Source organism: Bordetella genomosp. 11 (assembly GCF_002261215.1).
GTDB lineage: Bacteria > Pseudomonadota > Gammaproteobacteria > Burkholderiales > Burkholderiaceae_B > Bordetella_C.
The window spans coordinates 2968256-3025296 of record NZ_NEVS01000004.1 but is presented as its reverse complement, the minus strand read 5'-3'; the positions used below and the strand labels follow the sequence as shown (position 1 = coordinate 3025296).

The following is a 57041-nucleotide window of genomic DNA, read 5'->3' as shown; positions in this document are numbered from 1 at the left end:
GTGGCCGCCGGTACGCCGGAACCCATCGTCGCCAAATTGAGTGCCGCGCTGACCGCCGCGATGAAATCCCCCGAGCTGCAGGCCAAGTTCCGCGCGGGGGGCATCGATCCGCTGCCGATGGACCGGCAGGCGTTCGCCCGCTACGTGCAGGAAGAGAACGTTACCTGGGCGGGTGTCATCAAGGACGCCCATATTGAAATGCAATAACGCCGGTCACCATAACGCCGTGGAGCAGGTTGTCGATGGCCTTTACGCGCAATCTGCCTTCCTTGTCTTCCGTCCGATCGTTCGAGGCCGCGGCCCGTCATGGTTCCTTCACGCTCGCAGCCGATGAGCTGGCGGTGACGCAAAGCGCGGTCAGCCTGCAAGTGCGCAAGCTGGAAGCCTACCTGGGCAAGAAGCTGTTCGTGCGACAGTCGCGCAAGGTGGAGCTCACGGCCGACGGCATCCAGTACTTCGAGGCGTGCCGCCGCGTGCTGTCCGACCTGGAGAACGCAACCCGGCAGATGCTGGATCGCGATCGCAACGAGGTGCTGATCGTAAGCACGATTCCGACCATCGGACAGCTCTGGCTCATGCCGCGGCTGGCGTCCTTCACCTCCACCCATCGCCATATCGAAGTCCGCGTGGTTTCCGATATCCGTCCGCTGGACATGCAGGCCGACGGCGTCGATATCGCCATCCGCGTCGGTCCCCTGGCCGGCCGCCATTATCCGCGCGGGCTGCCCGGAATAGACCTGACCCTGGTGCAGCGCTGGGATGGCATTTGCGCCGACTACCTGTTCGACGACGTGCTGGTGCCCGTGATGTCGCGGCGGCTGTACGAACAGGGAGGCCCCGTCGAGTCGCTTTCCGACCTGACCACCTTCCAACTCATCCATACCGCCAGCCGGCCGAACGCCTGGCGCGACTGGTTGCGCGCGCAGGGCGGGTCGCTGCCGGCGCGCCGGCCGGGCCTGGACGTCGGCCACTTCTATATTGCCTTGCGCGCCGCGCAGGAGCATAAGGGTGTCGCGCTGGTTCCCGACGTGCTGATCGATGGCTACCCCGGGCGCGGCGAACTCGTCGTGCCATACCGTCCCGAGCGGCCCGTCAAAAGCGCGGGCGAATACTACCTGCTGGCGGAGGCCGTGTCGCTGGAGCGGCCCGCCATCCAGACTTTTCGCGCCTGGGTGCTGGCCGAAGCGCGCGCCTCCCTGCAAGAAGGGGCCAGCGAGCGCGCCCTCGCCGAGGCGCCGGAGCGCGGCCCATGATGCGCGCGCCTTTTCATATCGCTGCGCGGGATCGAATCGGCCGGTCTGGTTCCGCGGGCCTCATTTTCCAACTTTGAACCAGGAATGCATATGAACGGAATTCGTGTCGGCATCGCCGGTTTCGGCGCCATCGGCCAATCGGTGGCCAGGTCGCTGGACGCCGGTGCGGTGCCCGGACTTTCGCTGGCCGCGATCGCGGTACGCGATCCGCGTCGCCACGCCGCCTTCGAATGGAAGGGTCAGCCGCCGTTGTTCACCACGCTGGACGGCCTGGAATCCCTGTGCGACGTGGTGGTCGAATGCGCCCCGGCGGCCGTGTTCGAGCAAGCCGTGCGTCCCCTGCTGCAGGCGGGCAAGAAGGTCGTCGTCCTTAGTTCGGGCGCACTGCTGTCGCACCCGGACCTGATCGAGCTGGCGCGTGCCAGCCAGGGTCAGATACTCGTTCCGTCCGGCGCCATCCTGGGGCTGGACGCCCTGACGGCCGCGGCCGAAGGCCGGATCCACGCCGTCACCATGATTACCCGCAAGCCCGTGCGCGGTCTGCTGGGAGCACCTTACCTGGAAACGCACGGCATCGACATTTCCGGCATCACCGAGCCGACACTGGTATTCCGCGGATCCCCGCGCGAGGCGGCGATCGGCTTTCCCGCCAACCTGAACGTGGCCGTCAGCGTCTCGCTGGCCGGCATCGGGCCGGACCGCACGACCCTGGAAATCTGGGCCGATCCCAAGCTGGAACGCAATATCCATCGCGTCGAGGTGGATTCGGATTCCGCATCTTTCTCGATGGAGATCCAGAACATTCCTTCGGAAAATCCCAAAACCGGCCGGATCACCGCGCAGAGCGTGTTGGCGGTGCTGCGCAAGCTGAACGGTCCGTTGCGCGTCGGGACATAGAAGGGGCGGCACGGGCCATCCGCATCCTGCCGCGCCGACCGTCGACCGGCGCGGCTTCTTCCGATCGGAAGAAGCGGTGGTGCCCGAGACCGGAATCGAACCGGTACGGCCGATTAAAGCCGGAGGATTTTAAGTCCTCTGTGTCTACCAATTTCACCACTCGGGCATGCGCCATATCGGTGCAGGAACGGGATTGTACCTGCCCGGATGGTGTGTAGCGCCCCTAGACCGTGGGGCCCGCGCGGGGCGGCCTGCGGGGAGGCGTCGGCGTGGCGGAGGCCCGGCTGTGGCGGCGGCGGTACCAGTGCGGTTCTTCCGCCGCGACGTGTTGGGCGAGGTCTGGGGCGCGCTCCGTTTCCAGCCGTTGAAACAGACCCGTCAGGAACTCGATGAACAGGCGCACCCGAGGCAGCCGGCGCTGATTGGAGCGATACAGCAGATTGATCGGGGGCGCTTGCCGCGATTGCCAGTCGGTCAGGACCGGGACCAGCAGGCCGGCCCGCAATGGCTCGCGTATGGAAAGGTCGGTGAAGCGCGCGACGCCCTGGCCGGCGATCACCGCGTCGAGAATGACGTCCCGGTGGCTGCTGATCAGCCAGCCATTGACGGCGACCGCTTCGGTCTTGCCGTCGTGCTCGTGTTCCCAGTAATCGATGACGGTGCCTTCGTGGTCGCGAAACAGCAGGCATTGATGCTGCGTCAAATCGGCGAGCGTGGCGGGCATTCCATGCGTTTCCCAGTATCGCGGGGACGCGCAGATCATCAGGCGTGTATCGGCCAGGTGGCGATGCACCATGCCGGGCTGCTTTGGCCAGCCGTATAGGACCAGGACCTCCGCGGCGCTGGCATCCGGAGCGGTGATGCGGTCGATATTGCGGATATCGATCTGGATGTCCGGATAGCGGGCGTGAAATGCAGGCAGCGCGGGCAGGATGGAATGCTGCGAAAGAATCGGGGATGTGCCCAGTACCAGAGAACCGCGCGGGCGCATCGCGCCGCTGCGCAAAGCCTCGTCCGCCGCGTCCATCTGTTCCAGCAGCGGCCGGCACGCCGCCAGGTAATTGACGCCGTCGGATGTCAGCGTCAGGCCCTGGACGGTGCGGTCGAACAGGGCGACGCCCAGCCTTTGCTCCAGGGCGCCCACCAGCCTGGCCACGGCGGGCACGCTGACATTCAGTGCGCGCGCGGCGCCGGTAAAGCTGCGCTCGTTCGCCGCGGCAATGAAGTATTCCAACGCACGCAGCTTGTCCACCGGGCCCGCCCCTATTTATGGTGAGGAGACTGCATTAACAAAAAGTTAAAGTGGATTTTAGCAACGTGAGAATTCCTGACAGCAAGGGACCTCCCTAAGATTTCGCCATGGAAATCGACGGAGGAAGGCTGTGATCACTATAGGGAGCGATATCGGGGGCACTTTCACGGATTTCGTGGAAGTGAACGAAACGAGCGGCGCGGTGCGTGTCTACAAGACTTTGACCACCCCCGACGACCCGTCGCGCGCCATCGAGCAAGGGGTGGCCGCGCTGGCGGAACAGCGCGAGCCGGATGCGGGCGCCGTGGACGTCATGGTGCACGGCACCACGCTTGTGATCAATGCGGTAATCGAGCGCAAAGGGGCCCGGACCGGTCTGATCACGACCCGCGGTTTCCGGGACGTGCTGGAGATCGGCCGCGAGAAGCGCTTCGATGCTTACGACCTGCAGATCGAGTATCCCTTGCCGCTGGTGCCCCGGTATATGCGCATGGAGGTCGACGAACGTCTGCATGCGACTGGGGCCGTCCTGTCCCCGCTGGACGAGTCCAGTGTGCGCGAGGCGGTGCAAAGACTGAAGGACGAGGGTTGCGAGTCGATCGCCGTTTGCCTTCTGCATGCCTATCGCGATCCCTCGCACGAACGCCGTGTGAGCGAGATCGTGCGGGAAATGATGCCGGGCTGCCCCGTCAGCCTGTCCAGCGACGTGCTGCCCGAAATGAAGGAGTACGAGCGCACGACCACGACCGTGGTCAACGCCTACGCCAAACCGGTGGCGTCGCGCTACCTGTCACGCTTGCAGCAGCGTTTGCGCGAAGAGGGCTTCCAGGGCGAAATGTTGATGATGATGTCCAGCGGGGGCATCAATTCGGTGGATTTTGCGCGCGAGTTCCCGGTGCAGGTTATCGAATCCGGCCCCGCGGCCGGCACGCTGGGGGCGGCGCATTTTGCCCGGCTCGCGGACCTGGACAAGGTGCTGGCCTTCGATATGGGTGGCACCACAGCCAAGCTGGCGCTGGTGGAGAACGGCCAGGCGACGCTGACCAATGATTTCGAGGTGGCGCATGTGCACCGGTTCAAGCCGGGCAGCGGTATACCGGTACGCATCTCGGTGGTGGATCTTATCGAGATCGGCGCGGGGGGCGGCAGTATCGCCCGGCGCACGCCGGTGGGCACCCTTCAGGTGGGGCCGCAGAGCGCTTCGGCGGTGCCCGGGCCGGCGTGCTACGGCCAGGGCGGTACGGATCCGACGGTTTCCGATGCCGACCTCGTGCTGGGCTATCTGGATCCCGAGCACTTCCTGGGTGGACGCATGGCGCTGGACAAGCCCGCCGCGGAGCGGGCCATCGACGCGACGCTGGCGGCGCCGCTGGGCATTTCCGTGGAGGACGCGGCATTCGGGGTGCACGCCATCGTCAACGAGAACATGGCTTCCGCGGCCAAGGCCTACGTCAGCGAGAAGGGCGAGAACCCGAAATCCTGCGCCCTGGTGGCCTTCGGCGGCGCGGGGCCGGTGCACGCCTGCGACCTGGCCGCCCGCCTGGGGATCCGTACCGTGTTGATTCCTCCGCGCGCCGGCGTGGCGGCGGCCTTCGGAATGATCGTGGCGCCGGTGATGTACGCGGCCGTGCGTTCGCGCCGGATGCTGCTCAAGGACCTGTCAGCCCGAATACTGGATGCGGTGTGCGCGGAGATGTTCCAGGAATGCCGCGAACGGCTTCCCGGTACCGTCGACCCTGCGCGGATCGTCTACGAATACAGCATCGACATGCGGTATCTGGGCCAGGGCTACGACGTAACGGCGACCTTCGCCCGGGAAGGCAGCCACGAGGCGGTACTGGCGGCCATCCGGGCCTCGTTCGAGAGCACCTATCGGCGGCTCTATGGGCGCGTTTTCGACGGCCTGCCGCTGGAGATCATGAATTTCCGCGTGACGGCCAGCGCCGAGCGCCGTGTCGCGTCGGCGACCGGTGCGGTCCGGGCCGTGGAGGGCGATGGGAAGATAGGCACCCGGCGAGCCTTCTGCACCCGCACCCGCAAGTGGATGGAATTTTCGGTGCACCGGCGGGCGGATATCGCGCCAGGGCGGCCGTTTCCAGGCCCGGCGATCGTGGAAGAGAACGAATCGACCACCGTGGTGCCTAGCGGCGCCCGTATCCGGGTGGACCCGCACGGCAGCCTGATCGTGGAACTTGCACACCAAGGGGAAGGAAAATGACCACGCAAAACCGCATCGACCCAGTCACCCTGGAGATGCTCTGGCGCCGCCTGATTTCCATCGTCGGCGAACTCGGCTCTACCTTGCGCCGCACCTCGTTCTCGACCGTGGTGCGCGATATCGGCGATTTCGGCTGCGCCATCTTCGACGCCGAGGCCCGCCTGCTGGCGCAGACGCCGGCCAGTACGCCAGGCCTGTGCGGGCCGCTGGGAACGATGCTGCGCAACATCCTGGATCACTATCCCAAAGGCAGTTTCCAGGAAGGCGATGTCTTCATCGGCAACGATCCGTGGGCCGGCAGCGGCCATCACAACGACATCACGATCATGGTGCCGGTGTTCTTCGATGGCCGGCATATCGCCTACGTGGTGACGTGCTGCCATCACGTGGATATCGGCGGGCGCCGCGCCACCACGGAAAGCCGCGACAACTACGAAGAAGGCTTGCGCATCCCCATGCTCAAGTATTACCGCGAAGGCGTCCTGAATGCCGACGTGCAGGCCTTCATCGCCGCCAACGTGCGCTCGCACGAAACCGTGCTGGGAGACCTGCAGGCGCAGGTCTCGGCCTGCCACGTGGGCGGTGAGCGTTTGCGCGACGTTTGCGCCGAGATGAACTGGCCGGACTTGCAGGGGCTGTCCGACGAAATCGTCGAACGCAGCGAGACCGTCACCCGCGAGGAGATCCGGCGGCTCAAGCCGGGCGTCTATCGCCATGAGGCCAGGATCGATATCGTGGGCGGCGAAATCGTGACCATCCACACGGCAGTCACCATTGCGGACGGCCGCATCGTCGTGGATTTTTCGGGTTCCTCCGCGCAGGTCAAGCCGGCCATCAATTGCACGCTCGCCTATACCTCGGCATACACATACTTCGGTGTGTTGTGCATGCTGAACCTGCCGGTCTCCATCAACGAGGGTACCCTGCGACCGATCACCATCGTGGCGGAAGAGGGCAGTGTGCTCAACTGCACCTTCCCGGCGCCGGTTTTCGGGCGGACTGCCATCGGGACCTTTCTGCCCGACCTGGTGTACCAGGCTGTCGCGCCTGGCGCATCCGATCGTATTTGCGCGGGCGCGGGGGCGACCCCGATGTGGGGCCAGTACATGTTCGGCAAGCGCCGCGACGGCGAGAATTTCGCGCCGTTCAACGTGTCCAGCGGTGGCCTGGGCGCGCGGGCTGCCAAGGATGGCATTTCCTGCCTTGCCTTTCCCTACAACGTTGGCAATACGCCGGCCGAGGTCATCGAAAGCGAGGTGCCGATGATCGTCGAGGAACGTTCGCTGTGGGAGGATTCCGCCGGTCCCGGGATGTTCCGTGGCGGCTTCGGCCAGAGGTACGTCCTGCGCCTGCTGGACGGGGATGTCGGACCGGTGGGCGATGTGCTGGCGAGTTTTCGTGGCGGCCGTTTCGTGTATCCGCCGGAAGGTGTGCTGGGCGGGGGCAGCGCACCCTGCGGCTATCTGTCGATACGCGGCACCCGCGAGGACGCCGGAAGGCAGGTAACGTTGCGTGCCGGCGATCGCATCGTCAGCCACATTCCAGGCGGGGGCGGCTACGGCGACCCGAAGGCGCGCAGCCGGGATAGGGTCGAAGAGGATTTGAAGAACGGGCTGATCACGCCCGAGCATGCGAGGCAGTTCTACGGTTACGCGGCATAAGGCGCAATGGCACGAAAGCGGGCTCCGGTGGAGCCCGCTTTCGTGCCTGGACAAGCAGGCCTGCCGGCCATCAATCGATGTCAAGGGGAGTAGAAGCATGAAAGGATTTACCTGGAAGCGCACTATCTCGATCATGGGCGCCGCGCTCGCCCTGCATTGCGCGGCGCCCGCATCGGCCGCCTATCCCGAACGCCCCATCAAACTGGTGGTGCCGTGGACCGCCGCGGGCACGGTGGACATGGTGGGCCGCGCGCTGGCCGAAAAACTGTCCGACAAACTGGGCCAGCCGGTGATCGTCGAGAACAAGCCGGGCGCCACGGGACAGATCGGCTCCAGTGCGGTGGCGCGCGCCGAGCCGGACGGCTACACGCTGCTGCTGATGTCCGCCACGGTGCATACGGTTTCGCCCAATCTGAAGCCGAATTTTCCGTTCGATCCGGTCGATGGCTTCACGCCCATTTCGGAAGTGGTCTCGTTTCCGTACGTAATGGTCGTGTCCTCGGAAAGCCCGTACAAGTCCGTCGCGGACTTGGTGAAGGCGGCGAAGGAGAAGCCGAACGCGATTTCATACGGGTCGTTCGGACCGGGCAGCGGGCCGCACCTGATCAGCGAACTGTTCGCACTGTCCACGGGCACCCGGTTATTGCATGTTCCCTACAAGGGCGCGGCGCCGGCGATTGCCGACGTGATGGGAGGGCAAGTCACCTTCTTCATCGATTCCCTGCCTTCGCCCTTGGGGCAGATCAAGGGCGGCCGCTTGCGCGCGCTGGCGGTAACGACGCTGGAGCGTTCTCCCACCGTTCCGGACGTACCCACCATGTCCGAGACCTTGCCTGGCTTCGAGGCGATCGCATGGCTGGGCGTGGCCGCGCCGCCCGATACCCCGCGCGACATCGTGATGACGCTGCATCGCGTCCTGACCGAGATATCGAAGGACGGCGCCTATGGCGACAAGCTGCGCGCCGTGGGCCTGCAGCCGGTCGCCAGCAAGAGCCCGGAGGCCTTCCGCACATGGCTGTTGGCCCAGAAGCAATATTGGGGGGATGTGGTCCGCAAGGCGAATATCCCCATGGTCGAATAACCCGGAGACGATCCAGATGAATGACGCACCTTCCATGCAGGAATCGGCTGGCCTGCGCGCGCGCCCCTATCGAGCCTATCGGATGTTGATCGCCGGCGAGCAGGTGGATGCCGCGGACGGGCGCGCCTTCGAAAGCATCGATCCCTACACGGGGCAGGGCTGGGCGAGCGCGCCCGCCGCCACGGCCGGCGACGTGGATCGGGCCGTGACCGCGGCGCGCCGGGCATTCGAACAAGGCGAGTGGGCACGCGGCACACCCGCCTACCGCGCACGGCTGCTGCGCAAACTGGGTCAACTGATCGAGGGGGACGTCCAGGAACTGGCCAATGTGCAGGTGCTGGAAAACGGCAAGCTTATCCGGGAGGTGCTGGGACAGACGCGCGCGCTGGCTTCGTACTGCTATTACTTCGCCGGCGCCGCGGAAATGATCCATGGCGAAACCATCCCCCTCAGCGTGCCCGACATGCTGAACTTCACGGTGCGCGAGCCCATCGGCGTCATCGCGGCCATCACGCCGTGGAACAGCCCGCTGTCCCTGCTCTTCTGGAAACTGTGCCCAGCCCTGGCCGCCGGCAATACGGTGGTCATCAAGCCTTCGGAAATCACGCCGATCTCCACGCTGCTGCTGGCGGAGATGTTCGAGGCGGCAGGCTTCCCCGCGGGGGTCGTCAACGTCGTGACCGGCGATGGCGCGGTCGGCGCGGCACTGGCCCGCCACCCGGACGTGGCCAAGATCGCGTTCACCGGCTCTACCTCGGTCGGGAAGAAGATCGCGGCGACGGCCGCCGAGCGGCTGGCACGCGTGTCGCTGGAGCTGGGCGGCAAGTCGCCGAATATCATCTTCGAGGATGCCGATCTGGACAGCGCCCTGAACGGCGTTCTCGCCGGGATTTTCGCGGCGACGGGCCAGACCTGCCTGGCCGGCTCGCGCGCCCTGGTGCATGCCGATATCCATGACGCTTTCGCCGAACGGCTGATCGCGCGAACCGGGCGCATCAAGGTCGGCGACCCGCTCGATCCCGAAACGGAAATGGGCACGCTGGCCTGCCGCGCGCAATATGACAAGACCCGGCACTGGATCGACGTCGCGCGGGAAGACGGGGCAACGCTGCTATGCGGCGGCAAACCGCCGTCCGACCCGTCGCTTGCCAACGGCTTCTTTATCGAGCCGACGATCTTCGGCGGCGTGCGCAACGATATGCGCATTGCCCAGGAAGAGGTGTTCGGCCCGGTGCTTTGCCTGATCCCGTTCAAGGATGAGGAAGATGCGGTACGGATCGCCAACGATACGCGGTATGGCCTGGCCGCGGGCGTTTGGACCCGCGATGTCAAGCGCGCGCATCGCATGGCGGCCCGCGTGCGCGCCGGCACGGTCTGGATCAACACCTACCGGCGCACTAACTGGGCCACCCCTTTCGGCGGCATGAAGGAAAGCGGCATCGGGCGGGAGAACGGCCTGCACGCCATTTACGAGTTCACCGAAACCAAGAGTGTCTGGATCGATACGGGCGCGGGCATCAAGGACCCCTTCAACCCGCGCGCCTAGCGTCCGGGGGAAATCCGATACAATCCCGCCCGTGGAAGGTTGGCAGAGTGGTTGAATGCACCGGTCTTGTTCAATCGAGCGCCCTTGGGGAAACCCGGGGGATGTAAGGAGTCAAATTCGGCGAAGCCCCTGGAGCCATCCGAGGTAACGCCGAGCGAAGATCGATGCGGGCACGACTGTTCCGATGGCCGTCCCCGGATCCGCTGAATGGGTGCGAACCCACCGCGGATTCAACGCATCGATAACGTGTAGAGACTTGACGGCTCCCACCTAACGTTCTGTTTTTTGCAGGACCATGGTGAAGGCAAAGTCCAGACCCGCAAACAGGCAAGGCCTGGTGGCGAAAGCCATAGGGGTAAGGAAAACCGGCGGGGCTTCACGGCCCTCGTGAGTTCGAATCTCACACCTTCCGCCATCGTCATGGGCCATCGCTTTTGGTGCCGGGCCTGCCCCGGCGCGAATGCCGATGCAACGGACATCACATCCGCTCCTTGATGCCGCGACGGATCAGCCACCAGTTCACGGGATACGTGGTGCCGAAGCCGACGATCATTGCGATCTGCATCATGAACCAGTAGCTGGCCTGGGTGGGTTTCAGGTCCGGATAAACCGCCGTGCGCAACGCCATCCAGGCGAACATGCCGATCTCGTACGCGACCAGGGACACGGTGTCGATCTTGACGGCGGCCCACAGGCCTTGCGCCACGCCGAGGTGCCGCATCGGCGCGACCGAGAAATACTGGAAGGCGATACCCAATACATAGGCGAACGCGAAGCCGGCGGCGATCTTGCCCGCCAGCTCCGATCCGAACAGGGTCAGGGCGCAGAGGAAAGCGATCCAATCGCCGATGAAGTCGCCCAGGGCGCAACCGGCGCCGCAATGCGAGGCACCCTTGAACACCGCCTGCCACATCGGCGGCTTCCCGCGGGCCTCGCGGCCCGGGTGCGGTCGCCCGAACCAATAGTAGGCGGCGAGTCCCACGGGCCCCCAATAAAGCATGGTCAGCGGCCACACCGCTTCCATCACCTTCATGGGCTGCCGGTGACCCCACGCATACATGTCGGCGATCGTCCAGGCGGCACTGAACAGGCAAAGGCCGATATAAACGACCGCGATGCGATGCAGGATGTCGTGCATGAGTAGGCGTAGTCCTCGACGCGCCCGGCCATGGCGCTCAGCGCCTGGACAGCGCGGCCCAGAGCAGGCCGCCCAGCGCCAGGCCTGCGCCCAGCAAGGCCGCCCGATGGGTGGAGGCCCACAGGGCTGGGCTGCGGCCTTGCGACCGTTCGTCGAACGAACCGTGCGTCGAATGCAGGCGGGGCACCGGTTGCCAAAGGTTGGAGGCGCGCGGCGGCGGGGCCAGCGGTTGCCGGCGCTGGGCGGCGTAGTTGGTACGGGCCAGGTATCTGTCCAGCAGTCCGGGAAAGAACTTGTTGGCGACAATGGCTTTGATGGCGGGCATGCCCACATACAGTTCGCGGCGCCGGTGGCGCGCGGCCCAGACGATGGCGCGTGCCGCGACCTCCGGCTGGAAGATGGGCGGCACCGGCTGGGGCGCGTAGGGCATGTGGCATTCCGCCCAATCGAACTGCGGCGTGTTCAGCGCTGGCATTTGCACCATGGTGACGTGGACGCGGCTGCGATCGTGCATCAGTTCGCTACGCAGGGAATCGGTGAAACCGCGCACGCCATGCTTGGCGCCGCAGTAGGCCGATTGCAGGGGGATGGCGCGGTAGGCGAGGGCGGATCCGACCTGTACGATGGTGCCGCGGTCGCGCGGCCGCATATGGCGCAAGGCCGCCATCGTGCCGTAGACCTGGCCCAGGTAGGTGACTTCCGTGACCCGCGCGTATTCCTCCGGGGTCAGCTTGGAGAGCGGCGAGAACACGGTCAGCATGGCGTTGTTGACCCATACGTCCATGGGCCCGAGTTCGTCCTCTACCTGTTCCGCGGCGCGGTGCACCGCCTTGGCGTCGGCGACGTCGACGGCGATGGGCAGGGCGCGGACGCCCAGCTCGCGGACCTCCCGCGCGGTCGCGCCCAGCGCCTTGGCGTCGCGGGCCAACAGCGCGACGTCGGCGCCCTGGCGCGCGAACTCCAAAGCCGTCGCACGGCCGACACCGGCGCTTGCCCCGGTGATGACGACGGTGTGGATGGTGTGCTTGCGATGCGGCATGGGAAGTCCTCCGGCCGGATGGTTAGCGTCGATTCGGCGGCGCCATGGCTCGCCGGTGGTTGCCATCCCAGGCCGTTATTTGTCCTTGTTCCCCGGCAACACGCTGCCCAGCACCTGCTTGGCCGTATTCAGCAACACATGACCCTGGTCGGGGTCGCCCTTGATCAGCGTGCTGGCAAACGCCTTGGCCTGCGCCAGCGTAATGTGCGGCGGCAGCGGCGGCACGTTGGGATCGCTTTTGACTTCGATCACTACGGGCCGGTCCGAAGCCAGCGCCTGGTCCCAGGCCGCGCCCATCGCCGCGGCGCTGTCGACATAGATGCCGCGCAGGCCTATGGACTCGGCGAACTGGTGGTAGGGCACGGAAGGAATCGTCTGCGACGCCTCGAACTTGGGATCGCCTTCCATCACGCGCTGTTCCCAGGTCACCTGGTTCAGGTCGCAGTTGTTCAGGACCATGCAGATCCAGCGCGGGTCGCTCCACCGCTTCCAGTACTTGGCCACCGTGATCAGTTCGGCCATGTTGTTCATCTGCATGGCGCCGTCGCCGACCAGCGCGATGACGGGGCGGTCGGGGTAGGCGAACTTGGCGGCGATGGCGTAAGGGACGGCGGCGCCCATCGAGGCCAGCCCGCCCGACAGCGAGCACATCATGCCGCGCTGCACTTTCAGATCCCGCGCATACCAGTTGGCGACCGAGCCGGAGTCGCTGGTGACGATGGCGTTGGAAGGAATGCGCGGCGATAGCTCCCAGATCGTCCGCTGCGGATTGACGCCGCCTTCGGCATCGGCCAGGGCCCGTTCCTCCAGCTTCTTCCACCAGTCGGCGGTCCAACCCTCGATGGACTTGCGCCACGCCGTATCGGTATGCGGCTGCAGCAGCGGCAGCAACTCGCGCAGGGTTTCCGCGCTGTCGCCGACCAGATTCACTTCCATGGGGTAGCGCAGGCTTAGCATGTCCGGCTTGATATCGATCTGCACCCCGCGCGCCTGGCCCTCCTTCGGCAGGAACTCGGAGTACGGAAAGCCGGAGCCGATCATCAGCAGCGTGTCGCACTCCGTCATCAGCTTGTAGCTGGGCTCCGTGCCCAGCAGGCCGATGGATCCGGTCACCCACGGCAGATCGTCGGGCAGGGCGGCCTTGCCGAGCAAGGCCTTGGCCACGCCGGCTCCCAGTTTGTCCGCGATCGCGATGACTTCGTCGGTGGCGTGCAGGGCGCCCGCGCCCACCAGGATGGCCACTTTCTTGCCGGCGTTCAACACCTCGGCCGCACGGCGCAGGTCTTCCTGCTGCGGCACGACACGCGGCGCGCTATAGCCCACTCCCGAATGCACCGTGCCATGTTTGCGCCCCGGCGCTTCGTAGGGCAGGTCCTGCAGGTCGTTGGGCAGAACGATGGCGGTTACCAGCTTCTGGCCCAGCGCGGTACGCACCGCGCGGTCGACCAGGTGGCGTACCTGGGCTGGCACGCTGGCCTGTTGCACGAAGCCGCCGGCCACATCCTTGAACATCGACACCAGGTCCAGCTCCTGCTGGTAATGGCCCCCCAGCGCCGCGCGCGCCTGCTGCCCGGAGATGGCGAGCATCGGCATATGGTCCATGCGGGCGTCGTACATGCCGGTGATCAGGTGCGAGGCGCCGGGGCCGGATGTGGCGATGCATACGCCCAGCTCGCCGGTGAACTTGGCGTGCGCGGATGCCATGAAGGCCGCCATCTCTTCGTGGCGCGCCTGGATGAACTCGATCTTTTCCTTGGCCCGGTTCATTGCGCCGAAGACGCCGTTGATGCCGTCCCCGGGGTAGCCATAGATGCGCCGCACGCCCCATGCGTACAGGCGTTCGACGATGAAGTCTCCGACAGTGGCTGACATGGCCTTGCCTCCAGGATTGCGAACGCCTCCTGCCGTGGCATGCCGTACGTCCGCGTGAGTGGTGTGGGCAGCGGGGCCTCGAAAAGCGGATGCGCTTTGCCCGATGCTTGGATTGCGCCGGTCCAGCAAGACTTGTACCCATGGAGACAGCCCCGCATGGCAAGTCGCGCGCTCAGGGCCGTGTAAGCAGGACGCGAATGGACAGCGGCTGACATGCCGCCCCAATCGTCGCGGTTGGCGTGAGATGTCGGTGTTGTTCCAATGAGGAATGTTCTTCGCCGGCGTGAAGAAGCATCCCAGGGGGGCGACGGCGAGTCCTCAGCCGTCCTTCGCGGCCCCGCATTGCCAGCACAGCGTGAACTGCGGCTCCGACCACTCGCCGCAGGACACGCAGCACCATTGCGCCCAGGACTGTCCGGGCTCGCGCCATGTTCCTTCGATGACGCGCCTGGCCAGGTCGAGATCGGCTTCCCGTTCGAGCCAGATCTCCGGCCCGCATTGATCGGCGGGGATTTCGCCCATCGCGCCCAGCAAGTACCGGTTATGCAGTTCGCAGGCAATACGCGCCTGCTCCAGCAGGTTGACCCAATGCTGGGCGATCAGCAGGTTCGGCGCGCGCGTCAGGCGGATCATGGGCCGATATCGAGACGGATTACTGCAGCTCGGCGTCCGGCTGCATCAGGAAGATCAAAACGGCCATCAGGGTTATATAGAAATGAAAGGCGCTGTCCTGGCCGTTCCATTGCTGCGATTGCCACATGGAAAACCATTCGCCGCCGATGACCATGAAGCCGAAGAACCAGATCCCGAAACCCAGGGCCGCGCCGGCGATGCCGGGCGCCTTGGCACGCTGGAAGCTGGCAGCCGGGCCGCGTGCGTTGGCCAGCAGGCGCGCGGCGCACAAGAGAAAGCACAGGCCCATTGCGATTTCGGCCACGATAATGCCGAGATAGCCGGCGGTCTGCAGGGTGGGGCTGGTGATGGCGCGCCACTTCAGCGCGTTGTCGGGAAAGACAGTGTCCATGCTGAGCACATGCCGGACGAATGCGTCGTTGGAGGGGTAATCGATGATATTGTCGATGCCGACCAGCAGGCCGAAAGCGGCCAGTCCCAGAACCATGAACGCCTTGGTGTAGCGGGCTGCGATCATTGCGTTGTCCCTTTCCCTGTATGCCTGTTCGTGCGCCCGCCCGGCGAAGCCGCTTCCCGTGGCGGATGGCTGGCAGGCATGATAGATCAAAGCGGTATCGCGTTGATGAGCTGGCGGCGCGATAATGCGGGTTTTCGTCCAGGATCAAGAGGAGCCATTCATGCTCGCCGTTGAAATCTCCCGCCCCGGCGGACCCGAAGTCCTCGTTCCCGTCCAGCGCCCGACACCCGAGCCCGGCCCCGGCGAGGTGCTGGTGAAAGTGTCGGCGGCCGGCGTCAATCGCCCTGACACCTTCCAGCGCAAGGGCAGCTATCCGCCGCCGCGCGGCGCATCCGATCTTCCCGGACTGGAAATCGCCGGCGAGATCGTCGGCGGCGACGCGGCCCAGGGCGGCTACGCCATCGGCGACAAGATCTGCGCGCTGGTCGCCGGCGGCGGCTATGCCGAATACTGCGTGGTCCCCGTGCAGCAGTGCCTGCCCATACCCGCCGGCCTGTCCGAGATCGAAGCGGCCGGCCTGCCAGAAACCTATTTCACCGTCTGGACCAACGTGTTCGACCGCGGCCGCCTGGCTGCCGGCGAAAGCCTGCTGGTCCACGGCGGGGCCAGCGGTATCGGCACCACCGCCATCCAGCTGGCCAGCGCCATGGGCCATAAGGTCTATGCGACCGCGGGCAGCGACGATCGCGCGCGCGCCGTAGAGAAACTGGGGGCCGCGCGCGGCATCAACTACCGCGACCAGGATTTCGTCAAGGAAGTGCTGGACGCCACGGGCGGCGCCGGCGTCAACGTGATCCTGGACATGGTCGCGGGTGACTACATCGCCCGCGACATCCAGTGCCTGGCCGACGAAGGCCGCATCGTCCTGATCGCCACCCTGGGCGGCAACCACGGCAATGTGGACTTCGGCCAGGTCATGCGCCGCCGCTTGACCATCACGGGCTCCACCCTGCGCCCGCGTCCCGTGGCATTCAAGGCCGACATCGCCAACAGCCTGCGCCAGAAAGTGTGGCCCTTGCTGGCAAACGGCAGCATCAAGCCCATCATTCACGCCACTTTCCCCCTGGAAGAGGCCGCCAAGGCCCACGCCATGATGGAAGCCGGCGAGCAGATCGGGAAGATCATCCTGACGGTAAAGGGTTAAGTCGGGCCGCGGCGCCGTCCCCCCGGACGGCCCTGGCCCGAAATTCCCTAAACGCGATACAATCGCGGGTTTGACCCGGATCCGGATCCCACCAGCCATGAGCACAGACGATCGCCGTAACGCGCCCGCCGCCTCTTCGATGCCCGCCGGCGCCGCGCGCGCGCGCCTGGTGCTGGGCAATTGGAAGATGCACGGCAGCCTGGCCGAAAACGCCGCATTGCTGGATGCCCTGCGCGCCCGCGCCGGGGCGGGAACCTGCCAGATGGGCGTCTGCGTGCCGTTTCCCTATCTGGCGCAAGCCCAATCCCTGCTCGACGGGAGCGCCGTTTCCTGGGGGGCGCAGGACGTCAGCGTGCATGACAAGGGCGCCTATACTGGCGAAGTCTCCGCCGCCATGCTGAAGGATTTCGGCTGCCGCTGGGCACTCGCCGGTCATTCCGAACGCCGCGCCATGCACGGTGAAACGGACGAACTGGTCGCTGAAAAGGCCAGGACGGCCCTGGCCGCCGGCCTGACCCCTGTCGTGTGTGTCGGCGAAACGCTGGCCGAACGCGAAGGCGGCAATACCCTGGGCGTCATCGAGCGCCAACTGGAACCCGTGCTGGCGCTGGGCGCCCAATCGCTGATGCACCTGGTCCTCGCCTACGAGCCCGTATGGGCCATCGGCACGGGCCGGACCGCCACGCCGGAACAGGCGCAGGAAGTGCATGGCGCCATCCGCGTCGCGCTGCGCGGCCTGGGCGTGCCGCAGGTTCGTATTCTCTATGGCGGCAGCGTCAAGGCCGCCAATGCCGCCGAGCTTTTTGCCATGCCGGACATCGACGGCGCCCTGGTGGGCGGCGCGTCGCTGGTGGCCGATGAATTCCTGCGCATCGCCGCAATTTGAGTTTCCGTCTGGAGTAAGTAATGTCTTTGATGCTTTCCGCGCTGATGATCGTGCAGGTGCTCTCCGCACTGGCCATCATCGTTCTCGTCCTGCTGCAGCAAGGCAAGGGCGCCGATATGGGCTCTGCCTTCGGTAGCGGTTCCGCCGGCAGCCTGTTCGGCGCTTCGGGCGCGGCAAACTTCCTGTCGCGCACGACGAAGTGGGCGGCCGTGGTGTTCTTCGTGACGACGGCCGGGTTGGCCTATGTGTCGCACAAGGGTGCGCAGCCGGGCGTGGTCGATACCGGCGTGATGCAGGGATACCAGGCGCCGGCCGACAAGTCCGTGCCGCAGCCGCCGGGCGGTGCCGCCGTACCGGCCGCGCCGCGTGGCGACGCCTCCGTGCCGGGTGCCGTGCCTTCGGCCCCCGCCCCCGCGACGACAGCACCGGCCAAGCCGGATGCGTCGGTGCCCCAGGCGCCGGCCGCGCCGGCCACCCCCGCCAAGTAAATAAAAGCCGGCCGGCAGTTGTCGGCGGCAATCCAAAGGCCGTCCGGCAGCCGCCGGCGGCAATCGCTCATATCGCGCCCGCGCCGACCAGCGCTTCCCGTAGTCCCGGTACCGCAGGGTTGTTGTCGTCCTTGCGGTAGGCGACATACAGGATGGATCGCGGCAGCACCTTGGCCTTCAATGGCAGGTAGCGCACCCCCCGCGGCCTCAGGTCGCTGATGGACGCGGGCACCACCGCCACGCCCACGCCGGCCTCCACCGGTGTCAGCAGGGTGGGCAGCAGGCTTTCCATGATGATGTTCGGCGCAACGCCGTTCGCGCTGAACAGATCGTTCAGCAAGGCATGGAAGTATTCCGACTTGGCGCGCACGAAACCCACCAGCGGCAGGTCGGCGAGTTCCGCAATATCGATGTCATCGCGCCCGGCCAAGGGGTGATGCGCGGGCAAGGCCACCACCAGCGGTTCGCTATCGATGGGCTCCATCCGCAGGTCGTCGTCGACCAGGTTCTCGTGGCGTCGCGTAATGGCGATGTCCAGGCGGTCCTGGCGCAGTAGCGCGTGCAGTTGCGCGGTATCGGCCTCGACCATGGATAGATGCACGCCCGGATGGCGCTGGTGATAGATGCCCACCGCGGCAGGAACCAGCCGATACGCGGCGGTGGGCGTGAACCCGATGCGCAGCAGTCCTGCTGCGCCGATCGCCACGCGGCGCGCCGCCGTGACAGCCGCATCGCCATCGTCCATCAGCCGTTGCAGCGCGTCGCGCAATGCCAGGCCCGCCACCGTCAGCCGGACGGTCCGCGTCGAGCGCTCGATCAACGGCACGCCGATTCTTTCCTCGAACAGGCGCACTTGCTGGCTTAGCGGCGGCTGGCTGACGTGCAGGCGCTGCGCGGCGCGGCCGAAATGCAGTTCTTCCGCGACCGCCATGAAGGCGATCAGCTGACGGGAAAAAAGCGCCATGGGGAACCCGCGAGTGATTGAGACGATTTTCGTATCAAGAATCGCATAATTTTATATTGGATATATGAATCTCCTTTTCCTACGATGGCGGGACATCGCGCGGCGTTACCGCGCATACCAACCAGCCACAGGGGATTCCTATGTTCATCCGTAAACGCGGCTTGGCGGCCTTGGCCGCCGGCCTGGCGCTGGCCTTGGCCGGCACGTCCGCCGTTCGCGCGCAGGCGCCCGCTTATCCCAGCAAGCCTATACGGCTGATCGTGCCCTTCGGCCCCGGCAGCGTCACCGACCAACTGGCACGGATCGTCGCCTCCGGCCTGGCGGAACGCCTGGGGCAATCGGTGGTGGTAGAAAACAAGGCAGGCGCGGGCGGCAATATCGGCGCCGGCTTCGTGGCCGAAAGCGCGCCCGACGGCTATACCTTGTTGATGGGGGCGGCCAGCACCAATGCCATCAATCCCAGCCTGTACACGAACCTGAAATTCGATCCGATGAAGGACTTCGTCCCCGTCGCCAACGTCGCGTCGGTGACCAACGTCCTGGTCGTCAATCCGCAGGTGAAGGCGCGCAGCGTCAAGGCCCTGATCGAAGAGCTCAAGACCAACAACTACAGCTATGCGTCCGGCGGCGCCGGCGGCAGCCAGCACTTGTCGGCCGAACTCTTCAAGAACATGTCCAAGACCGACATGGTGCACATTCCCTACAAAGGCGGCAGCGAGCCCTTGCCCGATCTGATGAGCAATCGCGTGCAGCTGATGTTCTGCAACCTGCCCGTGTGCCTGCCGCATATTCAGGCCGGCAAGCTCGTGGCCCTGGGCGTGACATCCACGCAGCGCTCGCCGCTATTGCCCGATGTGCCCACGATCGCCGAGTCTGGTCTGCCGGGTTATTCCGTGGACGGCTGGTTCGCCCTGTTCGCGCCCGCCAAAGTGCCGGCCGACATCGTCGCGCGCCTGCATGACGAGACCGCCAACGTCCTGGCCACGCCCGCGACCATGGAGCAGATCCGCCGGCAGGGCGCGGAACCGAATGCCAGCAGCCAGGCGGAGTTCGCGCGGTTCGTACAGGCCGAGCACGACAAGTGGGCCAAGGTTATCAAGGACGCCGGTATCCGGCTTGAGTAGCAGACGATGAATTGCCCTACGACATTGCCCAGCATCGCGGAGGCGCTGTGCCGCCTGGAGACGGGCGAACTGCGCGCGCGCGATCTGGCGCAAGCCTGCCTGCAGCGTATCCAGGCGCGTGACGCCGAAGTGCAAGCCTATGTCGCCTACGACGCGAACCGCGTGCTCGCGCAGGCGGGCGAAGTCGACTCGGGCCGGCGCCGTGGCTTGCTGCGCGGCGTGCCCTTCGCCGTCAAGGACGTCATCCAGAGCGCCGATTACCCGACCACCTATGGCTCGCCCATCTATGCCGGCCACCGGACCGGCCGCGACGCGGCCTGCGTGGCCTTGTCGCGCGAGCAGGGCGGGGTGCTGATGGGCAAGGTCGTTACCAGCGAATTCGCCACGCAGACGCCCGGCCCGACGCGCAACCCCTTGAACCCGGCGCATACCCCCGGCGGGTCTTCCAGTGGATCGGCGGCCGCCGTGGCGGACGGAATGGCGATGGTGGCCTGGGGGACGCAAACCACGGGTTCCATTACACGGCCCGCCATCTATTGCGGGGTCGTCGGCTACAAGCCCAGCTTCGGGCTGGTCTCGACGGCGGGCGTCGGGCTGCTCAGCCCCTTGCAGGATACCGTCGGCATCCTGGCGCGCGACGTCGGCGACGCGGCCGCCACGGTGCTTGGCATTCATGGCCGGCGTTTCCAACCGGCGCCGGCGGATAGCCGATACAGGCTGGGTGTGTGCCTGTCATCCCAATGGGATCATGCCAGCGCGCAGGCCGTGAACGCGCTGCACGCGTGGATACGACGCCTTGCCGCGGCGGGCTTCGAGGTTAGCGAGCGCGCCTTGCCCGCCGATTTCGAAGCCTTGATCGTCGACCAGGGGCGCCTGGTGGCCTACGATGCCCGCCACGCGCTGGCGCACGAGCGCCGTACCGACGCCGGACGGCTCAGCCCGCGCCTGACTGAACGCATGGCCGGCGGCGAGGCCATCGATCTGCCCGCCTATCTGGCCATGCAGCAGCGGGCAGCGCTGGGGCGTCATCGCGCCGACGCATTGTTCGAAGGGGTGGACGCGCTGGTGTATCCCGCGACCGACGGCGAGGCGGAAGCGGGGCTGGAGAATTCCGGGTCGCCGCGCTTTGGCGCGCTGTGGACGCTGCTGCATTTGCCGACCGTGGCCTTGCCTGTGGCGCGAGGTTCGGGTGGCTTGCCGCTGGGGGTGCAGCTGGTGGGCCGGTATGGGCAGGATGAAGCGCTGCTGCAAATCGCCGAGCGCGCCGCGTCGAGCGGGGGCGGGGTGGATGGGTAAGCGGGAGGGTGGCGGAACCGTGCTAAAATCTCGGGCTTTCCAGCTGCACGATCGCTGGAAGCAGAGTTACCCTGCCGACGTGGTGAAATTGGTAGACACGCTATCTTGAGGGGGTAGTGGCGAAAGCTGTGCGAGTTCGAGTCTCGCCGTCGGCACCAAGAATTTTTCCGGGGTTGTCCCTGGTAATACCAAGAGCCCGTATTTCTCCTATGAGGAGGATACGGGTTTTTTGTTGCCTGGCGTCTCGGTTGGTCCACCAGCATCCGTGGCGTTTGAGTACGTTTACCGGCCAAATACTCAAAACGGGCCCCATGCCTAGCTTGGCGAAAGGATTGACCGATCTAGCAGTCAGAAACTTGAACGACAGGACAAGCTATACACCCCAACAGACGGGTTGGGGTTGCACCTCGGGGGCTTGGGAAATTACGGTTTACGTGATACCGATTGCCGGGCGGCTGGCACCGCACTGCAGTGTAGGATCTATATCCAGATATTTGCCCGCCGATGCCCGGTTGAAAGCGGCAGACATCTGGTTAGCGGTAGGGCTGCTGTGCCGATGATCGGTGCACGGGGGAATCAAGATGCGTGGTCCTGCGCATACCGCCGATCAACAGATTGCGCTGCGGGCTTCGGAGGAGGCGAAGCTCTACTCGTTCACCCGCTTATCCGAAGCATGGCTAGCATCTCGCAAGTAAAGTTGGGCGGAAGAAAGTTATCGGAAGGCGGATTCCGTAATTCGGAGCTCCGGACCCTAGCCGCCGCCCATATAAATGAGGGCCCGAGTTTATTGGAAGTGAATGATTTTACATGCGCGATTTCATGTGCTTTGGGGTTTCTATTTTTGAGCTTTCGGAAAACCGCGGTCATAATTTCTAGCTTTGTCGCATCGGATATCCACGGACACCCCACGGCGTCTATGAATAACACGCACAGATCCGCGGCCGGAATCGGGGCTCCGCGCTGAGCTGCGCCGTCTATGAATACCGCGGCGACCACCATGCCGCGGTGAGAAGTTTGAGGCTGTTATGAGGGCGGATTTCACCGCCGCCACGCAGTCTCTGTTGCCCATCGCTTTGAATTCATGCCTTGGGAAGAGGGGGCAGTACGTGAATCTCACGCAACTGTCGAAGCAATCGCTTAATCGGCTCCTATATGAAAGCGCCCATATTCTGGGCTCTTCTTTATCGCCGAGTTAAGGGCTCCTGCGGGGCGTCATCGCGGTATGGTGCTCTAGAGGTTGCGGAGAGGATTGACGATAGGGGCTACGTCCATGCATCGCAGGGAGCGTCCGTGTGCGGTCCCCTTATAAGATCCCCGTGGGTGAGAAGTGATGGAGGCTGGGAAGTTACCATTTAAGCTGACAACCCTCGAGCCTCGCCCAATAACAAATCCGATGATGACGGGTTCGCCAAGAGCTTGCGTATGTAGTCTAGCTTTCGCCGTACCGGTATCCACACTGTTCCGTCTCCCCTGTTCATCAGAGTGACGAGCTCATGCTGTTGCAGAATCTTTATGATCGGTGCTACATACTGCTTCTCTGCTGTATCGAGGCCGCGATATAGTGCAGGCTCTGTACGCCCCCCTAGGCTCTGCACGAATAGCTTGCGTAGGACAGTGAGCAATACCTTCTCCCCAGGTGTCAGGGCAGCCGCCGCCCGGATCGAGGCGTTGGTGGTGGCGACTACTTCGAAGCGGTTGATTTCTGTTTGTATGAATCGCTCCGGCGGCAGCCCGTCTGCGGACTGTCTCCCGAGGAGTCGCTGGACCACGCATCCGCGGAAGGTTGGCATAACCTTAGATTCCGACTCTCCGAGTTGGATTTCTTCGAAGTAGCAGTCTATGAAGGTAACCCCATGGATGTCCGGAAGGTCCTCGTCGATTTCGAGCGTATCCGGTTGAAAGAACACCCCTTCTATTGCGGTGGGGAAGGGGATTTCCAGCTTAAGGTGAATCGCCAATAAGAGGAGGTCCGCCCGCAATGCATTTAGTCCCGAGCTATTCGCAACGGACGATAGCAGGGAGTGCAACTTCGGTGTCGTTAGATCGTACTGCAGCTTTCTGGCCGCTATGGCGACAGCCTGATGTCCGATACTGGTTCCGCATTGGGAAAATGCATCAGTGAAGTCGGCATTGGCCAGCGCACCCATCGGATCGTGAACGAAATCCACGAGGTCGCTTGATCGGTAGACCGCTACCATTTCTCCATCGATGAACTTGCGCGAATCCTCTTCCACTTCGTAGATTACCAAGCCGGGCAAACGTTGGAGTATTAGCCATGCCTGATCGTCTGGTTCGAATCCACAGACCTCGTAGTATGCGCGCTTTAGATGCTCAGGTCGCAGGGGGCCGAGTCCGTCATCGGAGGCCCGTGCATACGTCGCAAGTCGTCCCAGAATTTTCCGGATCGTGGGTCCGTCGAGATAGCGAGAGTCAATTCTAGCTTCACGATCACAGATTTGGTCGACGAGATAGTCCCATCCCGCTGCGGCGTCCGGAAATTTTTCGCCGTCCGCAATCGCGCTAATTAGTCCGGTTGACGCTAGATAACTGACGAATAGTGGCTTAGTGGGCAGCCATGGCGGGAACCGATGCAGGTTGTTGTCGGGCTGGCGTCGAAGGAACTGGACGACCTGCTCTTCAGTAAATTCGCATGTCGTGAGATGAGTTATACGCCCGGTCAAGCCAAGAGTGTCTTCTGCTTCCGCTTCGTCGGCGAAGAAATGGTCACGGCCAGCGACGATAACACCTACCCCGGGCGGCGTTTCTCTCACGATCTGCCGCACTGCCTCTAGCGCACGCTTACGGATGGTTCGGAGTCGTCCGAAGGTCGCTCGCTGGACGCCTAATGCCGTCAGTTCATCAAAGCCATCAAGAAGTAGAATGCAGAACTTCGCTCGCCAAGCTCTTACAAGACTTGCGGGAGAGTCAAAGCCAATTTTGCGGGCATGTCTCTCTAAGACTTCGACCGCATCGATCTGACCTGTGTGCTCACGAAGATTGACATAAACAGGGAAGAGGGCGGTGCGACCACTGAGGTAATCTTCCCGCAAGTCGCGGAAGACTTGACGCAGTGTCATACTCTTGCCTGCACCAAATTGTCCAGTCAGGACTAGTCGTTCGCCCCGCTGCAATGCTGTGCAAATTTGGCGCACGGTCCACTTGTCTGCCCCGAGCCTGCTTTCTAAGGTAATCGGAACATAATCGGTTGCAGGATTAGGCTGTTTCGTTTCCGGATCTAGTACGCTTCCGAAGACATGGTTCATGCGTGCCGATAGATATGCGCCGACGTCAATCACAGACTGTTGGAATTGTGCAAAAGATACGGCTACGACTTGCCCTTTGCCCGTTCTTTCGACTTCCTTCCTCTGGTCTGCAGTGGGCTCTTCTGCAGTGACGAACCATCCGCGGGCCCCTTTTAGTGGTGTCTCTTTGATCTGCTGAACGACCGCTTGATGAAGTTTTTTTGAATCTTTTCGGGCCTTGTCTTGTGTGCGTGACGTGGTCGCCTCAATAAAGTGCACCGCTTCTTCTGTCTGAAAAACGCCGTCGCGCTCCCTACCGTCTAACATAGTGGCGCCTTGCAGCGCGCTAGAAGGCCATTTTGCGCGCGCTATTCTCAGGACCTCAGCTTCGAACGCTCTATCATCAACCCAAGCCACTTGAAAATCCTCCGTTTTCGTAGGGCAGATGATTGCGGAGTTCGGTTTCGGAGTCAATACAAAAAGTTACTAATCGGTAATGCTTATCTTTTGCGCTTTGCGTCGCCATGGTACTGAATTGAGGAGTCCTCCACTGCTGATTGGTTTTAGCCTAGGCGCGCTATCCCGTTGCGCAACTTGCAACTGGCAACTGCCAGCCGGCACCCTCTTCGTTGGTTTTGGGTCGCCGCAGCAGTACGGCCATGCCGCCCCTCTCCAGCGCCATGTTTTTGCATCGCAATAGCACTAAATTTAGGGCGCCGAAAAGGGGTCTGTAAATTCCGTCAAACAGCAGTTGCTCGATCTCGTGCAGTCCTCATGGGCTTTTGCTGACCTTCCAGGGGTAGTAGCTTTAAGAGCTCATCTTGACGAGGGTTCGGAACTTCTGTCGTCGCGCTCCCAGGGGGCACCGTATGCCCCACATCATCTGACGAATGCGGGTATGCGCTTGCCGGATAACGTAGGTCTTGGTCGTGATTTGCTCGGTGGATATTGATACGTCTTCGCCAAGTAGCAAGCCAATGGCGGGTACAGACTCTAGTGGGCGATGGAGGACTTAGTGCGATCGGGTCGCCACTAACAGCCCTACTCCAGAGATGTCCTGATGCGTCGTCTGCATCGCCGACCTGTCGAGGTTTTTAGGCCCACCGGATACTTGGAAAGCGGCTTTGATTCAGTGGCAATCAGGCCGCACCACATCAAAGCGGCAACCTCTGCTCATGCTTGATTTCCCGCAACGCCACGATCGTGCGCGTTTGCCGTATGCCGGGCAAGTTGAATAGAAACCGATGCAGGAACCGGTCATAGGCCTCGGGGCTCTCCACCAGTATCTTCAGCAGATAGTCCGAATCCCCCGTGACGGCATAGCACTCCAGGATTTCCGGCGCATCGCGCACCGATCGTTCGAAGTTTTCCACGGTCTCCGACGAGTGCCGCTCCAGGCTGATCTGCGCGAACATGCAGCCGTGCAACCCGACTTTGTTGCGATCCACCTGCGCGGCGTAGCCGAGTATCGTGCCGTCGGACTCCAGTGCCTTGACCCGGCGCCATACGGGTGCCGTCGATAGGCCGACCTGATCCGACAATTGCTGCGCCGAAGCACGGCCGTCCGTTTGCAGGGCTTTCAGGATCGCGATATCGGTTTTATCCAAGGCCATCTCCGAAAATCTGGCTGAAACGAAATATTCATTTCGAATTATAGGGAAAGCACGATCCGATAACGCAATAAACGCGTTTCCAGGCGCTCCTATCATGTCTTCAGCGTAAGGAGCTCGCATCATGGACGGCACCCCCTTCCCGGATCCTGGCCTGGACCTGGACTACCAGCTCGGCGATAACTACACCCGCACGGACGGCCGAATTTTCCTGACGGGGACGCAGGCGCTGGTGCGCATGCTGCTGACTCAGCGGCGAGCGGACCGCGAGCGGGGCCTGGACACCGCCGGCTTCGCGTCGGGATACCGCGGGTCGCCGCTGGGCGGCGTGGACATGGCCATGTGGAAGGCAAAAGACGTCCTCGACGCCAACCAGATCGGCTTCCTGCCGGCGATCAACGAAGACATGGCCGCCACCGTCATCATGGGCACGCAGCAGGCGGGCGTGCGCGAGGACCGCAAGGTCGATGGCGTGTTCTCTCTCTGGTATGGCAAGGGTCCCGGCGTGGACCGCGCCGGCGACGCGCTGCATCATGGCACCGCCGCGGGCGCGTCGCGCCATGGCGGCGTGCTGGTCGTGGTGGGCGACGATCACACGGCAGTGTCGTCGTCGATCCCGCATTCCAGCGAAGCATCGCTGATCGCATGGCAAATGCCCGTGTTGCATCCGGCATCGGTCGACGAATACGAAACCTTCGGCCTGTACGGCTGGGCGCTGTCCCGTCATGCGGGCACCTGGGTGGCGTTCAAGGCCGTTTCCGAAACGGTGGAAAGCGGGCGTTCCTTCATGCCCGCGCCGGTGCCGTCCTATGACATGCCGGAAGATCCGGAGCTTCCGGCCAGCGAGCTGGAATACTCGGCTCGCGAGTTCCTGTCGCTGGCGGTGGAAAAGCGCATGAATACGCGGATGAAAGCGGTGCGCGCGTTTGTCCGCCGTCATTCGATCGACAAGCTGGTCTGCGCCGCGCCCAAGGCGACCCTTGGGATCGTGATGGTCGGCAAGGCGCATCTGGATACCATGGAGGCGCTGGCGCGGCTGGGCATCGATACCGGAACGGCCGATGCGCCCGTGCGGATCTACAAGCCTGGCGTGACGTGGCCGCTGGATGCGGACCGCCTGCGGCATTTCGCGCAAGGCCTGAAACACATTCTGGTGGTGGAAGAGAAAAACGCCGTGGTGGAAGGCCAGGTCAAGGATCTGTTCTTCAACCAGCCCGACCGCCCCACCGTGGTGGGCAGGAACGGCCTGGATGGCGATCCGCTGATCCCTTGCGCGGGTCAGCTGCGGCCCTCGCTGCTGGTCGAACCGCTGGCGGCCTGGCTTGCCCGGACCTCGGATCTGCGGCCAGTGATAGACCCGTCGGAATTCGCCTGTCCGGCTCCGGTGTCCAACGAAGCCGACGGCATGCGGCGCCGTCCGTACTTTTGTTCGGGCTGCCCGCATAACACCTCCACCAAAGTCCCCGAAGGCAGCCAGGCCCTGGCCGGCGTCGGCTGCCACTACATGGCGGCGTGGATGGACCGGGACACTGGTGGCCTGACGCAGATGGGCGGCGAAGGCGCGGACTGGATCGGCCTGTCCCGATACATAAGGGCCCCGCACGTGTTCCAGAACATGGGCGAAGGCACTTACTTCCATTCGGGGTACCTGGCGATACGGCAAGCCATCGCGGCCAAGGCCAACATCACGTACAAGATTCTGTTCAACGATGCGGTAGCCATGACTGGCGGGCAGCCGGTGGACGGCGCGATTTCGGTGCCGCGGATATGCCGGCAATTGCGGGGCGAGGGCGTCGAGCGCATCGTCATCACCACCGACGAACCGGAAAGATACCGGGGGGTGGACGTGGCGGATGCCACCGTGCACCATCGCCGGGAGCTGGACGCGCTGCAGCGTGAGCTGCGCGAGGTGCGCGGCGTTACCGTGCTGATCCACGATCAGGCCTGTGCGGCCGAAAAGCGCCGCCGCCGCAAGAAGGGCGCGCTGGCCGATCCGCCGCGCCGCATGGTCATCAACAGCGCGGTCTGCGAGGGCTGCGGCGATTGCGGCACGACCTCGAACTGCCTGTCGGTGGTTCCGCTGGAAACCCCCTATGGCCGCAAGCGCGCGATCGAACAATCCAGCTGCAATAAGGATTACTCCTGCGCCGACGGTTTCTGTCCGAGCTTCGTTTCGGTCGTGGACGGCAAATTGCGCAAAAGCGCGGCGCCGGCGTTCGAGCAGGACCGCCTGCGTACCTTGATCGCGGCCCTGCCCATGCCGGCCGTCGAACCCGTATCCGCGCCTTACCGGCTGCTGGTCGCCGGCATGGGCGGGACGGGCGTCATCACCATCGGCGCGCTGGTGTCCATGGCGGCGCATCTGCAAGGGTTGTCGGCGTCGGTGCTCGATCTGACGGGGCTGGCGCAAAAAGGCGGCTCCGTCATCAGCCACATCCGGTTGGCACCGCGGCACATGCAGGGCGGTCCCGTGCGCCTGGACTGGCAACAGGCCGATGCCGCAATCCTGTGCGATCCGGTGGCCTCCATCGCGCCCGATGCGCTGGGCGCGCTGCGCAAAGGCGCGACGCGCGTGACGATGAATACCTATGTGGCGCCGGTATCCGATTTCACGCGGAATCCGGATGCGGCCATGCGGCCCGACGCGCTTCTGGCCAAGGTAAAACATGCGGCGGGCGAGCATCGGACGGCCGCCATCGATGCGCACGGCGCCGCGTTGGCGCTGTTCGGCGACAGCATCCTGTCGAATATTTTCATGCTGGGTTATGCGTGGCAGCGCGGCGATGTGCCCGTGACGTACGAGGCGCTGTCGCGCGCGATCGAATTGAACGGCGTGGCGGTGGCCTCCAACCGCGCGGCATTCGATGCGGGGCGTCTGGCCGCGCATCAGCCGCAGGCGTTGGCCGATGTGCTGGAACCTCGCGCATCGGTGATTCACCTGAGCGTGCCCGAAACCCTGGATGCCGCCATCGAGCGCCGCGTTGCGGACCTGACCTTGTATCAGGACGCGGCCTATGCCGCGCAGTACCGGCAGTTCGTCGAACGCGTGGCCGAGCGCGAGCGGGAAGTGATCGCGCTGTCCGGCGCGCGGCGTTCGTCCCGCCTGGCGCTGGCCGTGGCACGCAATCTATTCAAGCTGATGGCTTACAAGGACGAATACGAAGTCGCGCGCCTGTACACCGATGGCGGTTTCGCGCGGCAATTGGCGGACCAGTTCGAGGGCGTCGCGGGCCGCGATTACCAGCTGCGGTTCCACCTGGCGCCGCCCGTATTCGCGCGCAAGGATCCACGTACGGGTGTACCCCGCAAGATGACGTTCGGGCCGCGCATGCTGTCGGCAATGAAGCTGCTGGCCCGCATGAAGGGGCTGCGGGGCACCTGGCTGGATCCGTTCGGCCGCAGCGCCGAACGCAAGATGGAGCGCGAACTGATCCAGCAGTATCGTCAGGCGATCGACACGCTGCTGGCCACGCTAAGCCCGGACAATCTGGACCGCGCCGTCAGGATCGCCGCGCTGCCCGAGCAGGTCCGGGGTTATGGCCATATCAAGGCCGCCAGTGTGGAACGCTATCGCGCGCAACTTGCGCGGGAGCTGCAGGTGACGGAAGCCCCGGCCGGTGCCATGCATGGCCTTGAGGGCCGCCGCATTGCGTGACGTCCGGCGCTTTCATCCGACCTTGGCGCCGGACCGGCGCACCACGTCGCCCCACTTGGCCGATTCCGATTTGATGAAAGCGGCGAATTGCTCCGGCGTCGAGGACTCCGGGTTGAAGTAGTTCGCCTCCATTTGCTGGATGACGGTCCTGTCACGCAGTGCTTTGGTGACTTCGGCGTTCAAGCGTTTGACGATGGCCTCCGGCAGGTGGGCAGGGCCGACCAGTCCGTACCAGACGCTGGCCTCGTATCCGGGCAGGCCCGACTCGGCCAGCGTCGGGACGTCCGGCAACTGCGGCAATCGCGTTTTGCTGGTGGTGGCCAGCGCGCGCAGCTTGCCGGCCTGGATCAGCCCGACCACACCGGGCGTGGAGGCGAAACTCAGGTCGATCTGCCCGGCCAGCAAGTCGTTGGTGGCGGGCGCCGCGCCCTTGTAGGGGACTTGCGTGATATCGATGCCGGCCTTCATCCTGCACAGCTCCGTGGCCAGGTGTGCCGCGCTGCCGGGCACCAGGCCGTAGTTCAGCTTGCCGGGATGCGCCTTGGCGTACGCGACCAGGTCCTGGAAGGTCTTGAAGCTGGACTTGGGGTTGACCACCACCACGAAGGGCGCGGTGGCCGCCAGGCTGATCGGCGCGAAATCCTTGATGGGATCGAACGGCAGGTTGCCATAGAGCGTGGCGTTGATGGACAGCGGGCCCGATGTCCCGAGGAACAGCGTGTAGCCGTCCGGATGGGACTTGGCAACGTACTCGGCGCCGATATCCCCGCCGGCGCCCGGGCGATTCAGGATGACGACGGACTGTCCCAGGCTTTGGCTGAGCGGCTTGGCGAGGATGCGCGCCAAGAGATCGGTCGGTCCGCCGGCGGTCAGCGGTACGACCACTTCGATCTGGTGGTCCGGCCACGCGCCGGCCGCCCTGGCCAGAGCGGGCAGCAGCGTGGATGTGAGCGAGTACGCCAGCATGGCGCGCCGGGTCATGGGCATGTGTCTGTCTCCGAGTCTGCCATGTAGACTGTGTCGCGCGTTGGCGTTGCTGTCGCGCGCGCTGCTTTGCGGAAAGTCTAGCGAGCGTACCGCCGGTTGAAACACGTAAATGCGCTGGGACGTCCATAATGTGACCGCTCCAATGTCGTGATGCCGAGCCATGCCCAGCCAGATACAGGTTCGCGGTACCCAGCTGATTGCGCGCAGCGCGCTGTTGCTGCGCCTTATCGCCAACGCCAACCACCAGGGGGCGCGGCTGGTCGATCTGACCCTGCATTCGGGGCTGGAGCGGCCTACCGTGCGGCGCATTCTGCAGGGGTTGATCGAGGAGGGGCTGGTGCGTCAGCAGGACAGCGACCGCCGCTACTTTCTTGGCGTATTTACCTATGAGCTGGGCCTGGCGGCGGCGCGCGGCATCGCCATGCCGTCCATCGCGGCGGCGTCGCTGGATCGTATCGCGCGCGAGACCGGCGACACCGTGTATCTGGTGCAGCGCAGCGGACCGGATTCGGTGTGCATCGACCGGCGCGAAGGGAATTTTCCGGTGAAGGTGCTGACCATCGATGTCGGTGCGCGGCGGCCCTTGGGGGCCGCCGCTGGCGGCCTGGCGCTGCTTGCCGGATTGCCGGCGAGCGAGCGCCAGGCCATCCTGGCCGATAACCGTAGCCAGATGGACGCTTACGAGAAACTGTACGGGCGCTCGATGGAGGCCGCGGTGGCGGACACATTGCGGCGCGGGTACGCATTGATGCCCACCAATGTGCTGCCCTATGTCAGCGGCGTGGCGGTGACGGTGCCGACACGGACCGGCACCCCGCATACCGCATTGGCCGTATCCGCGCTGGCCAACCGCATCATGGACGATGAACGCTACACGCGTATCGCCGCGATCCTGCGCGACGAGGCGGCGGCGGTCGCCGCGCTGCTTTGATCGCGTCCATCGGCGCGGCATGACGCGGGACCGGCGAACGATTTTGCTGTCCTGACGCGATGCCGCAGCGGACGCGTCAGGCGAAGCGGGCGCGAGGTTTCGGTTTCACGGCGCCGCGGCATCGTCGGACAGGTCTCGCGCCAGGCGCATCACCGTGACTCCGGGCTTGAGCTGACGTAGCGATGGCATGACCAGCGTGCATCGGTCGTAGGGCGTAACGAAGGGCTTGCCGTCCGCGTATCCCAGGACCGTGCCGGCATGCGCCAGGGTTTCCAGTCCTTGCCAGGGTTGGGCGAAACGCACGTCCATGGACGGGGCGACCACGGCGTCGGTGACCTGGATGACTTTTCGGGGGGCGGGATCCGGCAATAGCCATTCCGGCGGGATGTCCTCGCGGTCGACGACGCCGGAAGCCGCCAGCATGCGCGCGACCAGGTCGCGCGCCACGCGGTGGGAAGACAAATCGCCGTGGAAGCCGCACTCGATCAGCAGGGCGCATGCGTCCTCGCGCGCCGCGTCGCCGAACTGGGCGAAGTCGCGCATGCGCACGCCGTCCTTGTGGCCCGCGTCGACGATGATGTGCGCGGGACTCTTCAGGCTGCGGGCCAGGGCGATGTTGCGCGGCAGGATGCCGGTCAGCAGCAAGGGGGCTCCGGGTTCATGCATCGAGTGCAAGTCCAGCAACCAGTCCGCGCGCTCCACCCAGGGACGCAATTGCGCCGCGCGGCGGGCGTCGGCCGTTGCCGGCTCGTCCAGGCGGGGGGCGCTCCATACCCGGTTCATGTCTTCCTGCACGAAGCGCGACGCGTCGCAGTGGGAGGGATCGAAGCTGGCGAAGGCATCCAGGTTGCAGAAGGCCAGGATCAATTGCCCTCGGCGAGGACGTAGCCCCGTGGCGAGCAAATCCTTCAGCGCCCAGCCGCCGCATAGCTCGTTGCCGTGCAGCAGTGCGGAAACCATCAGCGTGCGGCCGGGCAGTCCCGAGTCGAAGTGCCATATGCCGGGCGTACCGGTATTGCCGATGCGTTCGGCTTCGAGGTCGGGCGTGGCAAGCTTGAACTCCATGACGCTATCCATAAGGCTATAAGACTGTGGGAGCCGGGCAAGAACGCGGCGGTTACTGGGCCTCGATACGGGCAGCCTTGACGAGCGCGCCGTATTTTCCGGTTTCCGCGACCTGGAAGGCCGCGAGATCCACGCCGGGCTGTGCGACTTCGGCGCCGGCATCCCGCATCTTGGCGCGGAAGTGCTCGGAAGCCAGCGCGTCGTTCAAGGCCGCGCGTAGTTTGTCGACCACCGGCTGGGGCAGCCGGGCGGGACCGTACAAGGCAAACCAGAGGTTGATGTCCACGGATTCGAATCCGGGCGTGGACGCCAGCGGCGCCAGTTCGGGCGCGGCGGCGGAAGGGCGGTTTTCGGTAAGGCCCACGCCGACGATTTTCCCCGCGCGCACTTGCGGCAGGGCCGAGGACAGCACGAAGATGCCGAAATCCAGCTGTCCGCTTATCAGGTCGGTCACCAGCGGCGCCACGCCGCGGTACGGGACATGGCCGACCTGCGTGTGGGTGGCCTGGTTGATCATTTCACCGGCCAGGTGCAGCGCCGTGCCTACGCCGGAGGACCCGTAGTTGTAGGTGCCGGGGGCGGCGTCACGCACTTTTTTCAGGTAGTCCGCGGCGGTTTTCACACCGGATTGGGGACTGGCGGCCAGTACCATCGGCTGCGAGGCCACCAGGCCCACGGGACTGAAGTCCTTCGCGCCGTCGTATTGAACGGCGGCGTTGATCATGCGCGCGATCACCATTTCGTTGGTCGAGCCCAGGAGCAGCGTGTAGCCGTCGGGGTCGGCGCGTGCCACACGCTGCGCGCCGATGGTGCCGCCGGCGCCGCCCAGGTTTTCGATGATGACCGTCTGGCCCAGGCGTTTGCCCAGTTCTTCGCCCAGCAGCCGCGCGGTAAGGTCCACGCTCCCGCCGGCGGGGTAGCCGACGATCAGCGAAATGGTGCGCGCGGGATAGTCAGCCGCGGATGCGGCCGCGGGCAAGGCGAACGCGGCGCTCGCGCATAGGATGGCCAAGGCCTTGTGCAGGCGGTGCGTCATGGATCTCATGAAGGTGTCTCCTTGGGGACTGGATGGACGGCTGGGCCGTCTCTTTGGACTCGCGGCTATTGTCCGGCGCCGCGGCGCGCGCGTCGTGCCGAAACGGCACGCCTGCGTGCTTTTTCAGTTTTCGCGCGGGCGCGGTCAGGGAGTGCGCCGCGTGGTCGCCGCCCAGGCCGCTTCGGCCAGTTCCGTCATGCGGGCGCGCGGCCGATACAGGCGGACTTCGAACGCCACTTCGTCGCCGCGTCCACCCAGCGCGGCCAGGGCGCCGCGCCGGCAGTCCGCGAACACCATGGACCACGGCAGCCAGGCCACCCCAAGCCCGTTTGCCACCGCGCCATGCGCCACGTCCAGGGAATCGGTACGCAGGAAAGGCGTCAGCGCGTGCGGCGTGGTTTCCAGGCGGTCGCCCAGGATGCGCGCCATGGCCAGGCCGCCGGCGTAGGCGATCAAGGGCGTGGGACGGCCGCCTTCGCCCAAGACATAGCGCGGATTCCCGCGCGAATCCACCTGGGTGACCGGCACCAGTTTGTCGGTGGCCAGGGTGATGTATCGGAAGCGCTGCGGGCTTAGCGAGACCGACATGGCGGGATGTTCGTAGCAGCACAACATGTCGACCTTGTTCTGCTCCAGCCTGACGGACAGCTCCTGCATCACTGCCGTGGATATTTCGACCTGCGCGTTGCCCGTGAGGACCTTGGGGGTGCGATGCCGCAAGCGCGCCACCCAGTCGGCAACGAGCGTCCGGGCCAGGCTGCGGCCGGTGGCGATGCGCAGCACCGCGTCGCCGCCGGCATGGGACCCGTGCATGCGGTGGCGGGCCAGCTCCATCTGCTCCACCACTTGTATCGCGGTCCGCAACAATGCCTCGCCTTTCGGTGTCAGTGTCGCCGGCTGTTGGCCACGGTGCACCAGCGGCGCGCCCGCCCATGCCTCCAGGGCACGGATGCGGCGGCCGAAGGCGGGATGCGTGACGTGGCGCAGTTCCGCCGCGCGGACGAAGCTGCCGGTCTTCGCCAGCGCGATCAGGTCTTCGAGGAGCTTCAGGTCGGCCATGGGCTTCGTCCGGCGTGCAAAGCCCAGATTCAACCACATGAAGCCGGAAATGCGCTGCCCCCGGATACGCATCCGTGGGCAGCGGCAAACCGGTTCAGCGGCCGGACGCCGCGGCGGTTGCGGCGATGGGCGCGCCGCCTTCGTTGCGCGCCCCCGTGGCCCGCAGGCGCAGGATCAGCGCGGCGGCGGCCGCGATCGTCGCGATGGTGACAACGCCGATCCAGCCGAAGTTTGCCAGCGCGAGGCTGCCCAGGGCGCCGCCTACCGCCATGCCGACGAACACGCCCACCATCAAAACCGCGTTGAGCCGGCTGCGCGCTGCCGGGTCCAGGGCATACACGATGGTCTGGTGCGAGATCAGCGCGATCTGGATGCCCAGGTCGAAGCCCACGGTACTGACGCCCAGCAGCCACAGCGCGCCTTGGGGCGACAACGTCGGCATCAGCGCCATCGCGGCGAAAGAGGCGGTCACCAGGGCCGCACCGATACGGCTGACCATGGCGGGGCCGCGACGGTCCGCCATGCGGCCCGCCAGCGGGGCGGCCAGGGCGCCGGCCGCCCCGGCGATACCGAAAGCGCCCGCCGCGCCGGCACCCAGGTTGAAGGGGGCGGCATGCAGCATGACCGCCAGCGTGGACCAGAAGGCGCTGAAGGCGAGCGACAGCAGACCCTGGGAAAGGGCCGCCAGGCGCAGCCCGGGATGGGCCCGCCATAATTGCGTGATGGAGCCCAGCAGCGCGGCGTAGGGCAGGCGCGTGGTCGGCGCGAACGCCGGCAGGCCGCGCCACAGCATCAGGCCCAGGACTACGACGGCCACGGCCGCGGCATGGAACATCGCGCGCCATCCGAAATGGTCCGCGACGAAACCGCTGACGACACGCGACATCAGGATACCCAGCAGCAGGCCGGTCATGACGGTGCCCACGGTTTTGCCGCGCTGGTCGGGCGAGGCCAGGGTGGCGGCCGCCGGCACGATGTCCTGTGCCAGGGTCGCCGACAGTCCGATCGCGAAGCTGGCGGCCAGCAGCGCGCCTATCGACGGCGCGATGCCGCTCAGCATCAGCGCGACGGCCAGCACGGCGGTCTTGACCAGGATGATGCGTTTTCTGTCATAGCGGTCGCCCAGCGGCGCCAGGAACAGGATGCCGGCGGCATACCCGAGCTGGGTCAGGGTCGGCAGCCAGCCGACCGTCCGGGCTCCGGCATGGATATCGGGGCCCAGGATGCCGAGCATGGGCTGGCTGTAGTAGAGGGAGGCGACGCTCAGGCCGGCGGCGACCGCCAGCAGCAGAAGGAGGGCGGTGGACAACGGGGCCGGGGTGGCCGGGCCGTCATGCGTGGAGCGAATATTCGACATGATGAAATCCGGGTAAGTGGTCAGTGGCGCTATTCTGGCCGCCCGGGCGCCGTAACGGTAGACGGCGCGCACGCAGATCGGTTATACGTATGGCGTATGAACGAGCTCATTTCCGGGCAGGGCAGCGCGGACCGCCTGACGCTGATCGACACCTTCGTCCGCATCGTCAACGCCGGCAGCCTCAGCGCCGCGGCCGAACAATTGGGGGCCACGCAGCCCACGGTAAGCCGCCGGCTGCAGGCCCTGGAACGCGCCGTCGGCGTGCGCCTGATCCAACGATCCACGCACGGCATGCAATTGACGGAGGACGGCCGGCGCTGCTACGACCGCGCGGAGGAGTTGATCGCGTCCTGGCAGGCCTTCGATAGCGAAGTGCGCGGTGCCGGCCAGCAACCGGTCGGCACCCTGCGCGTCGTCGTGCCGCACGCCTTCGGGCAGCAGCAGTTCGTCGATCCCCTGGCGGTCTACCTGGAGCGCTATCCCGGAATGCGGGTGGAATGGCTGCTCAACGATCGCATGCCGGACTTCGTGGCCGACGGCGTGGACTGCGCGATCCGTGTCGGCGAAGTGCGCGATGAGTCCGTGGTGGCGCTGAAGCTGGGCGATGTGCCCCGCATCATCGTGGGCGCTCCCGCGTTGCTGGAGCGCGGGGGTGTGCCGGCGCATCCCGCCGATCTGGGGCGATTGCCCTGGCTGGCGTTGCGTACGTTCTATCGCGACGAGATCGCCCTGAGCCATATCGGCACCGGCGAGTCGGTCCGGCTGTCCATCCAGCCGCGCATGTCCACCGATAGCTTGTACGCCCTGCGTACGGCCGCCATGCTGGGGCTGGGCGTCTGCGTCGCGTCCGGATGGGTGTTCGAGGACGACCTGCGGGCGGGCCGCCTGCGGCAGCTGGCGCCGCAATGGCAAGCGCCCGCCTTGCCGCTATACCTTGTCTATCCCGCCAGCAGGCTGCAGCCGCGGCGGCTGCGCTGTTTCATCGATACGATGCGGGCGGAACTCGCGCCCGGGCTTTACGCCCCCGCCGCCGCGGGTTGATCCCCGGGGATCGGTGCGCGGTCTCCCAAGCGGATCGCCGGCGGCCGCGGCTCGCGGGGCCGCGGTCGCCTACCAGTCCCGCACCGAACCATCCAGCCCGATGGGCGCATACGGCGTCAGGTCCTTTTTGGGCTGCGCGGCCAGCACCGCATCGTTCAATTCGATACCCAGGCCCGGCGTCTCCGGCACGATCAGATAACCCCGCTCCAGCCGCAGCGGCTGGTTGACCATGTCGCGCTTGGGGGGCTGGTCTTCGCCCACGTATTCCTGCAAGGCGAAGTTCGGAATGCAGGCATCCAGTTGCACGCATGCGGCCGTCGACACCGGCGATAGCGGATTGTGCGGAATGACTTTCACATGGTGCGCCTCGGCCAGTGCGGCGGCCTTCTTGCTGCCGGTCAGTCCCAGGCACACGCAAACGTCGGGACGGATGTAGTCGCAGCCGTTGTGCGCCAGCAGATCCTGGAACTGGTATATGGACGTGAAGCGTTCGCCGGTGGCGATAGGCAGCCCGCACCGGGCCTGGACCACGCCCATGCGGGCCGGGCTGTCCGAACGCATGGGGTCTTCGTAGAAGAACGGCTTGAAGGCTTGCAGCCGCTGGGCCAGCGCGATCGATTCGGCCGGGTCCATCTGCCGGTGCAGTTCGATGCACAGGTCCGCATCCTTGCCCACGGCCTCGTGCAGCGCGCCGACGCGTTCGACGGCGTCGTTGGCCCAGGATTCGAAGGACGGGTGCAGGTGGAAATCGTCGCGGAATGGCGAAAAGCGCAGGGCGGTAAACCCCTGGGACTGTTTGGCGCGGGCGTCCGCGACCAGGTCTTCCACGCTGCCGCCATGCACGTGTACATAGCAGCGCACGCGGTCGCGCGTCTTGCCGCCCATCAAGTCGTAGATCGGTACGCCATGGCGCTTGCCCTTGATGTCCCACAAGGCGATGTCGATCGCCGAAATCGCCGCCGACAGGACCGCGCCGGTGAAGTGCATGCTGCGTTGCAGGTACTGGGCGTGATGCTCGATCAGGTTGGCGTCCTTGCCGATCAGATAGCTGCCCATGTGCTCGATCATGGACGCCGTCGGACCGGGCCAGGCGTGCACGCCCGCTTCACCGATTCCCGTGGTCCCATCCTCGCAGGTAATCCGCAGCAGGCACCAGCGATCGACAAGGAAGGTTTCCAGGGCGGCTATCGGGTTGCGCTTCACGGTACTCAATTTGCTTCGACTCCACTGGCCTTGATCACGTCGCTCCACCGGGCCATTTCCGATTTCTGGAATGACGCCAGTTCGGCCGGCGTCTTGAAAGCGACGTCGTCCATCGCCACGGATGCGATCTGGTTCGACACCTCGGGGGTGGCGCGGGCCGCCTGCCATTGGTCATTGAGCGAGGCGACGATATCGGCGGGCGTTCCCTTGGGCGCATAGATGGCGACCCAGGCCAGCGATTCGACGCCCTTGACGCCCGCTTCGGCCACCGTCGGAATGTCCGGCGCGGAGGCCATGCGTTTGCTGCTGGCGACAGCCAGGGCCCGCACGCGGCCGGCCTTGATCTGCGGGCCCAGCACGTTCATGGTCGAGAACATCATGGCGACCTGGCCGCTCATGACGTCGATGGCGCCCTGTCCGTCGCCCTTGTACGGGACATGCACCAGCTTGATACCGGCTGCCTTCGCGAACAGCTCTCCGGTCAGGTGGGCGGCGGTGCCCGTGCCGCCGGACGCATAGGCGATCTGGTTGGGCTTGGCGCGTGCCAGGGCGACGAGGTCGGCGACGCTGTGCACCGGCAGGCTGGCGTTGACGACAAGCACCATCGGGCCCGCGCCCAGCAGGCAGACCGGGACGAAGTCCTTGGCCGGACTGAAACTGAGCGAGTGGTACATGTGCGGCGCCACGATCATGACCGTGGGCGTGGTCGCCAGCAGCGTATAGCCATCGCCGGGCGAACGCGCCACCTCGGCTGCCGCCAATGTGCCGCTGGCACCGCCGTGGTTCTGCACGACAAAGCTTTGCGACGTGCGCTGCGACAGGCACTGCGCGAACAGGCGGCCCATATAGTCGGTGATGCCCCCCGGTGCCGTGCCGACATAGACCTGGACGGCGTGGGTGGGATATTGGGCGGCCTGGGCCAGGCCGGTGCGCATGGCGCAGGCCGCGGCTCCCCAGGCGCCCAGGCTTTTCAGGGCGGTGCGTCGGTTCATCGGCTGTCTCCGTTTGTTGGTCGAGTGCCGCGTATTCTGCGCAAGGGGGCGATAAATAACTAATAGAATATGGGCGCTACCTATAGAGAACGTCGATATCATGACCATCGCCACGTCGGTCCTTGCATCCCGCCTGATGGTGCATGCCCGCCTGCGCCACATCGAAGCCCTCGTCAAGGTCCGGGAGTTGGGCAGCGTCAAGCGCGCCGCGCAGGCGCTGGGGCTGACCCAGCCTTCCACGACGCATATCCTGCATGACCTGGAGCGGCTGCTCGATTGCCAGTTGTTCATCCGGCACGCGCGCGGCATGACGCCCACGCCCATCGCGCTGGCCTTGCTGCCTTACGCGCGGCGCATCCTGGAATCCGTGCATGCCTGCGCGGAAGTCACTTCGGCCATGACCACCACGGCGGATTCGGTGGTGCGTATCGCGGCGATCACCAGCGCGGTTTCCGGCTTGTTGACGCATGCGCTGCAGCCTTTCAGCCAGCGTCATCCATCCATCTGGTTGAACGTGCTGGAAACGGATGTGCGCGAGATCGGCGAGCTGATCGCGCAGGACGGGATCGACCTGGCGCTGTGCCGCGAACCGGCCATCGTGCCGGAAGGCTGGACGTTCGTTCCGCTGATCGAAGACGCCTATGTCATCGCCGCCGGGCCTTTGCACCCCTTGGCCAAGCGGCGCAATCTGGCGCTGAAGACCTTGTTCAAGGAAACGTGGATCCTGGTGCCTTCGCCGGCATCGCCGCGCTATGCCTTCGATCAATTGATCGAAGGCGCGGACGCCAATCCCGCGGTCAAGACGGTGGCCACGCGTTCCCAGACGATCCTGCAGGCTTTCCTGCAGCAGGAACGCCTGATTACTGTCCTGCCCAAAAGCATGATCCAGCATGCGCTGGATCGCGGGCAGCTGGTGCAGCTGGACATCGCGCTGCCGCTCTACTGCGAGCCCCTGGGCATGCTCACGCCTGTCGAGGGCGCCGGCGCCGCCGCGATCGCCTTTTCGCGTTTTCTTGTCGAGCGCCTGCCCGGGCTGCTGGGGCGCGCGACGGCCTGAAACCCGCCGCCGCGCCAGGCCCGACCGCCCCGCTGTTCGGCCGGGAGGTTTGCGCGCGATGGGAAATCAGTGTGCGCTGTCCTGCAAGCGTTCAAGGTCGGCGAGCAAGCCGGGGCCGTTGGGCTGCCATCCCAATGCCGCGCGCGTCAGCGCGCTGGAGGCCGGCACGTCGTGCTGCGCGAACATCGCCAGCCAGCCGAAATACGCTGCGGCCTCGGTGGGATCGAGGGATTGGACCGGCAGTCCCAGCCGCCGTCCCAGGGTGTGGGCGATCTCACGCAACGGTACGCCTTCTTCGGCGACCGCGTGGTATTTCGCGCCGGGGGCCGCGCGTTCCACCGCCAGCCGGTAAAGCCGGGCGACATCGGTGACGTGCGCCGCCGACCAGCGGTTGCCGCCTTCCCTGATGTAGGCCAGGACGCCTTTTTCCCGCGCCAGTGCAACCATGTACGTAATGAGTCCCTGCCGGGCCGTGTCGTGCACCTGCGGAAGCCGGACCACCGACACGTTCGCCCCATGGGCGAGGGCATCGGCCGCGGCTTCTTCCGAAGCCGCGCGTGGGATGTCGGCGGAGGCTATGACCGGGCTGTCCTCCGTGGCGAGCTGGCCCGGCGGCGGGTTGGCGATTCCGATCCCCGAGGTGACGATCAAGGGCTTGTCCGTGCCGGCAAGCGCCGAGGCGAGAATCTGGATGGTGCGCCTGTCGTCTTCGCAGTTCTGCTTGAACCTGGAAAAGTCGTGATTGAAGGCCAGGTGGATGACGCCATCGGCCCGGGCCGCGCCTTGCGCGAGGCTATCCGGATCTTCCAGCGACCCGCGATGGACGGTGGCGCCGGCGGCGGCGAGCAAGCCGGCTTTTTCTTCGGAGCGGCACAGGCCCGTCACCTGGTGGCCGGAAGAGATCAGTTCGCGGACAACCGCCGTCCCGATGAAGCCGGTGGCGCCGGTAATGAAGATACGCATGGAGAGGGTCTCCGAAATGGGGAGGAGACAATCTGCGCCGATCTTTTATCCTGGTAAAGTAGTGTGGTTATCAGGGTATAACGTTTAACAGCATGGCTGCCATCGACACGGACGTCAACCGACTCGGCAAGTACCTGCGGGACCGGCGCGAGAAGCTGGACGCGGCGGCGTTCGGCTTTTCCGGCGGCCGGCGGCGCACGCCGGGGCTGCGTCGCGAAGAGGTCGCCCACCGGGCCAATATCAGCCCCACGTGGTACACGTGGCTGGAACAAGGGCGGGGCGGCGCGCCATCCGCGGAGGTGCTCGACCGCATTGCCGGCGCCTTGATGCTGACGGACGTCGAGCGCGAGCATCTTTTCCTGCTTGGCCTGGGGCATCCGCCTGACGTGCGCTATCGCAAGGAAGAGGGCGTCAGCCCGCGGCTGCAGCGCGTGCTCGATGCCCTGGACCCGGTCCCCGCGCTGGTCAGGACGGCCACCTGGGATGTCGTCGCGTGGAATCGCGCGGCGACCGTCATGCTGACCGATTACGGCGCGCTACCGCCGCGCCAGCGCAACATCCTGAGGATCGTCTTCCTGGACCCGCGCGCACGCGCGTTGCAGTACGACTGGGAAAGCGTGGCGCGCTTCGTGGTGGGGGCTTTCAGGGTGGACGCGGCCCGGGCGGGCGCGGCGGCGGAAGTAGAGCCCCTGGTCAAGGAACTCTGCCTGCTCAGTCCGGAGTTCAAGGCAATGTGGGACGCCAACGACGTTCAGGGCGCGCATGGCGAGGCGGTCAAGCATATCCGTCATCCCGTGTTGGGGCCGTTGAGTTTCGAGTATTCCGCCTTTGCCGTGGATGGCAGGCCCGATCTTGGCATGGTCGTCTACAACCCCGCGACGCCGCAGGACGCCCGGCGTATCGAATCGCTGATAAGTCCGGCGCCGAAAGGCGTATAGCGGGGCCGGGGCCATCGGCAGGCCGGCCGGTGCCGATCGCGCGAAGACTGTCAGGTTCGCTTGCCGGCGAGGCCTTTGCCGTCGCCATTTTCCCCGTCGCGATCGTCCATCTCCGAGGCCACCGCGGCGTGATTGATCATCGCCACCAGCGACACCCCGCCGATGATGTTGCCCAACAGCGTAGGGGCGAAGAAGCGGACAAGGAAGTCGCTTGCCGACGCCTGGTGCGTGAATACCGCATAGGCGGCCTCTACCGATCCGGCGATGATGTGCGACAGATGGCTGATCCCCACGATGTAGCTGATGAACAGGATGGTAAGCAGGCGTGCCGCGCGGGCGCTCGGCAGCAGCCATACCATCAATGCGATCAGCCAGCCGGCGAATACGGCCCGCAGCACGGTGGGCCAGAATGCATCCGGCATGGCCTGCATGGCCAGCGTTCCCAGGCTGTGCACGACTTCCGCCTGAAACACGCCCGGCACGAGCAGCAGCGCGGCGAATGCGATCGTTCCCGCCACGTTCACCGCCAGTACGACCGTCCATAGGCGCAGGGCGGCGAGCAGGGTGCGCGCATCGCGATGCATCAGTACGGGCAGGACCACCGTCAGGGTGCTTTCGGTGAAGAGCTGCTGCCGCCCCAGGATGACGATCACGAAGCCGGTGCAGTAGCCCAGGCCTGCGACCAGATGCCGCCACGACGTATCCGGCATGCCGGCCGCGAGAACGGCCTGGACCAGGAATGAGAAGCCCATGGACAGGCCGGCGGCCAGGGCCGACCAGGCCAGTGCGCCGACCGGGCGCTGCAGCGCGGCTTCGCCTTCCTCGCGGACGACCTCATGGATGACCAAGGCCGGCGGCGTGGAATGCTGGGCCGCCTGGCCTTGCTCGTCCGTCGAAAGGTGAGGAGAGTGGCCGCCGGCATCTTGGTGATCGGGCATGGTGATCCTTCGCGGACGACTGCACCGCGTGGGTGGTCGGGCCCGCATGCATGATGGCATGCGCGTGACGCGCGGGTCGCGGCAGCCCTATGCCGACGGGCGCGTGTTGCGCCGCATGGCGTCATCGGGATCCGCCGGGTTGCTGTTGCCGAAGCCGGCGGTTTCGCCGCATTCTCCGGGCGCGTACAGCGTCCCCTGGTGCGGATGGGATGGCGCGTTGCGCTGCTGCCGTCCCATCTGCTTTTTCGCCATCCTGTCCGCCAGTCCGGGCAACAGCTTGAACATGGTGGTGTTGATCACCGACAGTGCGCCGACCTTCACTTCGCGATCGGGATCCGCCGCGGCCTCGAGGATGGCCGCCGCGACTTTTTCCGCGGGAATCATGGGCGACGGCAGCTTGGCGGCCTGGTCCATATAGTTGGCCGCATGTTCGGGAAAAGGCGTATCGACCGCCGTGGGCTGGATGAGCGTGACGGATACCGGCGCCTTGTCGGCTTCCAGCTCGATACGCAATGCATCAGTAAAACCTTTCACGGCGTGCTTGCTGGCGGAATACATGCCCTGCAGCGGCACGGAGGCATCCGAGACCTCGCTTCCCACATTGATGAGCGCGCCGCCATGGGCCTTGAGCAGGGGCAGCGCGGCGAGCGATCCATGCACCACGCCCCAGAAGTTGACCTGGAAAAGCCGCTGGGCATCTTCTTCCGGGGTCTCGTCGAGGCGTCCGAAGATGGAGAGCCCCGCATTATTGACCCAGGTATCGACGTGGCCGTACCGCTCCATGGCCACGCGGGCTACCCGGTCCATATCGTCCCGTACCGATACGTCCGCCTCCACGGCGATGGCATCGAAGCCGTCGCGGACGAGTTCGGCCGCAACGTGTTCCAGCGTACTGCGGCTGCGCGCGGCCATTACGACGCGGGCGCCCTGATGGGCGGCCAGCATGGCGGTCGCCAGCCCGATGCCGCTGGAGGCCCCCGTTATGACGATGACTTGTTCGGCGACGGGCTTGAGTTTAAGGGCCATGGCGGTTCTCCGGTGGGGGACGCGGAGCGCACTGCAATCGCCATGCCGGGAGGCCGTCGACGCGTCGCCGGGCGTGTGTCACGCACCGGTCAGCCCGCCGAAGAACCGCGTCGCGTTCGATTCCAGCCCTTCGATGTAATACCCACCTTCCTGCACGACCAGCGTCGGCAGCTTCAGCGCCCCGACTTCCCGCCCCAGGCGCTCGAAGCCGCGCTCGCTGACGGCGACTTTCGCTTGCGGGTCTTTTTCGAAGATGTCGAAGCCCAGCGCCAGTACCAGCGCGTCGGGTTGGAAGAGGGTAATCGCGCGCAGGGCCTGCGCGAGGCGGTCGAAGAATACCCCTTCGGCCGATCCATGCGGCATGGGCAGGTTGATGTTGTAGCCGTAGCCCTCGCCCTCGCCGCGTTCGTCCTCGAAGCCCGCGACGGCGGGATAGAAGTTGTGCGGATCGCCGTGGATGGATACATAGAGCACGTCGCTGCGGGTGTAGAAGATCTCCTGGATGCCCTGGCCATGGTGCATGTCGGTATCCAGGATCGCCACCTTGGGGTACTTCGCGGTCAGCTGTTGCGCGGCGATGGCGGCGTTGTTCAGGTAGCAGAAGCCGCCCGCGCCGTCGCGCCGCGCATGGTGGCCGGGCGGCCGGCAAATGGCGTAGGCGTGCCTATCCCCCGCGATCAAGGCCTGTGCCCCGGCAATGGCGCCTTGCGCGGACCAATAGGCGGAATGCCAGGTGTGTTCGCCCACCGGGCAGCTGCCGTCGGCCAGGTAGCGCCCGGCCTGGGCGAGCACGCCGCGCAGCGGATTGCGCTCGCGCACGAAAATAGTCGACATGACTTCCTCGCCCCAGTCCTCCGGCATGCGCTTCCATTGCTCGTGCGCGGATTGCAGGAAGCGCAGGTAGTCCAGCGAGTGGACGGCGGCAATGGCGCCGGCCCCATGGTCGGCCGGTGCCCGCACATCGAAGCCCAGCTTGCGGGAGGCTTGCACCAAGCCGTCCAGACGCGAAGGAATTTCCTGCGGGTCGCGCATCTTGCCGCGCGAAAAATACGTGCGTGGGTGATGGAGTTTCTGGTCTTCGTGGAAAAAGGCTTTCATGTCCGTGCGTCCTTATGCCGCGGCGTTACGCCGCTGTCCTCGTGTCGACGGCGGAGCAGGCCGGCGGCTGCTCTCCGACGCCATGCTTTTCCTGGTAAAGCGCGCGCACGTGCAGCCGCGCGTCTTCCAGATGCAGGCGCATCGCCGCCGATGCCGCGTCCACATCGCGCCTGCGCAGGCAGTCAACGATGGGCTGGTGCGTTTCGGCGACGCGCTGCGGATCCTGGTAGGCCAGCTCGATCAGCGCCATGATCATGCGCAGCTCCGTGCGCATATTCATGAACAGGCGCAGCAGGTAGCCGTTGCCCGAGAGCTCGCAGATCAAGGTATGGAACTCCAGGTCGCGCATCACCCGCTGCGTCTGGGGTGTCGTGGCGGCCCCGGCCACCATGCGCGCCAGTGCCGCCTGCAAGCGCTGCATGCCCGCATCGTCGGCGTTCCTGCAGGCGAGCTCGACCGCTTGCAGCTCCATATGCAGGCGTACCTGGTACAGGTCGTCGATCTCGCTGGCGGTGATGGTCCGCACCGTGAACCCGTGGCGAGGGCGGGCGACGACAATGCCCTGGCGCTCCAGGCGGCGCGCGGCTTCCCGCACGGGCGCGCGGCTGATGCCCATGCGGCGCGCCAGATCGGCCTCGACGATGCGGCCGCCCGGCGGCAGGCGGCCTTCGGCGATCGCGTGTATCAACTGGGCTTCGACCTCGGCCACCAGATCGGTGCTCGAAATGGAGGCGAAGCCCCCAACGTCGTCCTGCGTCGTGGTTGTGTTCATTATTTATGGGGCCGTGGACTTGCCGCTGTGGGGTACGCCGGGGGGCGGATCGCGACGGGCGGCTGCTTGTTCGCATATTGCCACGCCGCTGCCGCCACCGTCGGCCGCAGGCCGCGCCCGGGGCAGCGCCAGCCATGCGCCGCTGCCTATGATGAGCGCGATGCCGGCCATTGCGACGGCGTCGGGCGGCCTGTCGAACCAGAAGGCGCTGATCAGGACGGCCAGCATCAGCTGGATATAGTTCAAGGGGGCAAGGACGGACGCCTGAACGCGGCGGAAGGCGGCCAGCAATAGCAGCTGGGCCAGGCCGCTGCACGCGCCGCCGGCGAGCAGCAGCAGAAGCTGCGGCCATTCGGGCCATGGAGAGGGCAGGACAAAGAAGGCGGGCGTGCCGGTGATGACCAGGCAGGCCAGGGCCATGTAGGCGTATTGCACCGGCGCGGGCACCAGGCCCGAGAGCCGGCGCGTCAACAGCTGGAAGAACGCATAGCACACCGCGGCGATGGCCATCAGCACGGTCCCCGCCCACGGCAGGTCGCCGCCAGGCCGCACGATAAGCAGCATGCCCGCGAAGCCGGCGATGACGGCGCTCCATTGCATGGGACCGACCCGCTCGCCCAGCAGCCACGGCGAGAGCGCCACCATGATCAGGGGCGAGGTGAAATAGATCGCCGTCGCCTCGGCCAGCGGCATGATGGTCAGGGCCGTCATGAAGGCAGTCGCCACGGCGGCCAGCGCCACGCTGCGCGCCAGCAGCAATCGGCGATGCGGCGCGCGCCACACGCGCCATGGCAGGCCGTGGCGCGCGTCTCGCGCCAGCCAGAGCAGGGCGATCGTGCTGACCGCGATGTAGCGCGTCAGATTCATGAAGGGCGACGAATAGGTCGCCAGCATCTGCTTGCAAAAAGCATCGTAGGTGGCGAAGGCGCACAAGGCGGCGAGAAACAGCGCAATCCCGTTGCGCACGGAGGTGGTGGGTCCATCGGCAACGGTGGCGGCGGCCGCGGGAGCTTTCATCTCAGTAACCCCGGGCCGGGTCGACGGCCACCATGGCGGCATTGCCCTGCAGGACCCGCGCCAGGTTGATCCTGGTCAGGCGCGCGATCGCACGCGCGGGCGTGCGCGAGGCGATGTGCGGCGTGACCAATACCCGGGGATGCGTCCAGTAGGGATGGTCCGCCGGCAGCGGTTCCTCCGTGAAGGTGTCCAGTGTGGCGTAGCCCAGTTGACCGTCGTCCAGGGCGCGCAGCAGGTCGCCTTCCACCACGTGGGCGCCACGGCCTACGTTGATCAGGTGGGCGCCCCGGGGCAAGCGCGCGAAGGATTCCGCGTCCAGGATGCCGTGGGTTTCCGGCGTGTAAGGCAACAGGCAGACCAGGGTGTCGCAGTCGGCCAGGAAGGCCGCGCGCTGTGACTCGCCGTGGAATAGCGCGATGTCGCCAGGCAGCCCGGACTTGGCGGTGCGGCTCCAGCCGCTGACGCGGTAGCCGATGGCATGCAAGGCAAGCGCGCAGCGTGTCCCCAGGGCGCCCAGGCCGGCGATGCCCACGCGGTGGGCGCCGGGCGGTTCCACGGGCTGCTCCTGCCACACGTGCGCCGCGGCCGAGGCCACATAGTCCTGCATGTGGCGTTGCCGGTGCGTCACCGCCCAGCACACGTAGGCCGCCATGCTCGCCGCCAGGTCGGTATCGACCATGCGGCACAAGGGCACCGGGGGCAGCGCGGGGTCGCCGGTGATGTGATCGATGCCGGCGGCGATGGACTGTATCAGCTTCAGCCCGGGCATGCGGGCCAGCAGGCCGCGCGGCGGCATCCAGCACACCGCCGCGTCGATCGTCCGCAGGTCGCCCAGCGCAGCCTGCACACATACTTCGGCCTCGGGAAACAGCTCGGCGAAGGCCGGCAGCAGATATGCCATATCGAGCTGTGTGCTAAGCAAGGCAACGCGCGGGCGCCGGCCCTCGAATGCGGCGGCGGGCGCGTCGGCGCCCAAGGCTGCCATGTCCGCGTCGTTCATCGGGATATCGGTCATCGTCGTTCCGTCTTTCCTTTACGCCATCCGGGCCTGCGCATCTTCGATGCGCGCCAGCCTGGGCACGGCATCGATCAACGTGCGCGTATACGCATGTTGCGGGTCGCGCAGCACTTCGGCGGTGGCGCCGTATTCGACGATTCGCCCGCGCTGCATGACGGCGATGTGATCGCACATTTCGCCGGCCACGCGCAGATCGTGGGTGATGAACACCATGGCCAGCTTGAACTGCTCGCGCACGCGGGCGAACAGTTCCAGGACCTGGGCCTGGACGGAAACGTCCAGCGCGGAAACCGGTTCGTCGGCGACCAGCAGTTCCGGCTCCATGGCCAGGGCGCGCGCGATGCCGATACGCTGGCGCTGCCCGCCGGAGAATTCATGCGGATAGCGATCGGCGGCCTCCGGCCCCAGTCCGACCAGGCGCAGCAGTTCGATGGCCTTTGCCATGGCCTGCTTTTTCGGGGTGCCTTGGGCGATGGGCCCGGCGGCGATGGCCGCGCCGATGCGATGGCGAGGGTTCAAGGACGCATAGGGATCCTGGAACACCATCTGGATGCGGCCCTGGGATTGTTCCTGGAAACGCGGCCCGGAAAGCAGGTTCTGGCCTTTGAACAGGATGCGCCCGCCATCGAACGGCTGCAGGCCGACGATGCAGCGTCCCACCGTGGATTTGCCGGAGCCGGACTCTCCCACCAGTCCCAGGGTCTGCCCACGGCGCAGCGTGAAGCTGACGTCGCTGGCGGCCTGCACCTCTCGGCCGCGGCGAAACAGGCTGCCTGCCGTCGCATAGGTTTTGCATAGCCCTTGTACCTGAAGGACATGCAGCGAATCCGGCGTCTCGGCGGGGCGCGGCGTGCCGTGCGGGATGGCGGCGATCAGCTGCCGCGTGTAGGGCTGGCGGGGGTGCGACAGCACTTGGGCCGCGGGGCCGGCTTCCACCACATTCCCGGTCTGCATGACCACGACGTGGTCGGCGATCTCCGCGACCACCCCGAAATCGTGGGTGATGAAAAGCAGGGCGGTGCCCCGGCGCCGCTGCAGCTCGCGCATCAACGCTAGGATCTGCGCCTGCGTGGTCACGTCCAGCGCCGTGGTCGGCTCGTCGGCGATCAGCAGCCGCGGCTCCAGCGCCAGGGCGCAGGCGATCATGACGCGTTGCCGTTGTCCGCCGGACAGCCGGAAGGGATAGGCGTCCATCAGCAGTTCCGGATCGGGCAGCCCCACATCGGCCAGGGCGGCGACGATGCGGCGGCGTTTTTCCGCGGCGGGCAGCTTGATGTGCGCGTCGAAGACTTCGGCGATTTGCTCGCCGATGCGCATGACGGGATTCAGCGCGGACATCGGTTCCTGGAAGACCATGCCCATGCGGCAGCCCCGCAGCGCGCGCAGCCGGCCTTCATCCAGGGTCAGCAGATCCTGCCCTTCGAACAGAATGCGGCCGGCAACGGGTTGCACGGCGGGCCGCGGCAGCAGGCCCATGACGGCATTGGCGATCATCGACTTGCCCGAGCCGGATTCGCCGACGACGCACAGCGTCTGGCCGGGCAGGATGGAAAACGAAGCCTCGCGTACCGCCAGCTCGCGATCGCCGCCCTTGGGCAGCCGGATGCTCAGGCCCTGTACCTCCAGCACCGGCGCCGTATCGCCGCCCACGCCAGGCGCGATGGCCACGCTCATCGGTTTCTCCCGTCCAGCCGGGCGTTCAGCCCGTCGTTCAGGCCCTCGCCCACCAGGTTCAGCGCCAGGACGGTCAGCAGGATGGCCAGGCCGGGGAATACCGCCATCCACCACGCCTGCTGCAGCACGCTGCGCGCGGAGCCGACCATGTAGCCCCAGCTTATCTCGTTGGGGTCGCCCAGGCCCAGGAAGCTCAGGCTGGATTCCAGCAGGATGCTGGTGGCCACCATCAGCGAGGCCATCACCACGATGGGCGACGCCGCGTTGGGCAGGATTTGCGTCAGGATGATGCGTGGGGTCGATTGGCCCGCCAGGCGCGCGGCGGCGACGAAATCGCGCTGCCTCAGGGTCAGGAATTCCCCGCGCACCAGGCGGGCCACCGGAGGCCAGGACACCACGCCTATCGCCGCCACGATGGATCGCACGGAGGGCTGGAAGATGGCAACCAGCACGATGGCCAGCGCGAAACTGGGTACGCACTGGAACAGTTCGGTGAAGCGCATCAGCGCCGCGTCGATCCAACGGCCGAAGTAGCCGGCCACGGCGCCGATGCCCACGCCGATCACTACCGATACCGCGGTGGACACCACGCCGATCAGCAGCGAGACCCGGGCGCCATAAATGACGCCGGACAGGATGTCGCGGCCCAGGGTGTCCGTGCCCATCAGGACGCCCGGCTCGGCGCCCGGCGCCAGGAAGGGCATCTGCGTCATATCCCAGGGGTTGCCGGGGGCAAACATGGGCCCGAAGATGGCCGCCCCCGCGGCCGCGATCAGCACCAGCAGGCCGATCACCGCGCCCTTGTTGCGGCAGAAGCGCCGCCAGAATGCACTGCTCATGGGTTTTCCCCTTTGTTCCGCCCAGGCATGGTGGGCAGCCTCTAGTTCAACTCGATGCGCGGATCGACCAAGGTGTAGACGAAATCGGTGATCAGGTTGAAGACCACCGCCATGGCCGCCGCTACCAGGAAGCAGCCCAGCAGCAGGTTGTAGTCGCGCTGCATCAACGCATCGAACATCAGCCGGCCGATACCCGGCCAGGCGAATACGGTTTCCGTCAGGACCGCGCCGCCTATCAGGCTGCCGGCCTGGATGCCCGCCAGCGTCACCACGGGCAGCAAGGCATTGCGCAGGATATGGGCACGCTGTATCCGGCCAGGCCGCAGGCCCTTGGCGCGCGCGGTCTTGACGAAATCCATTTGCGCCACCTCCAGCATCGAGGCGCGCGTCATGCGTGCATAGACGGCCATATAGAACAGCGCCAGCGTCAGCGCCGGCAGGACCAGATGCTTGGCGATATCCCATGCCAGGGCCATGCCGTGCAGGTCCGCGCCCACGGTGAAGTAGCCGAAGCCGGGCAGGACGCCGAGTTTGACGGTGAACAGCAGTACCGCCATCATCGCCAGCCAGTAGAGCGGAGTCGCGTAGAACACCAGCGAGACCACGGTGACCAGGCTGTCCACCCAACTGCCGGCGCGGCGGCTGGCCAGCGCGCCCGCCAACACCCCAAGGGCAAGCGATAACACGAAAGCGCTGCCGGTCAGCAGCAGCGTCGCCGGCAGGCGGTCCGCGATCAGATCGATCACGGGCTGCTGCTGGCGGTACGAATATCCCAGGTCCAGGTGGACGACGTGCTCCAGGTAGGTGAACAGCTGGGTGCCCAGGGGTTGGTCCAGGCCGAACTGCCGGCGCAGCTGCGACACGAACTGCGCGTCCGAAGCGCCGGCCTCGCCCGCCATGACCGCTACCGGATCGCCCGGGGCGGCGCGTATCAGCAGGAAATTGACGGTGGCGATCAGCATCAGGGCCGCGAGGCCCTGAGCCAGCCGGGTCAGCATGAATTGCAGGCGTCTCATCGCTCGCGGGTCAACCGAGCCAGGCGCGGCTGAGGCTGTCGTTCAATCCGATGGCGGAACTGACCGGGTCATGCACCTTGGTGCGGTACAGGGTGGGAAACTCGATCTCGTGCAGCCAGGCCACCGGCACGTCCTGCAACAGGATTTTCTGCACCTGCAGATAGAGTTCGGCCCGTTGCTTCGGATCGACCGCCCGCGCCGCGCCAGCGAACAGTTCGTCCACCTTGGGATTGCGATAGCCCTCGACGTTGTTGAACGGCGAACCCTTGGCGATGGTGCTGCTGGTGTAGTTGCGCGCGACCCCCAGCGCCGGGTCGCCGTACTGGTACACATAGGTGAACGCGATGTCGTAATCCCATTCGTTCAGCCGCTGGTTCCAGCCCGCGACATCCGTGGGCGTGATGTCGATCTTGACCCCCGCCTGCATCAGGTTCTGCCGCACGATCTCCGCCTGGCGCTGCCAGGTCTCGCCATAGGGCAGGGGCAGCAGGCGCAGCGGTTCGCCCTTGTAGCCGGATTCCGCCAGCAACTGTTTGGCCTTGTTCAGGTCGTGCGGATATTTGGCCACATCGTCGCTGTAGTACTTGATGTGGCTGTTGAAGGGGCCGGTGGCGACCTTGGCATAACCCTGGTAGGCGATCTTGACCATGGCGTCGCGGTTGATCGCATACATGACGGCCTGCCGGAACTTGACGTTGTCCATCGGCGCCTTGCGGTTGTTGAGCCACAGCCACGATTGCGGGGCGAAGAACTCCCAGCCCTTGGTCGTGACGGCCGCGCCGGGCAGCTTGGCCAGCCGCGCGACGTCGAAGAACTCCACCGCCCCGCCCGGCACGATGTCGACCTTGCCCGATTCGAAGGCCGCAGCGCGCGAGGCGGCATCGGGGATCACATGGAAGTAGACATTGTCGACCAGGGGCAGGTCCTTGATGTGGTACTTGTCGTTGGCCACCAGGTGGATGTACGAACCTTTCACCCATTCCTTGAACTTGAAGGGGCCCGTCCCGATGGGCGTGTTATTGGCCGGGTTGGCGAGGAAGTCCGTGCCTTCGTAGATATGCTTGGGCACCATGGGCATGGTGCCGTTTTCGAACAGGCCCATGAAAGGCCCGAAGGGATACTTCAGCTTGAACTCGACAGTGAGCGGGTCCAGGGCCTTGATGGTGTCCACGGCGTCCAGATTGCCGCGCAGCCGCGCGTGGGTCTTGCGCAGGAAAACGTCGACGGAAAACACCACGTCGTCGGCGGTGAAGGGCTTGCCGTCATGCCAGCTGACGTCCGGCTTGAGCTTGAAGGTATAGGTCAGGCCGTCGTCGCTCATGGTCCACGACGTGGCCAGTTGCGGGTGCGGCTGCAGTTTCTCGTCGTAGCGCAGCAGGCCTTCGTAGATATTGCCGGCCACCATCTGGGCGGGGCCGTTCTGGATGATGCCCAGCATCAGTCCCGGCGGTTCCGGTTGCACGATCACGTTCAGGGTACCGCCCTTCCTGGCTTGCGCCAGCGCTGACAAGGGAACCCCTGCGATGGAAATGCCCAGGCCGGCGGCGCCCAGCTTCATTAGCTCACGACGATTCATGACTGGCGGATCCTTCTGGATAAGCGAAATGGATAGGGCGCGCGCGCGTCCGGGCGCCCGCGCGGGGGGACGTCAGTCCCGGTACGAGGCGCTGGTGGGCGGCTCCAGGCGCTGGAGCATCGCGCGCCATTCGCGCGCATGCGGGTCGCCGTGTCCCGGCAGGCGGTTGCTGTCGCCGCTTTCGTACTGGCGGGCAGTGCGCTCGGCGACTTCGTCGCTCACGGGCTGGATGGGCTGGCCGCTGGCCTGGATCGCCATCTGCACGCGGCAGGCGCGCTCCAGGTTCACATGCAGGATGAAAGCCTCGGCCACGGTGCGCCCCAAGGTCAGCAGGCCATGGTTGCGCAGGATCATGGCGCGCGCGTGGGGGCCCAGGTCCTCGATCAGGCGCCGTCGCTCGTCGTGATCCAGGGCGATGCCTTCGTACTCGTGGTAGACGACGCGGTTGTAGAACTGCAGCGCCCATTGGTTGCATGGCTGAAGGCCGCAAGCCAGCGAAGATACCGCCACGCCCGCGACGGTATGGGTGTGCAGGACGCAGGCAGCGTCATGTCGCGCCAAATGCACGGCGCTATGGATGGTGAAGCCGGCGGGATTCACGTCATGGCCGTTGGGTTCGACGATGCGGCCTTCCAGGTCGATCTTGACCAGGGAGGATGCGGTGATGTCGCGAAACAGCATGCCGAAGGGGTTGATCAGGAACTGGTCTTCCGTGCCCGGCACGCGCGCGGAGATGTGGGTGTAGATGCTGTCGTCCATACCGTAATGGGCGACCAGCCGATAGGCGGCCGCGAGGTCGACGCGCATTTGGCGCTCTTCCTCGGACATGGAGCGGGGGCGCTGCTGCAGGGTTTGCACTGCCATGGACTCACCTTCGTGGCGTTGGTGGCCCGGCCCGAACGGCGGCCGGGGTACGGGCGCTGCACAACTGTCGTCTGTCGACAGCTTGCGGCGCTTCAACATCGCATGGAAGAGGGATAACCCGCAGGGCTAGGGTTATTGCTGAGCTTGCCGGTAGGCGCGGCGAGGCCGTACCGGCTGGCGGTGGCGGGGGTACATGGCGACCCGCCGCGATGTCAGGGCCGTTCAGCTCTTTCGCGATGACGGGACTTCGCGCGCGACCGCCTTTCCCGTTCGCTGCGCGCTTTTTCCAGGCCGGTCTGGTACGACCTGGCGGCCGCCTCGCATCGGGCATGCAGCACTTCCAGCTCTTTGTCAGTGAGCTTTTCTATTCCCATGAACTCGTCCTCGGCGTTCGATGTCCGGATGAGTTCGTCCAGCTTCGTCTGCAAGGCGTGCCCGTCGCGATTCTGGGTGTTCTGGATCAGGAAGACCATCAGGAAGGTAATGATGGTCGTGCCGGTGTTGATGATCAGCTGCCAGGTTTCGGAGTAGTGGAATATGGGGCCGGTGGCGGCCCAGACCAGGACCAGCAGGACGCAGGCAATGAATGCGTATGGACTGCCGGCCGCGCGCGCCGTTGCGTTGGCGAATTTTGCGAATAGGCGATCCATCGTTGTCTCCCAGTCCCACACGGGCCTGATGGTAGAGCAAATGACGTGCCTTGCGGCGAACCGGCATGGCGCGGGCGTGCCGCCTTGCCGTGTCCGCTTATTTTCTTTTTCGCGGCGCTGTCAGTTCGGCCTTGATCTGCCCCAACTCCTGGACGCAGGGCTCCGCCGCCAGGTCGCTCTGGAATTTCTCCCAGACGTGGTCCAGGCAATTGGCGGGTTTCGGGAATCTGTCGCGCAGTTGCTCCGCGCGCAGCAGCATCGCGCGCAGGCGCTTGATTTCATGAAGGAGGGCGATGATGTCGCGCCAGACGATATCGTCCTGGTAAGCACAGGGAGCGCGATCCGGCGTCACCTCGTAGCGGGCGCGGATACGCGCGAGATCGTGATGGGTGAGGGGTGGCCGCAGCGGCATGGTAGAGCAACTTATACTGTATGGATAAACAGTATATCGCCGGGCGCACGCATGAGCAGATAGGTCGGGGCAACGGCAACGATCCGTGCCGGCGTCCGCCGCCCCGGCCAAGGCCGGGGCGAGGCGTCTTTCCGCGTCAACAGGGCGCGGGCATTACTTCTTCGGACGAGTCGCTTTGCCCGCTCCGAGTTCCGCCCCGGTTTCCGGATTGGATTTCGGATCGGACGCGGTGCGCGCGACCAGGCCTTGCAGCGCCTGGGTTTCTTCCGTCGTCAACTTCTTCACACTGGCCGTGCCGTCGCCATCCTGGGGGCCGGCCTCGGCGGCGCTCGCGACGAACTGGAAGTTCTCGTCGCTGTTCCACGGCCCGCGCGTGTCGCCTTCTCCTTCCGACAAGTTGAAGTACGTATTGGCGAAACGCGGATCCGGCGGCAGCTTGCCCGGCGGGAAATTCGGCTGCATCGAGTACAGCGCTTTTTCGAACGACTTCTGGTGCGACACTTCGCGTGTCATCAGGAACGTCAATGCATCCTTGACCCCGGGATCGTCGGTGACATTGATCAGCCGTTCGTAGATGATCTTCGCGCGCGATTCCGCGGCGATGTTGGAACGCAGATCACAGGCCGGATCGCCGATGGAGTCGATGTAGCCCGCGTTCCACAGCTGGCCGCCCGAATTGGTCAGCGCGGGGCCGCCGCCGTACAGCACCTGCGTGACGTGCGAATCGTTGCCCGCCCCGTGGATCGCACGGTAGAGCTCCGCTTCGGAATCCACGGCTTCGGCCAGCTTGCCCTTCGCGCCCTTGTTCAGCATGGCCACCAGCGTACCGATCACTTCGAGGTGACTCAGTTCCTCGGTCGCGATGTCGATGAGCATGTCCTTGCGGCCCGCGTCTTCCTCGGCGACGTATTGGGTGAAATAGCGCATCGCGGCCGCGAGTTCGCCCTGCGGCCCGCCAAACTGCTCCAGAAGCAGGTTGGCCAATCCAGGATTCGTTTCCTGGACGCGCACCGTGTACTGCAATCGCTTGTTGTGAGCGAACATAAGTCCTCCGTTGGGGATCTGTGCCGCGAGCCCGCTGCTCGCGATCGACCCACCCCCTACGCAACCGGTATTCCCGGTCGACGAGGGCGCCGACATGCGCGGCAATGGCGACCCATGCCGTGCCGTACGCGATGCGTTTCCGCGTCGCCGGCCGCTGCTACGCCACGCGCGATGACGGGCATGTCGCTTGCATCGATGTGCCGCGAACCAGGCAAGACGCGCTGCGTTCGTCAAACAAATCATCCGCTACACATCATCCAGTACAGGAGCACATTCATGGCTGCGAAAACCCTTCAGGATCTTTTTCTGCATGAGCTGTCCGATATCTATAGCGCCGAAAAACAACTTACCAAGGCCTTGCCCAAGATGGCCCGCGCGGCCACCAATCCCGACTTGAAGGCGGCCTTCGAATCGCATTTGCAGGAGACGCAAGGACAGATCGAGCGTATCGACCAGATCGTGGAGAAGTCCGAGCTGCGACTCAAGCGCGTTAAGTGCATGGCCATGGAAGGCCTGGTCGAGGAAGGCAAGGAAATCATCGATGAAATCGAGAAGGGCGCGGTGCTCGACGCGGCCCTGATCGGGGCCGCGCAAAAGGTGGAGCACTACGAGATCGCCAGCTACGGCACGCTGGCCGCGCTCGCCAAGCAACTGGGTCAGCAGGACGCGCTGAAGCTCTTGCTGGAGACGCTGCAGGAAGAAAAATCCACCGACGAGAAGCTGACCGGCCTGGCCGGCAAAGTCAATCCGAGCGCCAAGGGCTGACGCCGGGTTGGCGTGCGGAGCCGCCGGCCAACGTGCCGGCGCCCGCGCCGGGCGGCCATTCCCCGATGGGAAGCACCGCGCGGCGCGGGCATTTTTATGCCTACCAGCGCAGTAGCCGCGGGCCGAGCAGGGCGCCCACCAACGCAGGCAGCAGCATGCCGGCGACATACCATATGGCCCAGAACGC

The 57041-nt window shown here is 65.5% G+C and carries 50 protein-coding genes and 2 tRNA genes (2 of these 52 running past the window's edge); 19 read left to right on the top strand and 33 right to left on the bottom strand.

The window, feature by feature from the left end; translation table 11 throughout:
- The 3 genes from CAL28_RS21290 to CAL28_RS21280 all read left to right on the top strand — a co-directional run.
- Window positions 1–207, top strand: partial view of a Bug family tripartite tricarboxylate transporter substrate binding protein gene (locus CAL28_RS21290; protein WP_094843187.1) — the final stretch only. It extends 780 nt beyond the left edge of the window; the window shows 207 of its 987 coding nt (coding positions 781–987); the start codon falls outside the window, past its left edge; its stop codon occupies window positions 205–207.
- A gap of 35 nt (window positions 208–242) precedes the next feature.
- A complete protein-coding gene (locus CAL28_RS21285; protein WP_094843186.1) occupies window positions 243–1253 on the top strand; it encodes a LysR substrate-binding domain-containing protein in 1011 nt (336 codons plus the stop codon).
- Between the two features lie 90 nt (window positions 1254–1343).
- On the top strand, window positions 1344–2150 hold the full coding sequence (locus CAL28_RS21280; RefSeq protein WP_094843185.1) for an aspartate dehydrogenase: 807 nt from the start codon (window positions 1344–1346) through the stop codon (window positions 2148–2150).
- Window positions 2151–2227: 77 nt separating this feature from the next.
- Here CAL28_RS21280 and CAL28_RS21275 read toward each other — a convergent pair.
- A tRNA-Leu gene (locus CAL28_RS21275) sits at window positions 2228–2316 on the bottom strand.
- A gap of 57 nt (window positions 2317–2373) precedes the next feature.
- Complete coding sequence (locus CAL28_RS21270; RefSeq protein ID WP_094843184.1) at window positions 2374–3402, bottom strand: LysR family transcriptional regulator; 1029 nt, start codon at window positions 3400–3402, stop codon at window positions 2374–2376.
- Window positions 3403–3532: 130 nt separating this feature from the next.
- On the opposite strand from CAL28_RS21270, the gene CAL28_RS21265 reads away from it, so the two are divergent.
- The 4 genes from CAL28_RS21265 to CAL28_RS21250 all read left to right on the top strand — a co-directional run bounded on the left by CAL28_RS21265 (window position 3533) and on the right by CAL28_RS21250 (window position 9908).
- The gene (locus tag CAL28_RS21265; RefSeq protein WP_094843183.1) at window positions 3533–5620 is read left to right on the top strand and encodes a hydantoinase/oxoprolinase family protein; all 2088 of its coding nucleotides are present in this window, start codon (window positions 3533–3535) and stop codon (window positions 5618–5620) included.
- Window positions 5617–7281: a hydantoinase B/oxoprolinase family protein gene (locus CAL28_RS21260; protein ID WP_094843182.1), complete on the top strand. Its 1665-nt coding sequence runs from the start codon at window positions 5617–5619 to the stop codon at window positions 7279–7281. Before CAL28_RS21265 ends, CAL28_RS21260 begins: the two co-directional genes overlap by 4 nt.
- A gap of 97 nt (window positions 7282–7378) precedes the next feature.
- Window positions 7379–8362 carry a Bug family tripartite tricarboxylate transporter substrate binding protein gene (locus tag CAL28_RS21255; RefSeq protein ID WP_176464063.1) on the top strand — a complete coding sequence of 328 codons (984 nt, stop codon included), beginning with the start codon at window positions 7379–7381 and terminating at the stop codon, window positions 8360–8362.
- Between the two features lie 16 nt (window positions 8363–8378).
- Complete coding sequence (locus CAL28_RS21250) at window positions 8379–9908, top strand: aldehyde dehydrogenase (protein ID WP_254926191.1); 1530 nt, start codon at window positions 8379–8381, stop codon at window positions 9906–9908.
- A 478-nt stretch (window positions 9909–10386) separates the two neighbouring features.
- On the opposite strand, the gene CAL28_RS21245 is transcribed toward CAL28_RS21250, so the two are convergent.
- The 5 genes from CAL28_RS21245 to CAL28_RS21225 all read right to left on the bottom strand — a co-directional run bounded on the left by CAL28_RS21245 (window position 10387) and on the right by CAL28_RS21225 (window position 15107).
- Complete coding sequence (locus tag CAL28_RS21245; protein WP_094843180.1) at window positions 10387–11046, bottom strand: DUF4396 domain-containing protein; 660 nt, start codon at window positions 11044–11046, stop codon at window positions 10387–10389.
- 37 nt (window positions 11047–11083) lie between these two features.
- A complete protein-coding gene (locus tag CAL28_RS21240) occupies window positions 11084–12085 on the bottom strand; it encodes an SDR family oxidoreductase (protein WP_094843179.1) in 1002 nt (333 codons plus the stop codon).
- Between the two features lie 75 nt (window positions 12086–12160).
- A complete protein-coding gene (locus CAL28_RS21235) occupies window positions 12161–13957 on the bottom strand; it encodes a thiamine pyrophosphate-requiring protein (RefSeq protein WP_094843178.1) in 1797 nt (598 codons plus the stop codon).
- Window positions 13958–14275: 318 nt separating this feature from the next.
- A complete protein-coding gene (locus CAL28_RS21230) occupies window positions 14276–14590 on the bottom strand; it encodes a putative signal transducing protein (RefSeq protein ID WP_094843177.1) in 315 nt (104 codons plus the stop codon).
- A 19-nt stretch (window positions 14591–14609) separates the two neighbouring features.
- Complete coding sequence (locus CAL28_RS21225) at window positions 14610–15107, bottom strand: DUF2165 family protein (protein ID WP_217906594.1); 498 nt, start codon at window positions 15105–15107, stop codon at window positions 14610–14612.
- 160 nt (window positions 15108–15267) lie between these two features.
- Between CAL28_RS21225 and CAL28_RS21220 the strand changes: the two genes are divergently transcribed.
- The 3 genes from CAL28_RS21220 to secG all read left to right on the top strand — a co-directional run bounded on the left by CAL28_RS21220 (window position 15268) and on the right by secG (window position 17625).
- The gene (locus tag CAL28_RS21220; protein ID WP_094843176.1) at window positions 15268–16251 is read left to right on the top strand and encodes an NAD(P)H-quinone oxidoreductase; all 984 of its coding nucleotides are present in this window, start codon (window positions 15268–15270) and stop codon (window positions 16249–16251) included.
- 139 nt (window positions 16252–16390) lie between these two features.
- The gene (gene tpiA / locus CAL28_RS21215; RefSeq protein ID WP_094843175.1) at window positions 16391–17137 is read left to right on the top strand and encodes a triose-phosphate isomerase; all 747 of its coding nucleotides are present in this window, start codon (window positions 16391–16393) and stop codon (window positions 17135–17137) included.
- 20 nt (window positions 17138–17157) lie between these two features.
- Complete coding sequence (gene secG, locus CAL28_RS21210) at window positions 17158–17625, top strand: preprotein translocase subunit SecG (RefSeq protein ID WP_094843174.1); 468 nt, start codon at window positions 17158–17160, stop codon at window positions 17623–17625.
- Window positions 17626–17692: 67 nt separating this feature from the next.
- On the opposite strand, the gene CAL28_RS21205 is transcribed toward secG, so the two are convergent.
- A complete protein-coding gene (locus CAL28_RS21205; RefSeq protein ID WP_094843173.1) occupies window positions 17693–18589 on the bottom strand; it encodes a LysR family transcriptional regulator in 897 nt (298 codons plus the stop codon).
- A gap of 140 nt (window positions 18590–18729) precedes the next feature.
- Here CAL28_RS21205 and CAL28_RS21200 point away from each other — a divergent pair, with 140 nt between their 5' ends.
- The 3 genes from CAL28_RS21200 (at window position 18730) to CAL28_RS21190 (ending at window position 21167) form a co-directional block, all read left to right on the top strand.
- Window positions 18730–19713 carry a Bug family tripartite tricarboxylate transporter substrate binding protein gene (locus CAL28_RS21200; protein ID WP_094843172.1) on the top strand — a complete coding sequence of 328 codons (984 nt, stop codon included), beginning with the start codon at window positions 18730–18732 and terminating at the stop codon, window positions 19711–19713.
- Between the two features lie 6 nt (window positions 19714–19719).
- Entirely contained in the window at window positions 19720–21009 is a 1290-nt protein-coding gene (locus tag CAL28_RS21195; RefSeq protein WP_094843171.1) for an amidase, read from the top strand.
- A 73-nt stretch (window positions 21010–21082) separates the two neighbouring features.
- Window positions 21083–21167: transfer RNA gene (locus tag CAL28_RS21190), tRNA-Leu, on the top strand.
- A gap of 1194 nt (window positions 21168–22361) precedes the next feature.
- On the opposite strand, the gene CAL28_RS21185 is transcribed toward CAL28_RS21190, so the two are convergent.
- Both CAL28_RS21185 and CAL28_RS21180 read right to left on the bottom strand, forming a co-directional pair.
- Window positions 22362–24668 carry an NACHT domain-containing protein gene (locus CAL28_RS21185; protein ID WP_141218223.1) on the bottom strand — a complete coding sequence of 769 codons (2307 nt, stop codon included), beginning with the start codon at window positions 24666–24668 and terminating at the stop codon, window positions 22362–22364.
- Window positions 24669–25405: 737 nt separating this feature from the next.
- Window positions 25406–25858: an Lrp/AsnC family transcriptional regulator gene (locus tag CAL28_RS21180; protein WP_094844772.1), complete on the bottom strand. Its 453-nt coding sequence runs from the start codon at window positions 25856–25858 to the stop codon at window positions 25406–25408.
- Between the two features lie 127 nt (window positions 25859–25985).
- On the opposite strand from CAL28_RS21180, the gene CAL28_RS21175 reads away from it, so the two are divergent.
- Complete coding sequence (locus CAL28_RS21175; protein WP_094843169.1) at window positions 25986–29516, top strand: indolepyruvate ferredoxin oxidoreductase family protein; 3531 nt, start codon at window positions 25986–25988, stop codon at window positions 29514–29516.
- A 12-nt stretch (window positions 29517–29528) separates the two neighbouring features.
- Here CAL28_RS21175 and CAL28_RS21170 read toward each other — a convergent pair whose 3' ends face one another.
- On the bottom strand, window positions 29529–30503 hold the full coding sequence (locus tag CAL28_RS21170; protein WP_094843168.1) for a Bug family tripartite tricarboxylate transporter substrate binding protein: 975 nt from the start codon (window positions 30501–30503) through the stop codon (window positions 29529–29531).
- A 160-nt stretch (window positions 30504–30663) separates the two neighbouring features.
- Between CAL28_RS21170 and CAL28_RS21165 the strand changes: the two genes are divergently transcribed.
- Window positions 30664–31434 carry an IclR family transcriptional regulator gene (locus tag CAL28_RS21165; protein WP_094843167.1) on the top strand — a complete coding sequence of 257 codons (771 nt, stop codon included), beginning with the start codon at window positions 30664–30666 and terminating at the stop codon, window positions 31432–31434.
- A gap of 105 nt (window positions 31435–31539) precedes the next feature.
- Here CAL28_RS21165 and CAL28_RS21160 read toward each other — a convergent pair whose 3' ends face one another.
- The 4 genes from CAL28_RS21160 to CAL28_RS21145 form a co-directional block, all read right to left on the bottom strand.
- Window positions 31540–32499, bottom strand: a complete 960-nt coding sequence (locus tag CAL28_RS21160) for a succinylglutamate desuccinylase/aspartoacylase domain-containing protein (RefSeq protein ID WP_094843166.1) — start codon at window positions 32497–32499, stop codon at window positions 31540–31542.
- A 52-nt stretch (window positions 32500–32551) separates the two neighbouring features.
- Window positions 32552–33544, bottom strand: coding sequence for a Bug family tripartite tricarboxylate transporter substrate binding protein (locus CAL28_RS21155; protein WP_094843165.1), 993 nt, complete (start codon window positions 33542–33544; stop codon window positions 32552–32554).
- 135 nt (window positions 33545–33679) lie between these two features.
- Entirely contained in the window at window positions 33680–34594 is a 915-nt protein-coding gene (locus tag CAL28_RS21150; RefSeq protein WP_094844771.1) for a LysR family transcriptional regulator, read from the bottom strand.
- A gap of 94 nt (window positions 34595–34688) precedes the next feature.
- Window positions 34689–35951, bottom strand: a complete 1263-nt coding sequence (locus CAL28_RS21145; protein ID WP_094843164.1) for an MFS transporter — start codon at window positions 35949–35951, stop codon at window positions 34689–34691.
- A gap of 96 nt (window positions 35952–36047) precedes the next feature.
- On the opposite strand from CAL28_RS21145, the gene CAL28_RS21140 reads away from it, so the two are divergent.
- On the top strand, window positions 36048–36992 hold the full coding sequence (locus CAL28_RS21140) for a LysR family transcriptional regulator (protein ID WP_094843163.1): 945 nt from the start codon (window positions 36048–36050) through the stop codon (window positions 36990–36992).
- A gap of 69 nt (window positions 36993–37061) precedes the next feature.
- Here CAL28_RS21140 and CAL28_RS21135 read toward each other — a convergent pair whose 3' ends face one another.
- Window positions 37062–38195, bottom strand: a complete 1134-nt coding sequence (locus CAL28_RS21135) for a mandelate racemase/muconate lactonizing enzyme family protein (protein ID WP_254926310.1) — start codon at window positions 38193–38195, stop codon at window positions 37062–37064.
- A gap of 5 nt (window positions 38196–38200) precedes the next feature.
- A complete protein-coding gene (locus CAL28_RS21130) occupies window positions 38201–39187 on the bottom strand; it encodes a Bug family tripartite tricarboxylate transporter substrate binding protein (protein WP_176464061.1) in 987 nt (328 codons plus the stop codon).
- Window positions 39188–39287: 100 nt separating this feature from the next.
- Between CAL28_RS21130 and CAL28_RS21125 the strand changes: the two genes are divergently transcribed.
- Window positions 39288–40244: a LysR family transcriptional regulator gene (locus CAL28_RS21125; protein ID WP_094843161.1), complete on the top strand. Its 957-nt coding sequence runs from the start codon at window positions 39288–39290 to the stop codon at window positions 40242–40244.
- A 66-nt stretch (window positions 40245–40310) separates the two neighbouring features.
- Here CAL28_RS21125 and CAL28_RS21120 read toward each other — a convergent pair whose 3' ends face one another.
- A complete protein-coding gene (locus tag CAL28_RS21120) occupies window positions 40311–41207 on the bottom strand; it encodes an SDR family oxidoreductase (RefSeq protein ID WP_094843160.1) in 897 nt (298 codons plus the stop codon).
- Window positions 41208–41299: 92 nt separating this feature from the next.
- Here CAL28_RS21120 and CAL28_RS21115 point away from each other — a divergent pair, with 92 nt between their 5' ends.
- Window positions 41300–42145 carry a helix-turn-helix transcriptional regulator gene (locus CAL28_RS21115; protein ID WP_094843159.1) on the top strand — a complete coding sequence of 282 codons (846 nt, stop codon included), beginning with the start codon at window positions 41300–41302 and terminating at the stop codon, window positions 42143–42145.
- 50 nt (window positions 42146–42195) lie between these two features.
- On the opposite strand, the gene CAL28_RS21110 is transcribed toward CAL28_RS21115, so the two are convergent.
- From CAL28_RS21110 to CAL28_RS21045, 14 genes are all read right to left on the bottom strand, one after another.
- Window positions 42196–43083, bottom strand: a complete 888-nt coding sequence (locus CAL28_RS21110) for a formate/nitrite transporter family protein (RefSeq protein WP_094843158.1) — start codon at window positions 43081–43083, stop codon at window positions 42196–42198.
- 87 nt (window positions 43084–43170) lie between these two features.
- Window positions 43171–44109 (bottom strand): SDR family oxidoreductase, encoded by a 939-nt coding sequence (locus CAL28_RS21105; RefSeq protein WP_094843157.1) that lies wholly within the window; start codon window positions 44107–44109, stop codon window positions 43171–43173.
- Window positions 44110–44187: 78 nt separating this feature from the next.
- Window positions 44188–45207 (bottom strand): histone deacetylase family protein, encoded by a 1020-nt coding sequence (locus CAL28_RS21100; protein WP_094843156.1) that lies wholly within the window; start codon window positions 45205–45207, stop codon window positions 44188–44190.
- Window positions 45208–45232: 25 nt separating this feature from the next.
- A complete protein-coding gene (locus CAL28_RS21095; RefSeq protein ID WP_094843155.1) occupies window positions 45233–45979 on the bottom strand; it encodes a GntR family transcriptional regulator in 747 nt (248 codons plus the stop codon).
- Window positions 45980–45982: 3 nt separating this feature from the next.
- Window positions 45983–46996 carry a DMT family transporter gene (locus CAL28_RS21090; RefSeq protein WP_094843154.1) on the bottom strand — a complete coding sequence of 338 codons (1014 nt, stop codon included), beginning with the start codon at window positions 46994–46996 and terminating at the stop codon, window positions 45983–45985.
- Between the two features lies 1 nt (window position 46997).
- A complete protein-coding gene (locus tag CAL28_RS21085; protein ID WP_369597681.1) occupies window positions 46998–48011 on the bottom strand; it encodes a 2-hydroxyacid dehydrogenase in 1014 nt (337 codons plus the stop codon).
- Between the two features lie 18 nt (window positions 48012–48029).
- Window positions 48030–49688, bottom strand: a complete 1659-nt coding sequence (locus tag CAL28_RS21080; protein ID WP_094843153.1) for an ABC transporter ATP-binding protein — start codon at window positions 49686–49688, stop codon at window positions 48030–48032.
- Window positions 49685–50527, bottom strand: coding sequence for an ABC transporter permease (locus CAL28_RS21075; RefSeq protein WP_094843152.1), 843 nt, complete (start codon window positions 50525–50527; stop codon window positions 49685–49687). The genes CAL28_RS21080 and CAL28_RS21075 overlap by 4 nt, the downstream gene beginning before the upstream one ends.
- A gap of 41 nt (window positions 50528–50568) precedes the next feature.
- The gene (locus tag CAL28_RS21070; protein ID WP_094843151.1) at window positions 50569–51543 is read right to left on the bottom strand and encodes an ABC transporter permease; all 975 of its coding nucleotides are present in this window, start codon (window positions 51541–51543) and stop codon (window positions 50569–50571) included.
- Between the two features lie 10 nt (window positions 51544–51553).
- Entirely contained in the window at window positions 51554–53119 is a 1566-nt protein-coding gene (locus CAL28_RS21065) for an ABC transporter substrate-binding protein (protein ID WP_094843150.1), read from the bottom strand.
- 72 nt (window positions 53120–53191) lie between these two features.
- A complete protein-coding gene (locus CAL28_RS21060; protein WP_094843149.1) occupies window positions 53192–53983 on the bottom strand; it encodes a class II aldolase/adducin family protein in 792 nt (263 codons plus the stop codon).
- Between the two features lie 212 nt (window positions 53984–54195).
- Window positions 54196–54633: a low affinity iron permease family protein gene (locus CAL28_RS21055; RefSeq protein ID WP_094843148.1), complete on the bottom strand. Its 438-nt coding sequence runs from the start codon at window positions 54631–54633 to the stop codon at window positions 54196–54198.
- A 97-nt stretch (window positions 54634–54730) separates the two neighbouring features.
- On the bottom strand, window positions 54731–55045 hold the full coding sequence (locus CAL28_RS21050) for a hypothetical protein (RefSeq protein WP_094843147.1): 315 nt from the start codon (window positions 55043–55045) through the stop codon (window positions 54731–54733).
- A gap of 153 nt (window positions 55046–55198) precedes the next feature.
- Window positions 55199–56089 carry a manganese catalase family protein gene (locus CAL28_RS21045; protein ID WP_094843146.1) on the bottom strand — a complete coding sequence of 297 codons (891 nt, stop codon included), beginning with the start codon at window positions 56087–56089 and terminating at the stop codon, window positions 55199–55201.
- A gap of 276 nt (window positions 56090–56365) precedes the next feature.
- Between CAL28_RS21045 and CAL28_RS21040 the strand changes: the two genes are divergently transcribed.
- Window positions 56366–56854: a YciE/YciF ferroxidase family protein gene (locus CAL28_RS21040; protein ID WP_094843145.1), complete on the top strand. Its 489-nt coding sequence runs from the start codon at window positions 56366–56368 to the stop codon at window positions 56852–56854.
- 100 nt (window positions 56855–56954) lie between these two features.
- On the opposite strand, the gene CAL28_RS21035 is transcribed toward CAL28_RS21040, so the two are convergent.
- Window positions 56955–57041, bottom strand: partial view of a DUF1109 domain-containing protein gene (locus tag CAL28_RS21035; RefSeq protein ID WP_094843144.1) — the 3' portion only. The gene runs 555 nt beyond the window's last position; only the last 87 of its 642 coding nucleotides appear in the window; the start codon falls outside the window, past its right edge; the stop codon is at window positions 56955–56957.

Coding starts and splice junctions, on each gene's coding strand:
- CAL28_RS21085 (WP_369597681.1), bottom strand. CDS start 48,011: ATGACCGATATCCCGATGAACGACGCGGACATGGCAGCCTTGGGCGCC.
- CAL28_RS21230 (WP_094843177.1), bottom strand. CDS start 14,590: ATGATCCGCCTGACGCGCGCGCCGAACCTGCTGATCGCCCAGCATTGG.
- CAL28_RS21090 (WP_094843154.1), bottom strand. CDS start 46,996: ATGAAAGCTCCCGCGGCCGCCGCCACCGTTGCCGATGGACCCACCACC.
- CAL28_RS21075 (WP_094843152.1), bottom strand. CDS start 50,527: ATGAGCAGTGCATTCTGGCGGCGCTTCTGCCGCAACAAGGGCGCGGTG.
- CAL28_RS21045 (WP_094843146.1), bottom strand. CDS start 56,089: ATGTTCGCTCACAACAAGCGATTGCAGTACACGGTGCGCGTCCAGGAA.
- CAL28_RS21160 (WP_094843166.1), bottom strand. CDS start 32,499: ATGGAGTTCAAGCTTGCCACGCCCGACCTCGAAGCCGAACGCATCGGC.
- CAL28_RS21170 (WP_094843168.1), bottom strand. CDS start 30,503: ATGCCCATGACCCGGCGCGCCATGCTGGCGTACTCGCTCACATCCACG.
- CAL28_RS21145 (WP_094843164.1), bottom strand. CDS start 35,951: ATGTCGAATATTCGCTCCACGCATGACGGCCCGGCCACCCCGGCCCCG.
- CAL28_RS21055 (WP_094843148.1), bottom strand. CDS start 54,633: ATGGATCGCCTATTCGCAAAATTCGCCAACGCAACGGCGCGCGCGGCC.
- CAL28_RS21245 (WP_094843180.1), bottom strand. CDS start 11,046: ATGCACGACATCCTGCATCGCATCGCGGTCGTTTATATCGGCCTTTGC.
- CAL28_RS21155 (WP_094843165.1), bottom strand. CDS start 33,544: ATGAGATCCATGACGCACCGCCTGCACAAGGCCTTGGCCATCCTATGC.
- CAL28_RS21040 (WP_094843145.1), top strand. CDS start 56,366: ATGGCTGCGAAAACCCTTCAGGATCTTTTTCTGCATGAGCTGTCCGAT.
- secG (WP_094843174.1), top strand. CDS start 17,158: ATGTCTTTGATGCTTTCCGCGCTGATGATCGTGCAGGTGCTCTCCGCA.
- CAL28_RS21200 (WP_094843172.1), top strand. CDS start 18,730: ATGTTCATCCGTAAACGCGGCTTGGCGGCCTTGGCCGCCGGCCTGGCG.
- CAL28_RS21060 (WP_094843149.1), bottom strand. CDS start 53,983: ATGGCAGTGCAAACCCTGCAGCAGCGCCCCCGCTCCATGTCCGAGGAA.
- CAL28_RS21165 (WP_094843167.1), top strand. CDS start 30,664: ATGCCCAGCCAGATACAGGTTCGCGGTACCCAGCTGATTGCGCGCAGC.
- CAL28_RS21260 (WP_094843182.1), top strand. CDS start 5,617: ATGACCACGCAAAACCGCATCGACCCAGTCACCCTGGAGATGCTCTGG.
- CAL28_RS21205 (WP_094843173.1), bottom strand. CDS start 18,589: ATGGCGCTTTTTTCCCGTCAGCTGATCGCCTTCATGGCGGTCGCGGAA.
- CAL28_RS21255 (WP_176464063.1), top strand. CDS start 7,379: ATGAAAGGATTTACCTGGAAGCGCACTATCTCGATCATGGGCGCCGCG.
- CAL28_RS21105 (WP_094843157.1), bottom strand. CDS start 44,109: ATGGCCCTTAAACTCAAGCCCGTCGCCGAACAAGTCATCGTCATAACG.
- CAL28_RS21130 (WP_176464061.1), bottom strand. CDS start 39,187: ATGAACCGACGCACCGCCCTGAAAAGCCTGGGCGCCTGGGGAGCCGCG.
- CAL28_RS21100 (WP_094843156.1), bottom strand. CDS start 45,207: ATGAAAGCCTTTTTCCACGAAGACCAGAAACTCCATCACCCACGCACG.
- CAL28_RS21065 (WP_094843150.1), bottom strand. CDS start 53,119: ATGAATCGTCGTGAGCTAATGAAGCTGGGCGCCGCCGGCCTGGGCATT.
- tpiA (WP_094843175.1), top strand. CDS start 16,391: ATGCCCGCCGGCGCCGCGCGCGCGCGCCTGGTGCTGGGCAATTGGAAG.
- CAL28_RS21120 (WP_094843160.1), bottom strand. CDS start 41,207: ATGCGTATCTTCATTACCGGCGCCACCGGCTTCATCGGGACGGCGGTT.
- CAL28_RS21150 (WP_094844771.1), bottom strand. CDS start 34,594: ATGGCCGACCTGAAGCTCCTCGAAGACCTGATCGCGCTGGCGAAGACC.
- CAL28_RS21095 (WP_094843155.1), bottom strand. CDS start 45,979: ATGAACACAACCACGACGCAGGACGACGTTGGGGGCTTCGCCTCCATT.
- CAL28_RS21285 (WP_094843186.1), top strand. CDS start 243: ATGGCCTTTACGCGCAATCTGCCTTCCTTGTCTTCCGTCCGATCGTTC.
- CAL28_RS21220 (WP_094843176.1), top strand. CDS start 15,268: ATGCTCGCCGTTGAAATCTCCCGCCCCGGCGGACCCGAAGTCCTCGTT.
- CAL28_RS21125 (WP_094843161.1), top strand. CDS start 39,288: ATGACCATCGCCACGTCGGTCCTTGCATCCCGCCTGATGGTGCATGCC.
- CAL28_RS21110 (WP_094843158.1), bottom strand. CDS start 43,083: ATGCCCGATCACCAAGATGCCGGCGGCCACTCTCCTCACCTTTCGACG.
- CAL28_RS21225 (WP_217906594.1), bottom strand. CDS start 15,107: ATGATCGCAGCCCGCTACACCAAGGCGTTCATGGTTCTGGGACTGGCC.
- CAL28_RS21115 (WP_094843159.1), top strand. CDS start 41,300: ATGGCTGCCATCGACACGGACGTCAACCGACTCGGCAAGTACCTGCGG.
- CAL28_RS21250 (WP_254926191.1), top strand. CDS start 8,379: ATGAATGACGCACCTTCCATGCAGGAATCGGCTGGCCTGCGCGCGCGC.
- CAL28_RS21080 (WP_094843153.1), bottom strand. CDS start 49,688: ATGAGCGTGGCCATCGCGCCTGGCGTGGGCGGCGATACGGCGCCGGTG.
- CAL28_RS21140 (WP_094843163.1), top strand. CDS start 36,048: ATGAACGAGCTCATTTCCGGGCAGGGCAGCGCGGACCGCCTGACGCTG.
- CAL28_RS21070 (WP_094843151.1), bottom strand. CDS start 51,543: ATGAGACGCCTGCAATTCATGCTGACCCGGCTGGCTCAGGGCCTCGCG.
- CAL28_RS21175 (WP_094843169.1), top strand. CDS start 25,986: ATGGACGGCACCCCCTTCCCGGATCCTGGCCTGGACCTGGACTACCAG.
- CAL28_RS21280 (WP_094843185.1), top strand. CDS start 1,344: ATGAACGGAATTCGTGTCGGCATCGCCGGTTTCGGCGCCATCGGCCAA.
- CAL28_RS21240 (WP_094843179.1), bottom strand. CDS start 12,085: ATGCCGCATCGCAAGCACACCATCCACACCGTCGTCATCACCGGGGCA.
- CAL28_RS21235 (WP_094843178.1), bottom strand. CDS start 13,957: ATGTCAGCCACTGTCGGAGACTTCATCGTCGAACGCCTGTACGCATGG.
- CAL28_RS21050 (WP_094843147.1), bottom strand. CDS start 55,045: ATGCCGCTGCGGCCACCCCTCACCCATCACGATCTCGCGCGTATCCGC.
- CAL28_RS21195 (WP_094843171.1), top strand. CDS start 19,720: ATGAATTGCCCTACGACATTGCCCAGCATCGCGGAGGCGCTGTGCCGC.